General features: G+C 40.3%; 47 protein-coding genes. 31 read left to right on the top strand and 16 right to left on the bottom strand.

Annotated elements, in window-relative coordinates; translation table 11 throughout:
- Positions 1–323: 323 nt before the first annotated feature.
- The 9 genes from MTBBW1_RS08540 to MTBBW1_RS08500 all read left to right on the top strand — a co-directional run bounded on the left by MTBBW1_RS08540 (position 324) and on the right by MTBBW1_RS08500 (position 8,440).
- Entirely contained in the window at positions 324–1,847 is a 1,524-nt protein-coding gene (locus tag MTBBW1_RS08540) for an ABC transporter substrate-binding protein (RefSeq protein WP_080801962.1), read from the top strand.
- A gap of 167 nt (positions 1,848–2,014) precedes the next feature.
- Positions 2,015–2,980 carry an ABC transporter permease gene (locus MTBBW1_RS08535; RefSeq protein WP_080801960.1) on the top strand — a complete coding sequence of 322 codons (966 nt, stop codon included), beginning with the start codon at positions 2,015–2,017 and terminating at the stop codon, positions 2,978–2,980.
- The gene (locus tag MTBBW1_RS08530) at positions 2,973–3,875 is read left to right on the top strand and encodes an ABC transporter permease (RefSeq protein ID WP_080801957.1); all 903 of its coding nucleotides are present in this window, start codon (positions 2,973–2,975) and stop codon (positions 3,873–3,875) included. The genes MTBBW1_RS08535 and MTBBW1_RS08530 overlap by 8 nt, the downstream gene beginning before the upstream one ends.
- An 11-nt stretch (positions 3,876–3,886) precedes the next feature.
- Positions 3,887–5,098 carry a M20 family metallopeptidase gene (locus MTBBW1_RS08525; RefSeq protein WP_139786705.1) on the top strand — a complete coding sequence of 404 codons (1,212 nt, stop codon included), beginning with the start codon at positions 3,887–3,889 and terminating at the stop codon, positions 5,096–5,098.
- A gap of 333 nt (positions 5,099–5,431) precedes the next feature.
- Positions 5,432–5,743, top strand: coding sequence for an FMN-binding protein (locus MTBBW1_RS08520; protein ID WP_186441166.1), 312 nt, complete (start codon positions 5,432–5,434; stop codon positions 5,741–5,743).
- A 121-nt stretch (positions 5,744–5,864) separates the two neighbouring features.
- Entirely contained in the window at positions 5,865–6,608 is a 744-nt protein-coding gene (locus tag MTBBW1_RS08515) for a pirin family protein (protein ID WP_080801948.1), read from the top strand.
- An 80-nt stretch (positions 6,609–6,688) separates the two neighbouring features.
- Entirely contained in the window at positions 6,689–7,606 is a 918-nt protein-coding gene (locus tag MTBBW1_RS08510; RefSeq protein ID WP_080801945.1) for a substrate-binding periplasmic protein, read from the top strand.
- 329 nt (positions 7,607–7,935) lie between these two features.
- On the top strand, positions 7,936–8,118 hold the full coding sequence (locus MTBBW1_RS08505) for a zinc ribbon domain-containing protein (RefSeq protein WP_080801942.1): 183 nt from the start codon (positions 7,936–7,938) through the stop codon (positions 8,116–8,118).
- Between the two features lie 91 nt (positions 8,119–8,209).
- Positions 8,210–8,440: a hypothetical protein gene (locus MTBBW1_RS08500; protein ID WP_080801939.1), complete on the top strand. Its 231-nt coding sequence runs from the start codon at positions 8,210–8,212 to the stop codon at positions 8,438–8,440.
- A gap of 232 nt (positions 8,441–8,672) precedes the next feature.
- Here MTBBW1_RS08500 and MTBBW1_RS08495 read toward each other — a convergent pair whose 3' ends face one another.
- Together MTBBW1_RS08495 and MTBBW1_RS08490 are read right to left on the bottom strand one after the other, a co-directional pair.
- Positions 8,673–9,065 (bottom strand): type II toxin-antitoxin system HicB family antitoxin, encoded by a 393-nt coding sequence (locus MTBBW1_RS08495; RefSeq protein ID WP_186441165.1) that lies wholly within the window; start codon positions 9,063–9,065, stop codon positions 8,673–8,675.
- Between the two features lie 61 nt (positions 9,066–9,126).
- Positions 9,127–9,303: a type II toxin-antitoxin system HicA family toxin gene (locus tag MTBBW1_RS08490; protein ID WP_080801935.1), complete on the bottom strand. Its 177-nt coding sequence runs from the start codon at positions 9,301–9,303 to the stop codon at positions 9,127–9,129.
- Between the two features lie 290 nt (positions 9,304–9,593).
- Here MTBBW1_RS08490 and MTBBW1_RS08485 point away from each other — a divergent pair, with 290 nt between their 5' ends.
- The 4 genes from MTBBW1_RS08485 (at position 9,594) to MTBBW1_RS08470 (ending at position 14,726) form a co-directional block, all read left to right on the top strand.
- On the top strand, positions 9,594–9,854 hold the full coding sequence (locus tag MTBBW1_RS08485; RefSeq protein ID WP_080801933.1) for a type II toxin-antitoxin system RelB/DinJ family antitoxin: 261 nt from the start codon (positions 9,594–9,596) through the stop codon (positions 9,852–9,854).
- Positions 9,854–10,126, top strand: coding sequence for a type II toxin-antitoxin system YafQ family toxin (locus MTBBW1_RS08480; protein ID WP_080801930.1), 273 nt, complete (start codon positions 9,854–9,856; stop codon positions 10,124–10,126). The genes MTBBW1_RS08485 and MTBBW1_RS08480 overlap by 1 nt, the downstream gene beginning before the upstream one ends.
- Positions 10,127–10,856: 730 nt before the next feature.
- Positions 10,857–12,419 carry an ATP-binding response regulator gene (locus MTBBW1_RS08475; protein WP_080801928.1) on the top strand — a complete coding sequence of 521 codons (1,563 nt, stop codon included), beginning with the start codon at positions 10,857–10,859 and terminating at the stop codon, positions 12,417–12,419.
- A gap of 303 nt (positions 12,420–12,722) precedes the next feature.
- The gene (locus tag MTBBW1_RS08470; RefSeq protein ID WP_080801925.1) at positions 12,723–14,726 is read left to right on the top strand and encodes a methyl-accepting chemotaxis protein; all 2,004 of its coding nucleotides are present in this window, start codon (positions 12,723–12,725) and stop codon (positions 14,724–14,726) included.
- Between the two features lie 173 nt (positions 14,727–14,899).
- Here the strand turns inward: MTBBW1_RS08470 and MTBBW1_RS08465 are convergent, their stop codons facing one another.
- From MTBBW1_RS08465 to MTBBW1_RS08450, 4 genes are all read right to left on the bottom strand, one after another.
- Positions 14,900–15,244 (bottom strand): hypothetical protein, encoded by a 345-nt coding sequence (locus tag MTBBW1_RS08465; protein WP_080801924.1) that lies wholly within the window; start codon positions 15,242–15,244, stop codon positions 14,900–14,902.
- Between the two features lie 24 nt (positions 15,245–15,268).
- Positions 15,269–15,529 carry a type II toxin-antitoxin system RelB/DinJ family antitoxin gene (locus MTBBW1_RS08460; protein WP_080801920.1) on the bottom strand — a complete coding sequence of 87 codons (261 nt, stop codon included), beginning with the start codon at positions 15,527–15,529 and terminating at the stop codon, positions 15,269–15,271.
- A 26-nt stretch (positions 15,530–15,555) separates the two neighbouring features.
- On the bottom strand, positions 15,556–18,759 hold the full coding sequence (locus MTBBW1_RS08455) for an efflux RND transporter permease subunit (RefSeq protein WP_222424015.1): 3,204 nt from the start codon (positions 18,757–18,759) through the stop codon (positions 15,556–15,558).
- A gap of 137 nt (positions 18,760–18,896) precedes the next feature.
- Positions 18,897–20,000: an efflux RND transporter periplasmic adaptor subunit gene (locus MTBBW1_RS08450; RefSeq protein ID WP_080801914.1), complete on the bottom strand. Its 1,104-nt coding sequence runs from the start codon at positions 19,998–20,000 to the stop codon at positions 18,897–18,899.
- 343 nt (positions 20,001–20,343) lie between these two features.
- Here MTBBW1_RS08450 and MTBBW1_RS08445 point away from each other — a divergent pair, with 343 nt between their 5' ends.
- From MTBBW1_RS08445 to MTBBW1_RS08400, 10 genes are all read left to right on the top strand, one after another.
- Positions 20,344–21,090: a transporter substrate-binding domain-containing protein gene (locus MTBBW1_RS08445; RefSeq protein WP_087881734.1), complete on the top strand. Its 747-nt coding sequence runs from the start codon at positions 20,344–20,346 to the stop codon at positions 21,088–21,090.
- 296 nt (positions 21,091–21,386) lie between these two features.
- The gene (locus MTBBW1_RS08440) at positions 21,387–21,995 is read left to right on the top strand and encodes a hypothetical protein (protein ID WP_080801912.1); all 609 of its coding nucleotides are present in this window, start codon (positions 21,387–21,389) and stop codon (positions 21,993–21,995) included.
- Between the two features lie 9 nt (positions 21,996–22,004).
- Positions 22,005–23,048, top strand: a complete 1,044-nt coding sequence (locus tag MTBBW1_RS08435) for a poly(R)-hydroxyalkanoic acid synthase subunit PhaE (RefSeq protein ID WP_080801909.1) — start codon at positions 22,005–22,007, stop codon at positions 23,046–23,048.
- A 249-nt stretch (positions 23,049–23,297) separates the two neighbouring features.
- Positions 23,298–24,713 (top strand): class III poly(R)-hydroxyalkanoic acid synthase subunit PhaC, encoded by a 1,416-nt coding sequence (phaC, locus tag MTBBW1_RS08430; protein ID WP_245809305.1) that lies wholly within the window; start codon positions 23,298–23,300, stop codon positions 24,711–24,713.
- Between the two features lie 11 nt (positions 24,714–24,724).
- A complete protein-coding gene (locus MTBBW1_RS08425) occupies positions 24,725–25,771 on the top strand; it encodes a GAF domain-containing protein (protein ID WP_080801906.1) in 1,047 nt (348 codons plus the stop codon).
- A gap of 270 nt (positions 25,772–26,041) precedes the next feature.
- The gene (locus MTBBW1_RS08420; protein ID WP_080801903.1) at positions 26,042–26,359 is read left to right on the top strand and encodes a hypothetical protein; all 318 of its coding nucleotides are present in this window, start codon (positions 26,042–26,044) and stop codon (positions 26,357–26,359) included.
- 12 nt (positions 26,360–26,371) lie between these two features.
- The gene (gene iorA / locus MTBBW1_RS08415) at positions 26,372–28,225 is read left to right on the top strand and encodes an indolepyruvate ferredoxin oxidoreductase subunit alpha (RefSeq protein ID WP_080801899.1); all 1,854 of its coding nucleotides are present in this window, start codon (positions 26,372–26,374) and stop codon (positions 28,223–28,225) included.
- Between the two features lie 10 nt (positions 28,226–28,235).
- Positions 28,236–28,838, top strand: a complete 603-nt coding sequence (locus MTBBW1_RS08410; protein ID WP_080801896.1) for an indolepyruvate oxidoreductase subunit beta — start codon at positions 28,236–28,238, stop codon at positions 28,836–28,838.
- 409 nt (positions 28,839–29,247) lie between these two features.
- A complete protein-coding gene (locus tag MTBBW1_RS08405) occupies positions 29,248–34,533 on the top strand; it encodes an alpha-2-macroglobulin family protein (RefSeq protein ID WP_186441164.1) in 5,286 nt (1,761 codons plus the stop codon).
- On the top strand, positions 34,530–35,957 hold the full coding sequence (locus MTBBW1_RS08400; protein ID WP_342743887.1) for a radical SAM family protein: 1,428 nt from the start codon (positions 34,530–34,532) through the stop codon (positions 35,955–35,957). The genes MTBBW1_RS08405 and MTBBW1_RS08400 overlap by 4 nt, the downstream gene beginning before the upstream one ends.
- 9 nt (positions 35,958–35,966) lie before the next feature.
- Here MTBBW1_RS08400 and MTBBW1_RS08395 read toward each other — a convergent pair whose 3' ends face one another.
- Entirely contained in the window at positions 35,967–36,845 is an 879-nt protein-coding gene (locus MTBBW1_RS08395) for a 50S ribosomal protein L11 methyltransferase (protein WP_080801891.1), read from the bottom strand.
- Between the two features lie 407 nt (positions 36,846–37,252).
- Between MTBBW1_RS08395 and prmA the strand changes: the two genes are divergently transcribed.
- Positions 37,253–38,212, top strand: coding sequence for a 50S ribosomal protein L11 methyltransferase (gene prmA / locus MTBBW1_RS08390; RefSeq protein ID WP_080802106.1), 960 nt, complete (start codon positions 37,253–37,255; stop codon positions 38,210–38,212).
- Positions 38,213–38,244: 32 nt separating this feature from the next.
- Here the strand turns inward: prmA and MTBBW1_RS08385 are convergent, their stop codons facing one another.
- The 7 genes from MTBBW1_RS08385 to MTBBW1_RS08355 form a co-directional block, all read right to left on the bottom strand.
- Entirely contained in the window at positions 38,245–39,795 is a 1,551-nt protein-coding gene (locus MTBBW1_RS08385) for an ATP-binding protein (RefSeq protein ID WP_080801888.1), read from the bottom strand.
- A gap of 333 nt (positions 39,796–40,128) precedes the next feature.
- Positions 40,129–41,520 (bottom strand): divergent polysaccharide deacetylase family protein, encoded by a 1,392-nt coding sequence (locus MTBBW1_RS08380; RefSeq protein ID WP_080801885.1) that lies wholly within the window; start codon positions 41,518–41,520, stop codon positions 40,129–40,131.
- Positions 41,521–41,530: 10 nt separating this feature from the next.
- Positions 41,531–42,907, bottom strand: coding sequence for a S41 family peptidase (locus tag MTBBW1_RS08375; protein WP_080801882.1), 1,377 nt, complete (start codon positions 42,905–42,907; stop codon positions 41,531–41,533).
- A gap of 3 nt (positions 42,908–42,910) precedes the next feature.
- Entirely contained in the window at positions 42,911–43,732 is an 822-nt protein-coding gene (locus MTBBW1_RS08370; protein ID WP_080801879.1) for a murein hydrolase activator EnvC family protein, read from the bottom strand.
- Positions 43,732–43,959, bottom strand: coding sequence for a hypothetical protein (locus tag MTBBW1_RS27745; RefSeq protein WP_139786704.1), 228 nt, complete (start codon positions 43,957–43,959; stop codon positions 43,732–43,734). The genes MTBBW1_RS08370 and MTBBW1_RS27745 overlap by 1 nt, the downstream gene beginning before the upstream one ends.
- 290 nt (positions 43,960–44,249) lie before the next feature.
- Entirely contained in the window at positions 44,250–45,146 is an 897-nt protein-coding gene (locus tag MTBBW1_RS08360; protein WP_186441163.1) for a cell division protein FtsX, read from the bottom strand.
- Positions 45,147–45,352: 206 nt separating this feature from the next.
- A complete protein-coding gene (locus MTBBW1_RS08355; protein WP_087881741.1) occupies positions 45,353–46,027 on the bottom strand; it encodes a cell division ATP-binding protein FtsE in 675 nt (224 codons plus the stop codon).
- 968 nt (positions 46,028–46,995) lie between these two features.
- Between MTBBW1_RS08355 and pyrE the strand changes: the two genes are divergently transcribed.
- From pyrE to MTBBW1_RS29955, 6 genes are all read left to right on the top strand, one after another.
- Positions 46,996–47,556, top strand: coding sequence for an orotate phosphoribosyltransferase (gene pyrE, locus MTBBW1_RS08345; RefSeq protein ID WP_080801868.1), 561 nt, complete (start codon positions 46,996–46,998; stop codon positions 47,554–47,556).
- 716 nt (positions 47,557–48,272) lie between these two features.
- Complete coding sequence (locus MTBBW1_RS08335; RefSeq protein WP_080801855.1) at positions 48,273–48,590, top strand: isoamylase early set domain-containing protein; 318 nt, start codon at positions 48,273–48,275, stop codon at positions 48,588–48,590.
- A 34-nt stretch (positions 48,591–48,624) separates the two neighbouring features.
- Complete coding sequence (locus tag MTBBW1_RS08330; RefSeq protein ID WP_080801852.1) at positions 48,625–49,476, top strand: Vgb family protein; 852 nt, start codon at positions 48,625–48,627, stop codon at positions 49,474–49,476.
- A gap of 188 nt (positions 49,477–49,664) precedes the next feature.
- A complete protein-coding gene (locus tag MTBBW1_RS08325; RefSeq protein WP_139786703.1) occupies positions 49,665–50,726 on the top strand; it encodes a hypothetical protein in 1,062 nt (353 codons plus the stop codon).
- Between the two features lie 846 nt (positions 50,727–51,572).
- Entirely contained in the window at positions 51,573–53,003 is a 1,431-nt protein-coding gene (locus tag MTBBW1_RS08320; protein ID WP_186441162.1) for a peptidoglycan DD-metalloendopeptidase family protein, read from the top strand.
- An 11-nt stretch (positions 53,004–53,014) separates the two neighbouring features.
- Positions 53,015–53,833: a DnaJ domain-containing protein gene (locus tag MTBBW1_RS29955; protein WP_080801843.1), complete on the top strand. Its 819-nt coding sequence runs from the start codon at positions 53,015–53,017 to the stop codon at positions 53,831–53,833.
- A 488-nt stretch (positions 53,834–54,321) separates the two neighbouring features.
- Here the strand turns inward: MTBBW1_RS29955 and MTBBW1_RS08310 are convergent, their stop codons facing one another.
- Complete coding sequence (locus MTBBW1_RS08310; protein ID WP_080801835.1) at positions 54,322–55,383, bottom strand: branched-chain amino acid aminotransferase; 1,062 nt, start codon at positions 55,381–55,383, stop codon at positions 54,322–54,324.
- A gap of 3 nt (positions 55,384–55,386) precedes the next feature.
- Positions 55,387–55,971, bottom strand: a complete 585-nt coding sequence (locus MTBBW1_RS08305; protein WP_080801832.1) for a 1-acyl-sn-glycerol-3-phosphate acyltransferase — start codon at positions 55,969–55,971, stop codon at positions 55,387–55,389.
- Between the two features lie 484 nt (positions 55,972–56,455).
- Here MTBBW1_RS08305 and MTBBW1_RS08300 point away from each other — a divergent pair.
- Positions 56,456–57,671: B12-binding domain-containing radical SAM protein (locus MTBBW1_RS08300; RefSeq protein ID WP_186441161.1), on the top strand; the 1,216-nt coding region annotated here is incomplete at its 3' end.

Genomic DNA, 57,671 nt, shown 5'->3' with positions numbered 1-57,671 from the left:
TGGGAATCCTGATTCAGACAGTGTTGACAAGGCTTACAAGATCACAGGTGTCAACTTTGAGTATTCCAGATAATTAAATTGATAATGGAAAAGTCTAACTATCTGTTATCTATATTAATTTTTTTGACCAAAAAGTAAAATATTTTTCTGGTAAGCTATATGAAACCTTACCCCCAGCCCACCTCTTCACAGACTTGCGAGGGGGAGAATAGTTTAAAAAAGGTACACTTAACTTAAATCGTATCAATAGGCCAATATTCCCTGATTTTACAGGGCTTTTTTATCTTAACACTAATTTTTTACTAAAAAAGGGAGATTTTAACATGAAACACCGTCTTTTAACCCTATTGTCCATGATCATACTCATGGTATTGCCAGCCTTATGTTTTGCAAAGGCAGATCTAACCATAGCTGTGGATTCACCCCCTAAAACCATGAACCCCCATGGTTACAACTCCGATGCCAACCTTTCCTACATGTCAAATTTTTTTGATGGACTTCTGCAGCGTGCCCCAAAAGATGGCAAGCTTATGCCAGCCCTTGCCACAGAGTGGGAGCGTATTGATGAACTGACCTGGAAATTTATCCTGAGGCAAGGCGTTAAATTCCATAATGGTAATGACTTTAATGCAGCCGATGTAAAGTTTACCTTTGAAAGGATGAAAGATCCTGAATATTCCAAGTTTTTGAATATTGCAAACTCCATTGCTTCCATTGAGACTCCAGATGATTTTACCATTATCTTTAAAACTGTGAAGCCAATTCCCTGGTTTGCAGAAACCATGCACCAGAATTTTATTGTTGACAAGGAGTCCTCGGAAGGGCGTGAGTCCGGAGACTACAATACCCGTGCCATTGGAACCGGTGCCTATAAATTTGTGGAGTGGGCAAAAGGCTCCTATATCAAGCTTGAAGCCAATGCCGATTACTGGGAAGGAGCGCCTTTTTTCAAAAATGTGGAGATAAAACCCATCACAGAGGATGCCACAAGGTTTGCTGCCATTGCTGCCCGACAGGCTGATCTTTTAAGCGGTGTACCCATACCAATGATTGACAGAATCAGCAAGACCCCGACCATTGAGGTTGTATCACGTGCAGCCCGTCGCTGCATCTACATGGATATTGGAAATAAAGAGGGAACCCCCTTTGCCGATCTTCGTGTCCGTAAAGCCATTGCCATGGCAATCAATGAGGACGAAATAGTAAAAACCATCATGAGAGGACAGGCCACACCCACAGCACAGGTGCCGGACATTGCCACAATCGGTTATGAGCCTTCCCTGAAACGCCTTCCCTTTGATCCGGAAGCTGCCAAAGCCCTTTTAAAGGATGCAGGTTATCCGGAAGGCTTTCCAATCACCATTGCAGGTCCCAATGATCGCTATATCAACGACAAGCAGATATGTGAGGCAGTAGCCAAATATCTTGCAAAGATCGGTCTTAAAGTAACACTTGATGTAAAACCAAAATCCATATTTTTTGACGAGCTTGCCTCAAATAAGCATATGTTTTATCTCATAGGCTGGATGGATGGCTCCTATGATTTTGGCCGCTCCGCCGAGATGCTTCTCCACACAGTTGACCCGGAAAAAGGTATGGGTACCTATAATGGTGCTATGTATTCAGATCCTACCCTTGACAAGATGATCATTGATTCTGCTTCTATTTTAGATCGCGCTGAAAGGGGCAAAGCCCTTCAGGCAATCAATAAGAAATCTGTTGAGGATCTGGCCTGGATTCCCCTTCATTATCAGCAGGATATCTATGCAATCCAGAAGGGTTCAGGCCTTAATTTTATACCACGTCCCGACAGATGGATTGTCCTTAAAGAGATCACTAAAAAATAATTTACCCACTACACAGGGGGGAAATAATGCTGCTGTCCTAAATTTGTTGATTTGTTGCTGGTGTTATAGATGCAAGGCATTGTAGAGACAAGGCATGCCTTGTCTCTACTACCTATCAACAGGTTTGGGACACTACCGAAATAATTTCCCCCTTGAACGGAAAAACCATGGCAAGTTATATCGTACATCGCATTATTCAAGGTATCATGGTGCTTCTGGCAGTTTCCTTTATCTGTTTTCTTCTGTTCAGATATACAGGAGATCCCGTACTGATGCTGGCCGGCAAGTACGCCACCCAGCAGGAAAGGGAGCAGGTAAGGATTGCCTATGGCCTTGACAGACCATTTTATGTTCAGTATGCCAGCTTCCTCGGCAATGCTCTCAGAGGTAATTTTGGTAAGTCTTATGTTTCCCAGGTGGATGCCTTAGACTCCATCCTTGAGAGATTTCCAGCGACCTTTGAGCTTGCCCTTACGGCGATTATCTTCTCCTTTACCGTTGGCGTAGGGCTTGGCATTCTGGTTTCTTTAAAACCCAACGGTGCCCTTTCCCGTATCATCATGGCAGGCTCCCTTGGGGGAATATCCATCCCAACATTCCTTATGGGAATATTATGGGTTATGCTCTTTGCTGTATATTTAGAGTGGCTTCCTCCCTTTGGAAGGGGCGATACGGTTCAGATTGGCCCCTGGCGATCCGGCTTTTTCACCCTTGACGGCTTAAAACATCTTATAATGCCGGCCCTTACACTCTCGGGCTATCAACTGGCGGTTTTGCTGAGGCTTACCCGTGCCGGAATGAGGGAGGTTCTTTCCGAAGAGTACATAAAAACAGCCTGGGCAAAGGGCCTTTCACCATTCAAGGTGATCATAAAACATGCACTTAGAAATGTATTGATTCCGGTTGTTACCATTGCTGGCCTCTCCTTTGGAGAGCTTATCGCCTTCTCCATTGTCACAGAGTCGATTTTCCAGTGGCCAGGCATGGGCAATCTTTTGCTGACCTCGATATTTGAGACAGATCAGCCGATTATCGTCACCTATATCATGCTTGCGGCATTTATAATATTATTCATCAATATCATGGTGGATTTATTGTATGCGTTCTTAAACCCCAGAATCAGGTATGACTGATATGAATGTTCAGGTTATGAAAAAAATAGTTGAATCAAAATATGTTTACAGCTTTTTGAGGGATCCCTCTGCCATAATCGGCACGACTATTATGGTGATTTTTATTTTTGCTGCTCTTTTTGCACCAGTGCTTTCACCAATGGATCCCTATGATCTTGAAAAGATAGATCTTGGCAATTTTCTTATTCCACCTGCCTGGATGGATGGTGGTTCATTTCAGTTTCCACTTGGGACAGATGACCAGGGAAGAGGCATTCTTTCAACCATCCTTTATGGATTGAGAACTTCTCTTTTTGTTGGGTTTTCAGTTGTCGTAATATCAACAATTATTGGTATTGTGCTGGGGATGCTTGCCGGATATTACGGAGGTATCCTGGATTCCTTTGTAATGCGAATGGCTGATACTGTCTTTGCCTTTTCCACAACACTTCTGGCTGTGCTTCTCCTTGGGGTGTTTGAAAGCCGTGGATTATGGACAGTGGTTCTTGCCATCTGCATTGCCGATTGGGTGAAATATGCCCGAACCATACGGGGTAGTGTGCTGGAGATTCGTGACAATGCCTATGTGGTGGCTGCAAAGGCATCAGGAGCAAAGGATTTCAGAATATTGTTTCGCCATATCCTGCCAAATGCCCTTCCTCCAATTTTTGTTGTGCTTGCCGTGGATCTCGCTGTTGTAATAATGCTTGAAGCAACCTTAAGCTTTCTTGGAGTAGGTGTTCCCATTACCGAACCCTCCCTTGGCATGATGATTGCCATTGGTAAAAACTATATTTATGCCGGCATGTGGTGGATGATTCTCTTTCCCGGAGCCACACTTATTTTGCTGGTGGTTGCCATTAATCTCTTTTCTGACTGGCTTCGGGACGAACTCAACCCTAAACTTGCAAGGTAGCTAAAACTGTGTTGACAAAAAATATAATGGAGCCTGTACAACAGCATATGCAGGAAATAACCCAAAAGCGGTACGATCTTTTCCTAAAAGATTTTGAAACCATAGTAAATATTGACAGCAGCACCGACAACAAATCAGGAGTTGAACAGGTTGCCCGTTTTTTTGAAAAAAGACTTCAAGAGATTGGCTTTGAAGTGAAAATTCTGAAGCTTGCAAACTGCAATAAATCAACCCATGAAGATGACTTAGTGCCCTGCCTTGAAGCCACAAACAGACCTGGTGCAGAAAAATTTGATATAATGATGCTGGGCCACATGGATACGGTTTTCCCCCCTGGCGAGGTGAAAAAACGCCCTTTTAAAATAGAGGGTGACCGTGCCACAGGCCCCGGGGTGTGCGATATGAAAGGCGGGCTTCTTGTTGCGCTGCATGTACTTGAAAAATTAAAGGAAAATGGAACCCTTGATGACCTTTCGGTGTGTGTGGCCTTTAATGGCGATGAAGAGACAGGCTCGGAGGCTTCCCAGGAATGGATAAAACAAAAAGCCCTGATGAGCCAGCGTGTTTTTGTCTTTGAACCCTGCCGCCCGGGGTATCGTTTTGTTCTTCAGCGAAAAGGTGGAGGCTGGTTTTTTGTCACGGCAAAGGGAATTTCAGCCCATGCAGGTGCTGACCCTGAAAAGGGAGCCAATGCAGTTGTGGAAATTGCCCACCAGATAGTGGCCATAAATAAACTAAATGATCTTGAAATCGGCACCTCTGCCCAGGTGACAGTGGTAAGTGGTGGCGATAAGGTAAATATTATTCCCAATGAAGCCAAAGCAAGCGTAGATGTTAGGATTTCCAGGCCGGAAGAGGTGGAGAGGGTTAATAATTTTTTCAGATCCCTTTCCCAAAATACCCATATTCCTGGTGTAACGGTTTCTGTGGAGGGCTTCATTGACAGGCCACCCATGGTTCTGGACGAGAAAACCCGTACACTGTGGAACCTGTTTGAAAAAAAGAGCCGTGAATTGGACAAAGATATGAAGATTGAGGGGATTTCCACAGGTGGTTGCTCCGATGGTAACTTCACTTCTGCCCTTGGAGTCCCTACAATTGACGGCATGGGCATTGTTGGGGCAAATTCCCACCGCGAGGATGAATATGTTGAGCTTGCCAGTATTAACAGGATGATTGGGCTTATTACTGATGTGTGTCAGGTGTTTTGTATAAAAAAATAAAAATATGTAAATATATGCAAAGATTATTAGTGCAGTATCATACTTTTAACAATGTGTAGCTTTATGAAATTTTAGATTTTCCGTTTGCCATCTTTCATTTGCCAGTTTACACTTTCTTGAACACAATGCCGGTTTTTCTTTAGCCAGCTCTGGAAAGTGTAAAGTCCTTTCTGCATGGTATGAAGGATTTCTTCCGTTTTTACACTTTGCAGGGCACCTGGTGATGAATTCCATTTTAAACAGGGAGTAAAGATGATGAAGAAAAAAGTATTGCTGACGGGTTGGATCATATTCTGTGTTTCTGTTTTTATTGCCTTATCAGGATGTTCTCTTATGAAGTATAAAAAGAAGATTGCTTCCACAGAGATAGAAAAGATAAATCTTGAAAGCATAAAAGACGGAGAATATGAAGGATTTTACGATGTTTATTATCTTAACGCAAGGGTGGCTGTGAAGGTTGAGGACAATAAAATTGTAAGTATAGAATTGATTGAGCATAAATACGACAGATATTCTGGTGAACCTATGATACAACAAGTGCTTGATAATCAGTCACTTGATGTGGATGCTATCTCCGGAGCAACCAACAGTTGTAAAACAGTTCTAAAAGCCATTGAAATTGCATTAAGCAAAGGAAAAATATAATCCAACGTTTAGCCGGACAGATGCCCACTTTGATTTATGGGCAGTTGCCGGCTATTTTTTTTGTTACCGATAAGAAATAATAATTAGCATATTTTAGCGATTTTTAAGGAGGTATTATTATATGATACAAATAGTTAAAGCAGATAATCGTCATTTCTCTGATTTTGGCTGGTTAAAAACATATTGGCTCTTCTCATTTTCAAACTACTATGATCCCCAGAATATTCAATTTGGAGCATTGAGAGTTTTCAATGACGATATTGTTGATCCTGGCTCAGGATTTCCAACACATCCTCATGAAGAGATGGAAATTATAACAATCGTGCTGGATGGCGAAATGACCCATAAAGATAGTATGGGAAATGAAACTGTTATAAAAGCTGGTGATGTTCAAAGAATGTCAGCAGGTACAGGATTAACGCACTCTGAATATAACCTTGCTGAAATTCCGGTGCATTTTTATCAAATATGGATTTATCCCGATGAAGCTGGACTTGCCCCATCATATGATCAAAAGAGATTCGATACCCAAGAATGGCACAACAAACTATTTCCTGTTGCATCAGGGCAAAAAATACCAGGGGCTGTCACGTTTCACAGTAACGCCACTATTTACCGCTGTAAACTGGACAAAGGAAAGGATGTAATTCATAAATTTACTGATGGCAGGCGAATTTTTTTATATTTGACAGAAGGATGTATTTTAGCCAACGATAAAATGCTGGTTTCAAAAGATCAAGCGCGAATTGATATTGAGAATCAACTGATTGTTAATGCTCAAGAGGATTCTGATTTTATTCTAATTGATGTTCCATCCTGCAAAGGATGGGGATACAGTACTGAAATATTGAAAGGGGACAAATAGTCATTTTTATTGCAAATTTGTAAAAAGATGCTGATTTAGCATTGTAGTTGTAACTTTCTAAAAATATTAGGGGATTTTAAATGAAAAAAAACGTTGTTATTGTTGCAATTTGTTGTGCTATATTTTCTATTTATATATATAAAGCATATTACTTGAATGAATCAGGAGCCATTGATAATGGTGCTATCATCTTAAGTCAATCAGAAAGCAGCAAAGCGTTTTCTCCTGAACATGGAGAGTTACCCCCTGAAAAGGTTGCTGAAAAATCAAACAACATAATGGACACTATTTCTCAATCAGCAAGCTCTGCTGACTCAAAAAAAAATGACGATGAAAAATGGCATTTAATATGCGAAAAAGAATTTCCTCCGTATAATTTTATTGATGCTTCGGGCAATAAAACTGGTCTTGATACGGAATTGATAACAGCAGTTTTGAATCATTTGAATATTGAATTTGAAATATCTACGGCACCTTGGAAACGTGTTGTCTATTCAGTTGATAACAACGAGGTCGATTTTGGATATCAATTTGCAGGAAAGCCGGAAAGGTTTGAAAAGTATTGGATGGTCGGCCCCCTTCGTAAAGAAATTACGCTTTTTGCTGTGAATAGCGCATCACCCATTGAAGACTATTCAACCCTTGATGGACTAAAGAATTATACCATAGGTCATGTACTGGGGTATTCCTACACCCCTGAATTTGACAAAGCCACATTTTTGAAAAAAGAGACAGCACGGGATAACAACCTTTTGATCAAGCTCCTTGTGAACAGCAGGGTTGATATGATCATAGGAGATCTTAATACCCTTTCTTATTCTGCCAAACTTAAGGGAGAATATGAAAAAATCCGCTTTCTCCCGACAATATTAAAAGAGGTGCCCCGTTATGTGGCTTTTCCCAAAGATCGGAAGGAGAAGGCGGAACTTTTTGCAAAGGGGCTTGATGAAATACAGAACAACGGTGTATATCAAACTATAATGGATAGATGGAAATAATGTTCCATTATTAACTTATTGATGAGATGTAATGGCATTAAGGAATCGGTTTTTAATGACTTGCCCATTTACCTCACCCTCCAGCCCCCCAATACTGTTGATTTAATCTCGTGGGGCACCGTCAATGTGCCTGAAAGCCTTATCATTGATGGTTTTTGACGGCCAATCCTTAAGTAAAATTAACCGAACCCTAATTTTTAGCTTTGACAATGCAGTAGTGTCCAAAATCTGTGGATGACTTTCTGGAAATATTTATCAAGAGAATCGTTTACTTATTAGATCAAGGAACGTGGAACCCCACCAACTTTTCCAACAAAAGAGAGAGAAGAATGAATAAAAATTGTCAAAGTTGCGGAATGCCAATGAAACGAGATCCTGAAACAGGTGGTACGAACGCGGATGGCAGTAAAAATTTAAAATTTTCCAGCTGGATGCAGCAAGAAAAGTCAGGCCATGGTCATACAGGTTATGACCTTCTGCAGGCAGAAAGAACAGGAGAGGAAACTGTTTAAAATTCAAGAATATCGGAGTCCGTCATATACTTCTTAAGCCCTTCACATGGCAGCAGGTTACACAATTAGTAAGAGAGGCATTGAACAGTAAATGTTAAAGTTAAATGCTCAAACACGCCAAAAAATTCTTACCCCAACAATTCACAAACTATCTGAGAAAGAAGCAGAATTTCAACATAAAGATTTCAATGAACGAATTAAAAGATTGAGAAATTCCTCTTTTGAAGAGTTAGAGAAAGTCTTGCAAGAGCGTGAGTCAGTAAAACCGGAAGCTATATTACGATTGGAGAGTCGTATTGTCGAAGCAAGAAAAGATTCCTGATTGCGAACAGCCGCTCAACAAATAAGGATAGATCGTGTGAGGCGACAGCCGAACCACGATTTCATCCTTTTGTTGAATGAGTTCGACTGAAATTTTGCCATATAATTAAGGAGATATATTTATTGGGTGGGGAATAGATGAAGCACTTTTTGATACTGACGGATTTTAAGGACGCAAGAACCTTGTAGCCTTTGTTGTACCTCAGCCAGTGCGAAGGCTGAGGTACTTTCGATTATACTTGCGCCTCTAAGTATTGTTCCGCTGCTTCTGCAAGTAATTGAGATCGCTTCATTCCTGCACCGGCTCGATATTCATCTACCCTCACCAACAAATCTTCAGGAAAAATTACATTGAACCGCTTGGTTTTTGTATATTTTTTTCTGATAGATTCGTCAACCGGAATAGGCACGATTTCAGATTCAGGATTATCAGCCTGCAATGATTCACGGGTTGACTTTGGATGTACGATAGTTTCCGGTTCTGATAAGCAGGCGGCCAAAGCATCCACTCCCATTTCATAGGCTTCATTCCATGTTTTCCCGAAGGTCTCACAAATTTCTACATCTGGAATTGAAACCAAAACATTATCATCTTCTTTTGTGAAAACAGCGTAAAAATATTCCATTTTTACCTCCATGTTTAGTTTATGTTTGTCAAAACGGGATGCACTCGAAAGGGAGGGTTGCTTATTTTTTGATACCTGCTCTCTTCAAAATGTTGTTGACGGTTCCCACTGGGATGTCTCCGGCATGTCGTGGAAGCGGAACCGTTTTTCCGCCTTTACCCCAGACTTCATGCCGACCCTCTCTGAGATATTTCCAACCGGCCTTTTTTAAGAGCTTTATCAATTCCCGTTTTGTCATTTGCTTCCACCTTTTTCGTTTAAGGATAAAGTATTTTAGTGTGTAATTGTGTGTTGGTCAAGTATAAAAATACATAATTACACATTTTATTCATGGAGTTCTTTGTCAACTAAGTACTTGATTTAGACAGTATTGACAAGGTTCAAAAGTTCATATGTGTCGTTTTGGGGGAAATGTGTAATAAGTTTTTAAGCAAAGCTCTTCCTCCCACAAAATAGTTTGTTTACTAATTTGTCGATTCAATGTATTCTCAAAGTATGACAATATAGATATTTTGGGGGGAGGAAATAATGGCAAAAACTACAACAATTTCAGTCCGCATGGACGCAGAATTGAAAAGCAGTGCTGAACATATTTTAGCATCCTTGGGTTTAACACCTTCTCAAGCTATCAATGTTTTTTATAAACAAATCACTTTTCAAAAAGGCCTTCCGTTTTCAGTTAAAATTCCTGAAAAAGAATTGAATAACATCACCCGGAAAGCAATGGAAGAGAAAGACCTGGATGAATATGAAAGTCCTTCTGATTTGTATGATGAATTGGAGATTTGATGAAAAAAATTCAAATCACAAAACAATTTAAGAAGGATATCAAAAAGATAAAAAAACAACTGAAAGATATAGAAAAACTAAAGTGTATAATTGATACTCTTTGTGAAGGCGGGGACCTTGATTCAAAATATCGAGACCACAAATTGACTGGGGATTACCGTGAAGCACGTGAATGTCATATTGAACCTGATTGGCTATTAATTTACGAATCATTTGAAGATGTTGTGAAATTGCGTAGAACTGGATCACATTCAGAATTATTCAAGTCCTAACATCATTTAAACAGAACACATATTTACAGCGGAATTTGAATATGCAGAACCAATTGCACGAGTACCATCAATTTTTTTGAATTGCTATGCAGGAAAACATACTCTCTGCCCCCTTCTGAAATCTTTATTTCAGACTAAAACGATCTATTTTTACGGTACTCCATGAATGGCTTTCCAACCAAAACATGAATAAAAATTGTAGATATCACCTACATTTTATTGACCTGTCCTCTCTTTAAATATACAATCGCCATTATACTTAAAAATTGCACAATCAAACCGGAATTATTGCTGTTTTGTATCTGATTTTCTTTTCTTATCTCCCTTCAAATAATATCTGAAAGCCTTCCGGCATTGTGTTTTCTGGTAACAGTCATTTTAGATAGTTGGTTTTTATAAATTACTCAAAATCGACACCTTGTTGCCCTTTTTGACATTTATTGAATTTGTCTGAATCAGGATAACCAGGATTTACAGGATGCTCAGGATTTTTATCCTGTAAATCCTGGTTATCCTGATTCAGACAGTATTGACAAGGCTCAAAAGCCCATAGGTGTCGCTTTTGAGAAATTTAAAAACTCGCCCAGTGTTTTAAATTCGTTCAGATTTTTTCATACGAAATCTTGCAGGATAAAAAAAATTAAGTTTACTCAAAATCTCTGAGAGATTCTATGAAGATAACATACCTGAATTGTTCATTAAAAATGTTGCTTTAAGGAATCAAATCAAAATGGCAATGAAACTTCAGTCGCATAAACCTAAAAGAAATATCATGATTGTCTATGAGAGGGATATCAATATTGATTTTGTTGTGGATTCATTGAACGAAGAGTATGAAACAAAGCTTGCACTGAATGGAAAGAAAGCCATTGAAGAGATTACCATTTGTCCGCCGGATCTTATTTTACTTTACATGAAAAATCCTGAGAAAAACGGGCGGGAACTTTGCCGGCGACTCAAGGCAAATGAATGTACCATGGAGATTCCAATTCTCTTTGTTGCAGAAAAGGGAGAAGAGAACGATATGGCCAGAGGATTTGTCATGGGGGCTGAGGATTATATCCATGAACCTGTCAGCGCGTCTATTCTCAAAGCCAGAATTAGAACTCATCTTTATGTCAAAAACGCAAGAGATCAACTCTTTATGCAGAGCATGCTTCAGGAAGAAAATGTCCGCCTTAAAGCCCTTCTTGAAAAGCTTTCCGGAGATGAGGTTCAGACTGGATTAAATGATTTGATGGAGGTTCCAAGGTTGTTATCAAAGGATGATAACCTCACCGACAGGCAAAAGCAGATACTTAAAAAAGCTGAATCATCCGGTTCCAGAGTTATGGAAAAACTTAATAAATCCATAGATTTATATAAAATGGAAGATCAGACATATGAATTTAATCCTGTTCCAATTGATTTGATTAAAATTTTGTACCAGATTAAACGAGATATAAGAAACATGCTGATGGCAGGCAATGTAGGTTTTTCCATTTCAATTGCCGGGATTCCGGCTGCCATGACAGATTCTTTTGAAATTCCTGGAGAAAAGACGCTATTTTATACTCTGCTTCTGAATCTTATAAAAAATGCTGTGGAGGCCTCATATGACGGTAACAAGGTCACCATTGCACTGGAGCACAAAAACAAGGAAAATATAATTCTTGTCCATAACAGGGGCATCATTCCCAAGGAAATTCGAGATTCATTTTTTGAAAAAAACAGTACATACGGCAAAGAAAAAAGGGAAGGCATTGGTACTTATGTTGCTCAGTTGATTGTATTAACAATGGGTGGAAAAATCTCTTTTACATCTGATGATGAAAAAGGCACTACTCTTGTTGTAAGGCTTCCGAATCAATACAGCACAGCGGAACCGGTCCAGGAAATAGGTGATGATGAGAAAAATTCCAATGATTCATTTCGTATTCTTGTGGTTGATGATTATGCAATGATGCGGCGTCTTATTGCAGGTTTTTTAAAGGATTTGGGCTACAGGAATATCATAAAACTTGACAGTGCAGTTGAAGCTGTTAAATATCTTGAAACCGAAAAAGTCAGTCTGATCATTTCCGATTACGACATGCCGGGTTTGAATGGCATTGAATTTTTGCAGCATGTTAAGGAAGATGGCGCATTGTGCAAAATTCCCTTTGTAATGGTAACAGGCCGATCGGATCAACATATTGTCTCAAGTGCTCTTTCTCTTGGTGTAGCTCAGTATATTGTAAAACCCTTTACTGCCACCATACTTGAAAAAAAACTCAGGAAAGTATTTGAATGTCGCCTGCCGGCTGATTTTTGACCCAAAGCAGGTTAATAAATAATTAGCGCTGTTCCCCAATAGTTTTTCAGAAGTATCTCACTCTTTTTAAGTCTTTTTCCATCATAACATATCAATCGTTATCAACAGATAATCCTTACTTTTTTAAGGATTATTTATGATTTTTTTTACCATAGAGACCAAATTGTTATTTTATAGTAATATCAACTATTTACAATTAAAAATAATATTTAAAATTTAACAAAGAACCAAAACATTATCATTTAAAACAGCTCATTGTTATTTATTTAAGCATAACATTAAAAAATTAAAAAAGGAGAGATTATGGTCAGTATCAAAAACATGACATTGAGAACAAAACTTGTTGTTGGCGGACTGATTATGGTGTTGCTGCCAATGCTTGGCATGGGAATTGTCTCTACCAAAACTGCTGCAAAAGCAATTGAAAAGACAGGCAAAGGACAGGTAAGCCAGGTGGCAGATGATCTGGCTGCCATGACGGAACTGTTTCTTGAAGAGGAGTTCAAATTTGCCAAAGAGCTATCATCTGATCCTCAAATAAGCGATATCATAAATACCATAGTGGAAAAAGGCGTTGAGGGCAGCATGGAAAAAATAACGTTGATTGATAAACGCCTGATGAATGCATTTAAAAATATTGAACAAAATTACGAGTCACTTTTTATTACAGATATGAAAGGCAATATTATTACCGACAGCATGGGTGGAAGTTTAAGAGAAAAAAAGATCAATATTAAGGATCGGGATTACTTTATTGCAGGAAAATCAGGCAAAACAGTAATTGGAAAACCCATTGCATCAAGGGCAACAGGAAATCCTGTTGTTGTTGTAAGTATCCCCCTTAAAACATTAAAAGGATATTTTTTTGGTGTTTTCGGGATGGTTTTGAAATTGGATACCCTTTCCAATAAACTTGCTTCAATAAAAATTGGTGATACTGGTTATCCTTATATGGTAAATGCTGAGGGAATAATAATTGTACATCCCAATAAAGATTTTCTGTTCAAACTGGATTTAAAGAGCGTAAAAGGGATGGAACGCCTAACAGAGAGAATGATGGCTGGTGAATCCGGTGTTGAAGAGTATGTTTTCAAGGAAAAATATAAAATAGCAGGGTTTGCGCCAATCAAGACAACTGGCTGGAGTATCGGTGTTGCCCAGGATCTTGATGAATTCCTTGAGGGTGTCCACGATATGATGACCTACAATCTAATAATTGCAGCAATTACATCAATTATTGTCTTTATTATAATTTTTGTCAGTGCATTATATATAACCAAGCCGATTAACGCTGCTGTAAAAGGGCTTGAAGATATCTCGGAAGGGGATGGCGATTTGACCAAACGGCTTGAAGTCTCAAGTAAAGATGAGATCGGGATGCTGTCAGTTTCCTTTAATGCCTTTATCGACAAGCTTCATAAAATGATCAAGGATATCACACAGGGAGTGGAGACGCTCTCTTTATCCGCCACTGAATTATCAACAATTTCTGGGCAAATGACCACTGGTGCAGAGCAGACAGCCAAAAATGCAGATGCAGTTTCTGTTGCTGCCGAGGAGATGACCTCAAACATGACTTCAGCTTCTGCGGCAATGGAGCAGTCAAGCACCAATCTTAACTCTGTTACAACGGCTGCTGAAGAGATGAATGCCACAATCAATGAGATTGCCAAAAACGCTGAACAGGCAAGGGCAATTTCGGACAGTGCGGTGCTTAAAGTCTCTGATTCAACCGCTAAAATGAATCAACTTGGAGAGGCTGCCCAGGCAATTGGAAAAGTGGTTGAAACCATAACCGAAATTTCTGAACAGGTTAATCTGCTTTCGTTGAATGCCACCATTGAGGCTGCAAGAGCGGGAGAGGCCGGCAAAGGTTTTGCTGTTGTAGCAAATGAAATCAAGGAACTTGCCAAGCAGACATCAGTTGCATCCATGGAGATCAAGGAGAAGATTGAAGATATTCAAAAAAGTTCATCATCAACATTGAGCGGTATTGGTGAAATTTCCAAAGTCATACAAGAGGTAAATGAAATTATCAGTACCATTGCAACTGCTGTAGAAGAGCAATCACTTACAACGAGAGAGATTGTAGAAAATATTGCCCAGGCATCTACCGGTGTTCAGGAAGTAAACGAAAATGTTGGCAAAAGTGCTGTTGTTGCGGATGAAATCACAAAAGATATTGAAAATGTGAACATATCAGCCGGTGAGATGGCTCAAAAGAGTCACAGGGTTAATGAAAGCTCGGAATCCCTTTCCACTCTTGCAGGGGAACTGGGAGAGATGGTGGGAAGATTTAAGATTTGAGCAAAGTGTACCTTTTTACACTATTCTCCCCCTCGCAAGTCTTTGAGAGGGGGGGATGGGCTTAGGGTTCATAGTAAACTGTCATAGCTGCCATTCAGCCATCCCCTAACATGAAAATTTGTATCCATTTTCACGGTAAAAATTGAATCCGTATATTTTAAAAAAGGGTATACTCATTTGAGCAACCTTTTTTTTCCTGCAAACAGTTCCAGTATATCTCCGTTTGCTCTGTAACTTTCAAAAAGAAGATATGGAGCAAGCAACATTATTCCTCCAAAAACACCTGCAATTCCCAGTAAAATACCGCCTGTGGAAAAGTGATGGCGCCAGGCAAGCCATAATCCTGACAGTATAAGAAAACACATGAAATCAAAGTTAAACTGTCCGGGCCATGTCAGTGACACCATGTCGTCAAAGAAAACAGGCAGAAGATTCCAGCCGTTTTTTATCCCTACTAACACCGTGATACTTGTTATGCATACAATAAAAACAATTAATAGAGAACGGAATGCAGTCATATCTTAACTCCTTTAAAATTTAGATTAGATGCCAAGCTTTTGAAACATATCGTCAGTGTCTTCGTATACTATTAGATTATGATCAATATCAGTATCTTTGAATGTTTGCGTTGTGATTTTATTAGGTATTTCTACGTTGAATGGCAATCCCCTTCTCATTTCAACCTGTTTGTAAAACAGAGTTATAGCTTGAGTTGTGGTCAATCCAAGTTGACGAAATATTTGCTCTGCATTGTGTTTTAATTCTGGTTCAACGCGAGCCCTTATTGTTGATGTTTTGCTCATTTTTTGTCTCCATTCTAATTAGGTTTTTACGGCTGCTTTAAATTAAATTTTTTCCTGAACCACAGCTTTGCTTTTTCCGTAATTTCATACTCCACCGGAATAATGAGCAGTGCCAGAAGGGTTGCGCTCACAAGGCCAGTTGCAAAGGCTGTTGCCATGGGAGCCCATGTAACAGATTTTCTGGGGATACCAACAGCCATTGGCAGCATCCCCATCATTGTTGTGGCTGTTGTTATCAGCACAGGTCTCATGCGGGCGCTGCATGCTTCTATAATTGCTTCTCTTATGGCAAGTCCCTTTTGTTTCTGTTTATTCATGAAGTCAATAAGTATAAGTGAATCATTTACAGCCACACCTGAAAGACCCACAACAGAAAGAAAACTTCCTATGGTAAAGACAGATCTTGTGAAAAACATGCCAAAAACAACCCCTATAAATGCAAAGGCAATGGCTGTAAGAATCATCAGCGGCTGAAAATAGTCGTTGAACTGGGATGCCAGAACAAGGTATATGGCCATCACAGCAATTATAAAGGCAAACATAAGGGATGTATATGCCCTTGAGGTGCTTTCAAACTCTCCGCCAAAGTGCAGGGTTACACCCGGGTATTCCGGTGAAATCGTGTCAAAGTATCTTGATGCAAGCATTGCCACACGTCCTGCAGAAAGCTGTGAGCCTTCCCTGATATCTGCTGTGATTGTAAGTGTAGGTTTTCCCTTGTAACGGTTGCGGATATCAGGTTCCTTGACATATATGGCATCTGCAATATCTCCAAGATAGACAGGTGCGCTGCTGTGCTCAATTATTGGTACCTCCAGAATGTCAGAAGGATGTGCAAGTCCGACTCCCTCTGTGTTGCCTTTGTCGCCGGTTTTTGCAAGGCGAACAAGCAGAGGAATCTCCTCGCCGTCTGTTCGGAAGTTGCCAACACTCATGCCATTGAGGGTTCCTGCAATAAGTGCTGTTGCAATTCGGCTGTCAAGGTTGTACTCAAGTGCTTTTTTTTGATTCACCATATGTTTTACAACTGTTTGTAGATCTGCTCTGTTGTCATCAAGATTAACAAGATCCCTGAATTCATCTCCGGTTTCAAGAAAGTTGAGCATCTTATCTGCCAGCAGTTGTGCTTCTTCAATTGAGGCAGCAGATACCCTTATGTTGACAGCTTTACCAACAGGAGGGCCGGTATTTTCGCCAAAGATATCAAGTGTGGGCATTCCGCCCCATTTTTCACGGTTAGCCTTTGCAAACTCTATGAGCTTGTCCCGTACAATATCAAGGTAGGCATTTACATCATTGTCTTTTACTCCGGAGAGGTGCTGGTTCTCCTGGGGAGGCAGTTCAACAACAACCTGGCCGTAATGCTGGGCACGGTGCTGCTGGTAATCCTTTGACTCCATCATGCCTGCGGTTCCGTTTACGCTGCCAACTTCCTGTTTTCCAAAACCTGTAATATATGTCGAAATATCCCTGACAACCAGGTCAGTACCTTCCACTGAAGTTCCGGGCGGCATCTGGAACGCCACATGATATCGCAGATAACTGTCCTGGAAAAATTTTACTTTAATTAGAGGAACAATACCTGTGACAGAGAGAAGCATCATTGCAAGTGCCAGAAAAAATAGTCCTGATATGCCCAGCACACTGATGATTTTATGATTAAGCAGAAAGGTCAATATTGCATAGTAAATTTTCCACATGCCATCAAAAAACCACCTGCTAAACCCTTTTCTTTTAGCTTTTATATTGCTTCTGGGACCCCAATCAAGTACGTGTACCGGCAGGATAAAAAGAGCTTCTAAAAGGGATGCAAAAAGAGCAAAGCTTACAGCTTTTGGGATGACACTGAAGAAGTCACCTGTGGTGCCTGTCATGATAAGCATGGGAACAAATGCCAGAATTGTTGTAAGTGCAGAGCTTATAACAGGGAGGAAAACCTCGGAAACGCCGTCCACTACGGCATCTTTTCTTGTTTTTCCCATTTCAAGGTGGCGATATATATTTTCCACAATTATGATTGCATCATCCACAATAATACCAGATACAAGCACAAAGGAGAAAAGGCTTATGGTATTTATGGACTGTCCCGAGTATTTTACGATTATCAGGGTTACAAGAAAGGAAAAGGGGATGCCCATGGCCGTAAGCATTGCATTTCTAAACCCCAGGGTTACCCAGAGAATAATCGTGACAAAACACATGCCAAGAAGCATGTTGCCTCCAAGGGTTTTTACTGAATCGTTGATCTCCACAGTTGAGTCATAGGTCATGACAATGGAGAGGCCATCCCTTGAGTGGTTTGACTCAAACTCTTTTGCCATTGATTTTACTTCTTCTGCAATTGTAACGGCATTGGATGAGTCTTCTTTTTGAACAAGCAGCTTGATGGTGCTTTTTGAGTTTACAGATGCTATGGTATCAGGATCCCGATGACTTACTCCGGAGGTTGTTACAAGATCCCTGACATGTATAAAACTGCCGTCGCCATCACGGCGCACAACGACATTTAAAACCTCATTTTGTGAGTCCAGGGTGTTTCCTGTGTCAAGCAGAAGGTTGTTTTTTGCCTGTTTGAATCTGCCAGTGGGAATTTTTGTGTTAAATGCTCTTATGGCCTCTGCCACTTCATTAAAAGATACACCAAAATCACGAAGTTTTGCAGGGTCAATGGTGACATGGAACTGCTTGTCATACTCTCCTGAGATGCTTACTTCCTGTATTCCGTCAATTTTTATGATGTTGCTCTTAAGTTCATCTGCAAGAAGCTTAAGAGTCTGATTGCTTAAATCCCCGATGAGATTAATTACAATGACCGGAACCCACATTTTGGTATCCACATAGAAAAAAATAGGGTCATCAGTTCCTTCAGGAAGCTGTTTTTTTATGTTGAGTACCCTGAATCGCAGTTCGTCATACTGGGTTTCATAGTCGGTATCATCAAGGAATTTTACCTCCACAGATGAGCTGTTTCTGCGTGACCGTGACTGGATATATTCCACATTTTCAAGGCCGTCCAGTGCATCTTCAATTTCGTTGGTTACAAGGTTTTCAACATCATCGGCTGATGCTCCATAATATATTGTGGTGATAAAGACCTTGCCCATATCCACAGGCGGCATGTTTTCAACAGGGGTGGTGAAAAGGCTGAATATGCCGGCAACTGTAAGAATAACAAAAATAACATTGATAAAGACTGTCTGTGAGAGAGTAAAACGAACAAGTGCTTTCAAACCCTGGTTCCTCATTTTTTTAGGGTGTACCCTTTTTGAATTATTCTCCCCTTTGCAAGTCTGTGAGAGGGGCCTGGGGGTGAGGTTTCATATCAACAATTAACGCCGGATATTCAAAAAAAGGGTACACTCATTTTTTATTTAAAATTTGTCAGAAGAGTTCCTTCTGATAATTCAGGATGATCGGCAATGATAAGGTGGTTATCAAGGGTATCAAGTATGGTGATCATCACAGGAGCATCTTTTCCCTTTATAAACACTTTGGGGTTTTCATATCTGTTGAGTACGGATTCAGCAGGAATCTTTAATCCACGGGAGTAAACATCAAGGGCTACTGTACAGGCAAGTCCTCCCCTGTGTTGTAGTGGATTATTGTTGATTGCCACTTCAGATGGATAATCTTCTATTAACAGCTCAATATTGATTTTTCTGCTTTGTTCATCAAATGCAGGGTTAATGGAGTAGATAGATGCCCTTGCAGGCAACCCTTCAACCATTACCGGAAAATTCATTTTTTGACCATTTGAATTTGTATCCTGCTCACTTTGGTTTTCAACTCTTTTCATCATTGATTCAAGCTCTTCACCAGATACTGAAAGAGGTACAAGAAGTTTCCTGAAATCCTGAATAACTGCAACTGACATGCCTGTCTGTATAATTTCTCCTGGTTCTGCTTTTCTTTCGGTAACAGTCCAACCTTTAAAGCCTTTGATTGTATAGCGTCTCTTTTTTTCAAGAAGCTGCTTTAACGTTACATCAAGGGATTTTTGCTCCAGAAGAAGTGCTTCTCGTTCCAGTTGAGCCTGGTCAAGCTCCTGGGATGCGCTGTCCCTTATCACTTCTGTTGTATGGCCTTTTTTGTAAAGGTTATCCTTGCGTCTGAACTCCTTTTCAAGATATGCGACTCTGGAATTAATCTGTTTCAGTCTGGCATTGAGTCTGGAGATTGAAAATTTTGTGTTTTCAATCTCAAACGATATAAATGTAGTGTCAATCTCTGCAAGTGGTTTGTCGCCGATTTCATCTCCTGTTTCATAATTAACTTCTATTATGCGGCCTCCTGCTTCAGCAGAAAGAGTAACACTTCGGAAACTCCTTGTATATCCTTTAAGTTTAACTTTTTTTGTGGATTTCTCCACTTGCCAATCTCCATGGGCAAGCTCTGTGAAAGAGAGAGTGGAGAAAAATAATAAAGGAAACAGGAATATCATGATGAATGTTAATTGTTTGATGTTTGACATGAAAAAATCCTTGATTTTTGGGCATGCTTCATGTCCCGCTTTACACTTTTAAGGGCATCACACCCGTTTTTTGAGGGTCTGACCCAGTAAAGTGTAAACTACTTTGGAGGCTCCATGAAATATGCCGATTTTTGTAATTCCAGGTTGGCTGGCAGGGCATCAGCGTTTGTCGGGATTGCTATTTATTAGAACAGAGCAATTAATGTGTCAATTTTTAATAGATAATTTTTTCACTATTACTGTATTTCTAAATGTGTTATCCATTCAGATAGTGCAGTTACCCTGACTGTTCAGGGGAGACCAATTTGGTTTTTATTGCAAATATTAAAAAGGAGAAAATGCAATGAAAAAAACGATTTTGCTTGTTATCATTCTTTTGATGTCAGTTATGCCTTGTACAGCAGACGAAAAGACTATTGTTGCTGCAGCGGATCCCTGGCCACCTTTTGTGGATCCTGCCGCACCCAAGGAGGGGCTTTCCCTGGAAATAGTTCGTGCTTCCTATGAAACACAGGGATACAGTGTTAAAATGGAGTATGTTCCATGGGCAAGAGCCATTGATGGTGTGAAAAAAGGAAAATATGATATTCTTCCCAATACATGGATGAATGAACAGAGAAAAGCATTTCTTATGTACAGTGAGCCTTATGCTGTAAATGAGGTAAAGTTTATTAAAACTGCGGATGATCCATTTGAATTTAATGGCCTTGAAAGTTTGACCGGTAAAAAGGTTGGAATTGTAAGAGGTTACGGCTATGGAGATGATTTTACCAATGCCACAAATTTTGTTAGAGAAGATTCCAATGATTTTATCACAAATATAAAGAAACTGACCCATTCCAGTAAAAGGGTGGATCTTGCAATTGAAGATGAAATAGTTGCAAGGGTAATTATTGCCAAAGAAGATCCAGCTCTGCTTGAGAAGATAAAGTTTACTGAAAATGCAATTTCCACCAGTCCTTTATATGTGACGTGTGGCCTTGCAAATCCTCGTCATAAGGAGTTGATTGATGCCTTTAATAAGGGACTTGCCATAATAAAAGAGAATGGTAAGTATGGAATAATTCTTGAAAATTATGGAATAAAATAGAGTTTTGTTAGAAATATACTCAAAATCGACACTTACAACCTCTTGAGCCTTGTCAATACTGTCTGAATCAGGATTCCCAAGATTAACAGGATAAGGCAGGATTATCTATCCTGAAAATCTTTTTTTTCCTGGTTATCTTGATTCAGACAAATTCAGTAACTATAAAAAAACAATAAGATGTCGAATTTGAGAATATAACTGTCAGATGACCTGGTTTCATCCTCTCCGGTAATGGAGAGGATGTCGGGGGCAATCCACTGAAACCGGAATACCTAAAAATAATAGAGCCGCAAAAAATGAATCCATTAAAAGATAAATATTTACCTGACAGAAAGTTTCTTGAGTTTTGGGGAAACCTGCTTTTAAATGCCGCTAAGGGTCAGGAGCAGCTTGAGCAGCTTTCATCTCTTATGAATATGGATGGTGCAATCAATAAGGATGTGGTAAACTTAAAGGGTATGAATGATCTTTTCCGACAGTTTTACGGTCTTGAGTTTCCCCTTAAGAGTACAAATAGAGAAAAAGAGCCGGAAAATAAAAAGAGAGATGTTGGTGAGCATAGCGTTGAAGAGACAGTCCGTAATTTTCAGAAGTCATTTGAAATATATGCTACCATGTGGGGATGGGTTCCCCGTAAAAAACATGAAAAACTTCAGATGCAGCTTGAAGATCTACAAAAGGAATTTGAAGGCTTGAAGCTTGCCCATGATGATCTTAAGCAAAAGGTTAAAAGTCAGGAGGGTATAATATCACAATTGAGAAATCTTCTCTCTGACGGTGGTCAGGGACATGTGGAATTTTTCCGGCAGTTTCAGGATCTGGCCAAAAAACAGAGTGTTGACTTTCAAAATTTTTTATGTAACCTGAATACCATGTTTACAAAAGAAGATAACGATAAAAAATAAGAGGGTACCATGGTAGAAAAAAAAGATGATCCATTTGGATTTGAATCAATGATGAAAACCTGGACAGAATCAATTAATACTCTGGCAGGTGGCATGTTGAACATGCCACAGACTCAGTTTCCTTTTCAGTCGCCATTTGTTACCCCTTTCCAGGATTCCGGCAGCGTTTTTCAGGAGGGGCTTTCAAGCTTTTTCAGTAGCCCTTTTCAAAATACCATGCAGAATCCGTTTCAATGGCCTTTTGGATGGAATCAGGCAGGAACCGAAGGTAACAAGGATGCTTCTGCTGACACTGAAAATAGGAAAAACACAACCAAGGATGCCATGTCAGCCATGGTGACTGCAATGAAAAACTGGCAGACAATATCAGGAGCCATGGTTTCGCCGGCATCGATCTCTGCACTTTTCAAGGGTATTGGAACCATGCCGGAAATGTTGACAAATTTTGCACAGTCAACAATGAACGGCCTTGGAGAGATACACAAAAAACTAATGGAAAGCGCCTCAAGAATGGGGGAGTCAGCAGAAGCGTACAAGTTCGACAATATGGATGAGAATGTTTTCCATCTCTGGGCTGAGCTGTATGAAAAAGAGTTCAGGAAATTTCTTCATATACCCCAGCTTGGTCTGGCAAGGGAGTATCAGGAAAAAGTAAATGACATGATGGATAAGTTCAATCAGTTCCAGAACCATCTTGCTGAATTTTTTCGTGTTCTTTCCCTGCCGTTTCAGCGTTCTGCTGTGGTGATGCAGGAGGAAGTCCATGCCCTTTCTGAAAAAGGAGAACTTCCTGAAGATCCCAAATTTTATTATCAGATGTGGATAAAAATTCTGGAAGGGCATTTTATGACCCTGTTTCAGACCCCTGAATATATTGAAACCCTCTCTAAAACCCTCTCTTCCATGAGTTGCTTTTCCAGCTCAAGGGAGAAGGTTCTGGAAGATATGTTGAAATCTCTTCCTGTTGCAAGTCGTTCTGAGCTTGACGATCTTGCAAGGGAGTTCAGTCAGTTAAAACGGGATATTCGTGCCCTTAAAAAAAAGAAGCCATGATATTGAGAGATTCTTAATGTTTTGATGGCATGCTTCATAACCACTTTACACTTTTTGAAACAAAGCTACGTTTTTCAGGGTGTTTACCCCAAAAAAGTGTATTCCCCAAAAAAATGTAAAGTACTTTTGTGGATATATGTATGGATGCCGTTTTGATTTACATTTTTTGATGGTTTCGTAAAGAGTCCAAAACATCCAGGTTGCTATCAATAAATTCAGTGAGGCAAAAAAAGGTTCAGGAGGCTATATATGGCAAAATTCAAGATTCCGGTGGATCTTATCATGTCAAAGTTGGCAGAAGATGCCACCAAAGTGCAAACCAGGGCACAAAAGGCGTCAGAGGTTCTGCTTGACGATCTTGAGACAGCCCTGGCCCAGACCCCTTACGATGTGGTTTATCAGGAAGACCGGGTCAAGCTGAAACACTACCGCCCGAGAAAGGAGTGCAAGTATAAAACTCCTCTGCTTGTTGTATATGCCCTGATTAACCGTGAGACAATGCTTGATCTTCAACCCGGGCGAAGCGTGGTTGAACGTTTTCTGGACAACGGCATTGATCTTTATATGATTGACTGGGGCTATCCCACAAGAAAAGATCGATTTCTTGGCTTTGATGATCATATTAATGGATATATGGACAATATTGTTGATTTTATCCGTGAAAAAAACAATGTGCCCAAAGTTAACCTGATGGGTATCTGTATGGGCGGTGCATTCAGTGTCATGTACTCTGCCATTTATCCTGAAAAAGTTAGAAACCTTGTAACCACAGTTACTCCAACCAACTTTGATACTGACAAAGGGCTTCTCCATGTCTGGATGAAGCAGCTTGATGTGGATGCTGTTGTGGACAGTTGCGGCAATCTTTCCGCCGACATGATGAATTTTGGTTTTCTTCTGCTGAACCCTGCTCGTCTGATGATTGACAAGTATGTGGGTTTTATGGAGAACATGGATAACAAAGGCTTTGTGGAAAACTTCATACGCATGGAAAAGTGGATTTTTGACAGTCCTGATCTTCCAGGTGAGGTGTTCAGGCAGTTTATCAGAGATTGTTATCAAGAGAACAAACTTATCCAAAGCAAACTGAAAGTTGGAGACAAGCTTGTTGATCTGAAAAATATAACCATGCCCCTTCTCAACATCTATGGGAAGTTTGACCACCTTGTGCCACCAGAGGCATGTAATAAGCTTGTTGATGCAGTTGCCAGCAAAGATACTGAAGATATATGTCTTAATACGGGTCATATAGGTATCTATGTCAGTTCCAAGTGTCAGGAGGCATTTGCTCCAAAAATTGTACAGTGGCTCAAAGATAGGGATGAGGATATAGCTGCTCCTGTTAAAGATGAGGAGGCCGTTTCTGCCAAAGAGGTGGAGGCTGCTCCTGTTAAAGAGGTGGAGGCTGTTCCTGCCAAAGAGGTGGAGGCTGTTTCTGCCAAAAAGGTGGAAGCTGTTTCTGCTAAAGAGGAGGGGGTACTTCCCGTCACAGAAAAAAGAGCTGTTCCTGTGGAAAAAGAAGTGGCAGATAACATAAAAACAGAAGCAAAGAGTTCTGAACCAGTTATCTCTCCGAGTGCCGAAGCAGTTATCTCTCCGTCACCGCCGGAATCTGAAAAATATCCAAAGTCTTCGACTTTGGCAAAAAATAGTAAAAAGAATTAGAGGAGAATATAATGAATCGGGATACCGACTATTTTGACATTTTCTGTAAACTAAGCAGAGCATTCGGTACTGCCGCCACCCAGAATGAGCTGCTCAATCTTGTTGTTGACAGTGCCATCATTACAATGGATGCCAAAGCTTCCTGTCTCTTTCTGTCAGATGACAAGAACGATTTTTTTGTACCTGTTGCCCAGAAAGGGCTGTCAGAAAACTATTTTCATGCAAGCCCCCTTAAAGCCATGGGAATAGTAAAGGCCATTGAAAAAGATGGCTTTCTTCTGTTCAAGGATGCAACAACAGATCCAAGGCTTGAGAATCATGATGCAAAAAAGGAAGAAGGCATTGCAACCATTATTTCTGTGCAGATAAGGGTTAAAAGGCGAACCATTGGTATTTTATCCATCTATACGGCAACACCAAGGGATTATACTGAGAGGGAGATAGCCTTTTTGAGAGCACTTGCCGACCAGGCGGGAATTGCCATTCATAACAACCGTCTTCTCTCCAGAATCGAAAAAAATGCAACCCTTTTTCTTGATTTTGCATCTTCAATCAACTCAACCCTTGATATTCAGAAGATATTGAAGCGTCTCACAGAGGAGCTTTGTGACACTTTCGGCATGAAAGGTGCTGCCATACGCCTTATTGATGAAGATAACCAAACCATGAAGCTTGTTGCAAGTCATGGTTTGAGCAATGAGTTTCTGGAGATACGAAGGACAATTAATACAAATACAACTGCAAGAGCATTAAAAGGGGAAACTGTAATTGTTACAGATGCCGCAACTGATCAGCGCCTGGAATTCAGGGAGGAGATGAAAAAAGAGGGACTTAAATCCATGATTGTCACTCCCATCACTGTGAAGGATAAAGTGATTGGTGTTATGCGCCTTTACAGTGCTGAACAGCGAGATTTCCCAAATGACATGCTTTTGATTGTTGAGGCCATTGCACAGCAGGGAGGTCTTGCAATACAGAATGCCTCCATGTACATGCAGTTGCAGGATGCCAAAAAAAGCCTTGAGGAAGATGTGTGGAGCCATCGTTCCTGGTTTTGATATGAGTGCACCTTTTTTGAACTCGTCAGTCATAACTTCTCTAAATGGAGACCACAGATAGTATTTTTCAAAGAATTGAAAGTACAATATGTGGTGGTGGATTTGAGAAGTCAGGACTCTTGAGTTTTGAAGAACTATACTGTTCAAGATAATTAAATTGGCAATCAGTGTAGGGGCAATCCCTTGTGGTTGCCCTTCAGAATTGAGAATGCCAAAATATTTTTCTGGAAGTCTATATTTTAATTTTTGCATCGTTTCAGGAGTTCGCTTATGTGTAACCATTGCCATGAACATGGTCATGACCACAGTCATGATCATGATCACCATCATCCGGAGATCGTGCAGATCATGCCGGTTCAGACACCTCTTTTTGCTGTATATAAGGGAGATGTCAATTTTAAGTATGCCGTTGACAAGAGCCTAAATGGCCTTTCATTGATACCGGTTCTTTTTCTTGGATTGATAAAACTTGGGGAAAAGAGCATGGTAGAGGGTTTTTTTGCATCTGATGCCATTCGTTCCTGTGAGGAGGTTGAAGGCTTTAAGGGATATGCATCGTCCATGGAAGATGCTGAAAAATTTATTTAAAGGGAAGTTGCTATGCATAAACTATTGAGTGAAAAAGCAGGAGAAGAGATCCTGCTTCTTGGAAATGAAGCCATTGCAAGGGGAGCAATTGAGGCGGGCGTTGCCTTTGCAACCACATATCCTGGAACCCCCTCTTCAGAGCTTTCCCTGAATCTTTTCCAGGTTTCCCAGGAGACAGATCTCTATTTTGAGTACAGTACCAATGAAAAAGTTGCCATGGAAGTTGCGGCGGCAGCAGCAAATTCAGGTTTGAGAACAATGTGTATCATGAAACATGTGGGCTTGAACGTTGCAGCCGATCCCTTAATGACTCTTGCTTATATCGGGGTTAAGGCCGGTATGGTGATTCTGAGCGCAGATGATCCTTACATGTTTTCCAGCCAAAATGAGCAGGATAATCGTTATTATGGCAAAATGGCAGGGCTTCCGGTGCTGGAACCATCTTCTGTCCATGAAGCAAAGGATATGACCATTGCTGCATTTGAACTTTCCGAAAAGCTTCAGGAACCTGTGATTCTTCGTACCACCACAAGGATAAATCACTCCAGCGCCACTATTACAACCGGAGAGATTGCCAGGTCAAAAACAAAAGGCTATTTTGAAAAAAATCCCATGTCATATGTTACTGTACCTGCTGTCTCCCGTACCCTTCATGTAAAACTTCTGGAGAATCTTAAAAAGGCAGCCAACTTTTCAGAATCATCTGAGTATAATTTTATCAATGGAAATGATAATGCATCTTATGGAATTATATGTAATGGTGTGAGCTTCCTGTACGCTTCAGATGCAGTAAAAGATCTTGGTCTTGAGGAAAACTCAAAAATTCTTCGCATTGGTTTCTCAAATCCCATGCCTTCGGATCTGATCAAAAGTTTTGCAAAGGGTTGTCAAAAGATTCTTATTATTGAGGAGGGAGAGCCTTTCATGGAAGAGGCTGTCAAGGCTTTTGCCCAGGAGGCAGGAATTACAATTCCCATCAAAGGTAAGGATGAAGGGCTTTTTTCAAGGCTGTATGAGTTTGACCCTGCAATGGTACGAAGAAATATAGCAGCCTTTTTTGGTCTCCCCTGTAATTCAAAAACACCTGTTGATACAAAGGGTTTGCCTGATATTCCCCAGCGTCCGCCAAACCTTTGCTCCGGATGTTCCCACAGAGCTACATTTTATGAAATCAAAAAGGCTGCTGAAGGAATGGATGTTGTCTATCCATCAGATATCGGCTGCTATACACTTGGTTTTCTTCCGCCTCTCTCCACAGGGGATTTTGTACTCTGCATGGGGGCCTCTGTAAGCAGCGCCTGTGGCTTTTCAAGAGCCACTGACCAGAAAGTGGTCTCTTTTATAGGGGATTCCACCTTTTTTCACTCCGGCATAACAGGACTTGTAAATGCTGTTTTCAACAATCACAACTTTACTCTTGTGATTCTTGACAATGGAATCACTGCAATGACAGGTCATCAGCCCAATCCTGGTGTGGATATGACCCAGATGAATTTTGAAGGGTATAACAGAATTTCCATAGAAAAATTGGTTCGCTCCCTTGGTGTTGAACATGTCACAATAATCAAGCCCTTCAAGGTTAAAAAAAGCATTGCCGCAGTCAAGGAAGCACTTGCATTCAAAGGTGTTTCTGTAATTATCTCCCAGGAGCCGTGTGCCCTTTTTGCCAAAAGCATAAAAGCTCTCAAGCCAAGACCTTTTCATGTTACCTCCAAGTGCCTTGATCACAGGGATTGCATTGATCAGATAGCCTGCCCGTCATTTTTTATTGATAATGGCAGAGTTAAGATTGATGCCAATACATGTGTGGGTTGTGCTGTTTGTGCTCAACTCTGTCCTGAAAATGCAATTATGCCATTGAAATAAGGGAAGACAAATGGATACAAAAAGATTGATAATTGTTGCTGTGGGCGGACAGGGTAATCTTCTGGCATCAAAGGTGCTTGGTGAAGCTGCACTGTTATCCGGAATACCTGTCCGCATGAGTGAAATTCATGGTATGGCCCAGAGGGGCGGTGTTGTGGAATCTTCAATTATATTTGGAGATGCTGTCAGCACCATTATTTCCGATGGAGAGGCTGATCTTCTTGTTGGTTTTGAACCGGCAGAGACATTGAGAGCCATGGGCCGATGCAATGCAGATACCCAGGTTGTTACAAGCCTTTCTCCTGTTCCGCCTTTTACGGCAGCCATTGGAAGGGGTATTTACCCTGAAATTGACGAGATGAAAAGGCTGATTGAAGAGCGCACTTCCCGTCTTATTGCTTTTGATGGAATGACTTTGGCAAAAGAGGCAGGAAGCCCAATGACCCTTAATATTGTTATGGTGGGCGCACTTGTGCAGTCCAATATTCTTGATTTGACCAGAGAAAGTGTTGAAAAGGCTATTCAACTCAAGACCAGACCTGCATTTGTTGATATGAATCTAAAGGCATTCAGCCTGGGATTTGATGCCGCAAAGGCATGCTGTTCTATTTGATAATTTACCGTGAAAATGACTATCATTTTTATATTTGGGGGTGATTGATACGTAATCAATCATGCCTGTTTACCGTGAAAACACCCCGACATCTTTCATCTCAACCCAAAAGTAATGCACACATTTTTGAAAATTTTGAACCATGATTAAAGGATTTAAGGATTAACGTGATGAAAAATCAGGATAATCACTTAATCATGAAAATCATGGTTCAGAAAAATTGTAAGCCTGCCAATGAAATATGCCTAAAATTCCTGCAATTTTTGGCATCCTTCATATCATACAGAAAGTACTTTACACTTTCCAGAACAGTATCCCCGAGAAACGGGCATTCTTTTCGGGAAAGTGTAAGCTGGGAAATGAAAGATGCCCAATTTTTAACATTTTAATATTGACATTGGGGGGAATCATGAAAAAGGCTGTTGTAATTACCCTGTTTTTTTTGACAACTTTTTTAGTTGCTGTAAACGGTTATTCCAAAGCCAGCATGACGGCTGCCGGAATTAATTACTCCTCCGGTAATGTAGAAAATTCTAATATCGAAAACTCCACATCAAAAATTGCAGAAAGTGCTGTAGAGCCTCTTGAGGTACAGTTTGCTGCCCAGCAGACAGTTGGAGATACCAATGCAATTGCCCTTACCTTTTCACTTCCCCTTGATACAACCCAGAATTTTGACAGTTATTTCTCTCTGTTTAAAGACGATGGCATTGCAGTGGAAGGGGGCTGGGTTCTTTCAGATGATCCTAATGTTATCTATTTTTCAAATATTGAACCAGGTACAGCTTACACCATAAAGGTTCATAAAGGTTTAAAGGGTCTTTCTGGAGCTTTCCTGAAAAACTCAGCAGAGTTTAATGTGAAGACAAGACCTGTTGAGCCAATGATAGCGTTTGGAAGTACTGGATTTATCCTTGCATCAAAGCTTGTCAAGGGATTGCCTGTCAACAGTGTCAATATCGACAAAGCAGATATTGATTTTTTCAGAGTCAAAGAGAAATCTATCAACGATTTTTTCAATGATTTTGCAAGAAACAGCAATATTGCCTATTACATGAGTGACGAGCTTAATAAAATTACTGATCTTGTCTATTCCGGAAGATGGGATCTTGATATTAAAAAAGATCTCAGAACTGAAGTCAACATTCCGGTTACACATATTGAGCAGCTTAAGAAGCCGGGTGTATATGTGGCTGTCCTTAAAGGGGCGGGAATATATGAATATAACTACAGCTTTACATGGTTTACCATAAGTGATCTTGGAGTTCATGCAAGAAGATATGAAAATGAGCTTCAGGTTCATATCCAAAGCCTTGAAACCGCAAAACCGCTTTCTGATATTCTTGTTGAGGCATATGATAAAAAAGGCTTAAGAATAGTACAGGTTAAAACAAACACCATTGGTTTGGCCTCCATGAGGGGGGATTTACAGCAGCTTTATTACATAATTGCCCGCAATAAAAGTCACATAAGCCTTCTTAAGATGGATGTTCCTGCAATGGATCTTTCTGAATTTAAGGCAGCAACCGAACCTTTTAAAGCCATGGATCTCTTTGTCTATGGGCCTCGTGATCTCTACAGACCAGGGGAAACGGTTGTGATGGATGCTCTTTTAAGAAAGCACGATGGCGAAATTATGGCGGCACTGCCGGTAAGTGCAAGGGTTTTCAGGCCGGATGGCCGTATGGCCAGCGAATTCACTATTAAGAGCAGCCACCCTGGGTACTACCACCATGAATATTCTCTCCCTTCAGATGCCTTGACCGGTAGTTGGAGAATTGATTTTAACCATGCAGGCAATGCATTGAAGCCATATTTTTTCACGGTTGCAGAGTTTCTCCCTGAACGGATGAAGCTTATCATTGATAACCCTGAGTTCCTGTCGGATGATAGTGATAATTCAGATGAACAAAAGAGTGGATACACCATTGATGAACAGTCCAATGAAAAAAGTGTTAAAAAAGTAGAAGATCGAAAGATACAAGGAGACATTCTTGGAAAAAATGATCCGCTTTTCATAGCTCTTCAGGGAGATTATCTCTATGGTGCTCCTGCTTCAGGAAGCATGGTTGATGCATCATTAAGCCTTGTTCCTGCCCGTGAAATATTTCCGGAAAAATGGCCTGGATATGAAGCCGGTGACATTACAGAAAACCTACGTCAGACATTCAAAAGCGATAAAACGATCCTTGATGATAATGGTAAAGGCTTGCTGAAAATTCCCAACCAGTGGAGCAGCATTAAATCACCGGCATGGCTTACTGCAAATGCAAGCCTTTATGAATCTGGTGGAAGAGCTGTTGTAAGAAGCCGATCATGGCGGGTTTGGCCTGCTGACTCCCTTCTTGCCATAAGAAGCCTTGCTGATGATGGAAAAGACGATGATGATGCCACAGACTCAGGGGAGGCACAATCCATTGCAAATGGCCGCAAAAAAAATTCAAAAAAAGATCATGTATATCAAGTCAAAAGTGACAGTGTGGCAGGGTTTGAGGTTATTTCCCTTGACAGGGCAGGGCAGCGGGTTGCAGCCAGCGGGATAAAGGCTCTCCTTATACGTGAGCATCGGGATTACTACTGGGAGTACAAAAATGGATCATGGAAATGGCAGTTCACCCGTCAGTTTTATCCTGTTGAGCGATTTTCTGTTGATATTCCCCATGATGGTTCGGCCATGGTTAATGTTTCCGTTAAATGGGGAGGTTACCGTCTTGAGTTGACACACCCTGAAACAGGACTTGTTACAAGTTTTCCAATATGGGCAGGCTGGCGTTATGGAAAAGGTGGATGGTCAGAAGCAGGTGAAGATGTTGCCGGACGCCCTGACAGGATATCCATCTCCTTAGATAAACCCTCCTATTATCCAGGAGATATTGCAAAGGTAATGGTCAAAGCCCCTGAAGGTGGAAGTGGCTATCTCTTTGTTGAAGCAGAGACAAATCTTCTTACCCGTTCCATAACAGTTCCGCCGGAGGGTAAGGTTTTTGAAATAGAGATTGAACCTGACTGGAAGCGTCATGATATCTATGTATCTGCACTTGTGGTACGCCCGGGAGAGGTAAATATTAAGGCTCTTCCCAAGCGTTCTGTTGGTTTGATTCATCTGCCCATTGACAGAAATGCCCGCAAAATTTCCCTTGATATTGAGATACCTGATAAAATTGAGCCGGATCAGTTTGTTGATATTCCTGTAAGTGTCTTTATGAATAAAAAACCAAAAGAAAAAATATGGGTAACACTTGCTGCTGTTGATGTTGGTATCCTTAATCTCACAGAGTTTGAAACACCCTCTCCATGGAGCCATTTTTTTCAGCCCCGCAAATATGGTGTTGAGCTTCATGATCTTTACCAGAAGCTCATTGAAACAGGGGATGGCGCATGGGCTTCCCAGAGATTTGGCGGAGATGCTCCAAAGCTTTCCCGTGGAGGAGACCGACCATCAACTGATGTTCAGATAGTTGCCCTTTACAGCAAAGCCATTCCGGTGGATGGAAATGGTGTTGCAAATTTTCGTTTTCATATCCCGGATTTTAACGGCTCTTTGCGATTCATGGCCGTTGCCCATGGCTCTGACATCTTTGGTTCTGCTGAAAAAGAGGTGGTTGTTGCAGCACCTTTGGTTGTTCAGATCTCCATGCCAAGATTTTTATCAATGGGTGATCGAAGTCAGGTGATGATTGATCTTCATAATTTAAGCGGAGTTTTTCAGGATCTTGACCTTTTAATAGAGACAACTGAACCATTAAAACCATTGGGAGCAACATCGCATCACCTTAAGATCGCTAATAATCAAAGGGAAAGTGTTACCTTGCCTGTAATGGCAGAGCAGAAAGTTGGCAGAGCAATCATTCAGTGTAAAATTGACGGAATTGTGAGGCATGCCAAAGCAGATTTAAAGGATGTAGATAAAATAGTTAATGCCCTTAACAGTGGGAATCTTGGCGCTGAGAATCTTAACAGTGCGAATCAGGAGCATGTCGCTAACAGACGGGTTATGGTTAAAAAGTGGTTTCTTGAGACAAGACCTGCATATCCGGCTGTGACAGAAACATGGAGAAAATCCTTGAAACCTTCTGAAATTTTCTCCATTGGAAGTGGAGACATTGATTCATTTCCTGTAGGCAATGGCTCCCCAGATGCCTTTGTCGGTCTCATAAAAGATACAATTACAGTTTCTGCTGCCATCAATTCAACTCCCCCAATAAATGTATCTGATCATGTCAGGTACCTTAATGCATACCCCTATGGATGCCTTGAGCAGACAACAAGCGGAATATATCCCCATGTGATAATGAATTCATCTGATATTAAATCCCTTGGGATAGCGTCACAAAGTGACAGGGAACGTACAGAAAAAATTATTCTCGGAATTCAGCGTCTTGTTGAAAAACAGAAATCCACCGGAGGTTTTGGCCTCTGGAATGCAGATAGTCAGGAAGATTTCTGGCTGTCTGCATATGTGACGGATTTTCTTATAAATGCAAGACAAGCAGGTTATGAAGTGCCCCTGGGGCCTTTGTCAAAGGCACTTGATCGCCTTCTTGTATATGTAAGGCGAGGCCAGACTGTAAGACCGCATTTTGATGATGATAATGGCCACTACAATGCTGCTGTCAGAGCCTATTCCGCAATGGTACTTGCAAGGGTTCAAAGTCTTACCCTTGGTGATGCCCGTTCAGTCTATCGGGCAGTAAAAGATAAAATCAGAGGTTCGCTTGGATTGGTACAGGCAGGTATTGCCCTCTATCTTGCAGGAGATGCAAATCTTGCCATGGAAGCCTTTCAACGTGCCCTTGATTCAGAGAGAAATGAGAGACTCTACTACGGGGATTACGGCAGTAATTTAAGAGATGCTGCATTTTCATTTTATCTTCTTTCAAACTATGCTCCTGATTATGGTGAAAAATCAAGGTTTATAATGAAGGTATTTGATGAGCTGCATCAGCGTAAATGGCTAAGCACCCAGGAGAGAAATACACTTGTAATGGCAGGGATATCTGCCATGAAAAACAACCGGAAGGAGTGGCAGGCCAAAATAAAAGCAGGGGCAAGGATGCTTTCTCTTAAAGGGAATAAATTAAAGCAGATTGTAAGCAGCAAAGGTGAATCTGCGAATGGCTTCACCCTTGCCAACATTGGCAGCAGTGATCTCTTTATAGATGTTGCAATGAATGGATATCCCAAGGAAAAACCAAAAGTTGAAAATCTTGGAGCAACTTTAAAACGTCGCTATCTTGACCCTTCAGGAAAGCCTTTGCCGGCAAGCACCTTTTATATCAATGCATTGCCAGAGGATGCTTTGCGAAGCGGTCGAAGAATGATAGTTGAGTTACAGTTTGATTGTGACCAGGATATGTCTGACGCCATTGTTACTGACTTGTTGCCGGCATGTCTTGAGCTTGAAGATCCCTCTTTAAATGGTCGAAGTACCATTGGGGATGTTGTAGTGGATGAAAAAAGCATTGCAACATGGCATGACGAGTTTGTGATAAAGCACAGGGAGTACAGGGATGACAGGTTTGCCGCAGCAGTTGATGTTGATGCCGGAAAAAAGTACAGACTTTTTTATTCAGTTGTGGTGGTTACTCCCGGAGAATTTTTTGTGCCTCCGCCTCTTATTGAAGATATGTACAGACCATATATAAGGGGCGTGGGTGATGCTTTACCTTTAATGCCTGTAGCTGGAGTTAAATGAAAAGAAAAAAAGGTTTCAAGAATATGGTTAGCCGGAAAGGGCAAATGGGGAAAAAACAGAACAATCAGGTTGTTAAAACTCCTAACAATCAGGTGGTGAAAAACCGTAATAATAATATCACAGCAGCAATTCCCCTGAATGCTGTGGTGGCCAATGAAAAAGGCGAAATCTTTGAGCTTGAAGATTATGGTGCTGCTGCAATGCAGGGTGAAAAACCTCTGCTTCTGACCTCAAATGAAACCATTGAGATGCCCCACGGCAGTGAACTTATGATGCTTCCGGGCATGAAAGCACTTGTTTTCAATTTTGACAGGGGCAGTTTTGAAACCCTTGATGAAAATCCATACCTTCCTGGTGAAAGAATTTTTCCTGTTGCTGTATTTAACTCCCCCGGATATGTAAACCGATATTTTTGTGCCTATGAGAAGCCTTTACCGGAACGCCTTCTTCCCCTTTTTTCCTATGGTGCATGTGGATGGAGCCATGGCGGTTTTTACTCGGCAGCCATCTGTGTTGACAGAGAGCCACGTCAGGATTTAAGACTTATGCCCCATGACGGTATTGTTGCCGGAGTGGAATTTATGCGCCAGAAGTATCCGGAGAACAGGCTCATGCGTCATCTTGAACGATGTGCCCTTGAATATGGCTGTCCTGCTGCAAAGAACTTTTTTCTTGGAAGGTATGAAGCACCGCTTCCCACTTCACGGGTATGTAATGCTGATTGTATGGGTTGCATCTCATTTCAGCGTGAAAATAATCTTGTTGCATGCCAGGAAAGGATAAATTTTACGCCTTTTTCTGTTGAAATTGCAGAAGTAACACTTGAGCATTTTGCAAGGGTTCCTGATGCACAGGCAGTGGCAAGTTTCGGGCAGGGGTGTGAAGGAGACCCCCTTACGGCATTTGATGTAATTGAACCAGCCATAAAGATGATTCGTGAATCAGGGGGTAATGCCACCATAAACATGAACACAAACGCAGGCCTGCCGCTTCTTTTGGCACGGCTATTTGATGCCGGCCTTGATTCTGTCCGGGTCAGCATGAATTCAGTGAGAAAATCATGCTATTTGAGATATTTCAGGCCAAAGGGATACTCTTATGAAGATGTGATTAAAAGCATTGAAACAGCAGGTGAAAAAGGAAAGTTTGTCTCCATCAACTATCTTAACTGTCCTGGAGTTACCGATTCAGAAAAGGAGTTTGAGGCTTTAAGGCATTTCCTTGCAAAATATCCTGTCAACATGATTCAGTGGCGGAATATGAATTATGACCCATTGAGTTATTTTAATGTCATGCAGGAAGCAGGAGGAGGGCAAAACCCTCCACTTGGTATGGAATTCATTATTCAAGAGCTTAGGAAAGAGTTTCCTGAACTTATTCATGGATATTTTAATCCACCAGTGAGGGGTGATGGAAAAAATTAGAGAGTATTGTTATTTATCTATTGACAACGGCAAGCTGCAACCAAGAATTGTATTCCACACTTGGTCAGGAGCTATAGATTCAATTACATAAATACCTTTTTCCCTTAGCCTTTGCTCAATTTTTATAGCCTCACTGTTTAAAAGTCCCGATAGTATGAACCACTTGTGATTCAAAAAATCGGGTGATTCAACGAGGTTTTTCATTACATCGTAGTGAATATTTGCAATCACAAGATCGGCAGGCAAGGATATGAAATCTTCCCCTTTACCCTGAAAGGCAAGTATTTTCTCTTCAAGGCTGTTAATAATAATATTGTGGCGGGCTGTTTTCACGGCAAGCAGGTTAAAATCAAGTGCCATCACTTTCCGGCAACCAAGAACAGCCGCACCAATTGCCAGAAGTCCTGTGCCTGTGCCGATGTCCAGAACACTGTCTATCTGCTCATTTTTCTCATTGAATAGATACTCTATATAACCAAGGCAATCCTCTGTGGTCTGGTGACGACCTGTACCAAATACCACTCCGGGATCAAGCAGTATATGATTGAGATCAGAACGGTTAACAAAGGGGATTTTCCAGGGAGGAGATACACAGAAGGTGCCTGTGGTGTAGGACTCTATTTTATCTCCGTGCCACTGTTCACCGCTCATTTCGTATCGGTCTATCAGTTTGATGCCAGGATCTTCAGAGACAAGTTTTTCAATCATCTCATCACAGGGAACAGAAAAAAAGAGAAACGAAAAACCCTCTTCTTCCCAGTTGCCAATAAAAAATTCATTTCTGCTGATGTCAGTCAGTTTTTCAGGGATACCTACCAGATAGTATATCCAGAGATTTTCATAGGGGTTTGACAAAAAAGTTCCTCCAGGATAAAGAGTTTCGGTCATGAACCTTCATGGCCGGACATAGTGCACTGTCAAGACTTAATTTTAGTGTTATCTGCAACGTAGAGACAAGGCATTCCTTGTCTTTACACTCAAAATCGACATCTTGTTGATTTTGTATAAGTTATTGCAGTTGTCTGAATCAGGATAACCAGGATAACCAGGATGCTCAGGATAGATAATCCTGCCTTATCCTGTCAATCTTGGGAATCCTGATTCAGACAGTGTTGACAAGGTTTACAAGATCATAGGTATCGACTTTGAGTTTACAATTAAACGAACCCTAATTTTTAGCTTTGACAATGCAATAGGTTGCCCACAATCATGAAAATGATGTGGGTATTTTTACGGTAAACGGGCAGAACGTTACACATAAAATCATAAAAAAATCAACCGGAGAGTTAAAAATAATGAAGTGGATACATGTAAAAGCAATATTTGAATCAAATGATATACCCCTTGCTGAGGAACTTGTCTCTGATATTTTTTTTGGCCTTGGGCTTCAGGGGGTTGTCTGCCAGATTCCAATGGATGCCCCTCCGGAAGGATTTGCAAGCGATGCTGTAGAAGTTTCTGATGAGACATATGTCTCTGGCTATCTTCCTGATAGTGATACATCAATGGAGATTATTGAAAAAATCAGGGAAAAGGCTGAAGAGCTCCAGAGTAAGTCAGAAGGACTACAAAGTCAGTCTGGGCTTTATATTAATATTGTCATAAAAACTGAAATTGTGGATCAGGAAGATTGGGCTGAAGCCTGGAAATCATTTTTTTATGTCACCAGAATTACAGAGCATATTGTTGTCAAACCTGAATGGCGAACTTTTGCTCCCCATCAAAAGGATATAGTTATCGAAATAGACCCCGGAATGGCCTTTGGTACAGGCACACATCCCACAACTGCCATGTGTGTTGCTCTTATTGAGAAATATTTAATGCCGGCTGATACCTTCCTTGATGTTGGTACAGGTTCCGGCATACTTATGATTGCTGGTGCAAAGCTTGGGGCAAGAAGGTTGTGCGGCATTGATAATGATGAGGTTGCCGTGGAAGTTGCCTGTCAGAATCTTGAAAAGAATGCAATTGATCCCGATCGTTATCATGTTGAAAAAAATACTCTTGATATCTATCTTGCTGAAAACCAGCCGCCACCAAAGTTTGACATTGTCACTGCCAATATTATTTCCGAAGTTATCATTGAGATTCTTGGTGATATAAAAAAGAGCCTTTCAGATGGTGGAACCGTTATTTTGTCAGGTATAATAAGGGAGAAGGAGGGCATAGTCCTGGCAGCTCTGGAAGAGTACGGCTTTTCCATTGCGGAAATAAGGTATGAAGGGGAATGGGTTGCTATTGCTGCAAAATTGTGAAGAAACTTGCATTGATTGGTCTGGCATTGGTATCAAAAAACAATCAAATTCCGCGATGCTTTACTGAACACCAGCCCCACCTCATGGACGGTGACGCCGTCAATTCCCCGGTATTTATCGGCATACCCTTTGTCTTGAATCTGCTTCAAAGCCGGGTTGCAATTGAGTTTATCGGCGTTTGTCCCATCCACAACCTTAATCTCCATCACATAGATCTGGTCTCCCAGCTTGACGGTCATATCCACCTGGCCGTGGTTGTCGATATCTTCGGGGATCACTTCGGCATCAAGGGAACAAAAAAAAGCGTATATAACCGATGCGTAGTAGCCCTCAAAGTCTGCCAAATCGTTGTTGGTGAAATTTCGCCATGGGATCGATTTGAAAAGGCGTTGAATCACTTTGAGCATGCCGTCGATGTCTCCATTTTCCAGGCAGGTATAGAGATTATCCTGAATTCCGATTTTTTCGTTTACAAGATCGGTGTATCCGTTGATGAAATGGTCGTTCAATGCGATTCTTACCTCCAGATTGGGCACTTTCAACAGAAACATCATGCGTCGGCGACGGGTGAAGGTGTGTGCCACGGTGAGATAACCGCTTTGAAACAGCAGAGTCAGGGGGTTGATCTTTTCGATATCAAACGAATCTAAAATCTCTTCGGTGACCACCGGTGACTCCAGATCGGGTAGAAAATAGCGATTTTTTTGAAAAAGTTTGATTAAAAAGCTGGGATTGCCGGTTTCGAACCAGTAATTGCGGAACTGGGCTCTTTTGTTTATAAAAAGAAGAATATCATAGGGATTGTAAACTGTGGTCTCTCCCAACCAATAATACCCATTGTACCATTGTTTTATCTCTTCTTGTTCAATACCATCAAGATGCTTTGAAAAATGTGTTTGAAGGTCGTGATGCGTGTAGCCGCAAAGGGTTCCGAATTGCGCATCAATGGTTATATCCGTCAATTGATTCACTCCGCTGAAGAGACTCACCTTAGAGAACTTGGTCACCCCGGTCATGAAGATAAATTGTAAATAGGCGTCCTGGCCTTTGAGAACCGAGTAAAGGTTCTTTACCCCCTCCCGCATGATTTTTGCAGTATCTCTATTTTCGATGTTGTCCAATATGGGTTTATCGTATTCGTCCACCAAAACCACGGCTCTGGTGCCATATTTTTCTGCGGAAAAACGAATCAACTCCCCAAAGGTTCCTGGAATGTCGCGGCCTTTACTCAAGGTGACATTCAACCGGGTTGCATTGTCGAATAGAATTTCATATATGCGTCGGTCAAGGCTTTCTCTGGTTTGGAGTGTGCCGTCGGAAAAGTCGATTTTGATGACAGGATAGCTTTGAGTCCAGTCCCATTTATCGTGGATATAGAGTCCTTTGAACAAGGGCTTGTTGCCTTCGAAGATCTCTTTCAATGTATCCACGAAAAGACTTTTTCCGAATCGTCGGGGTCTGGAGAGAAAAAATGCACCAGGCTGGCAAATGAGCTGCCATGCCATTTGGGTCTTATCCACGTAAACACAGTTCTGCTTGATCAGTTTGGCAAGGGTGTTCATTCCCAGCGGTAGATTTTTCATGGATGTATCCTTTGTCCTAAAAATCGACATCTTAGGGAGTCAGTGGTTGCTAAATTACCATTTGTCATTGTTGCTGCTTTCTATTTTGAAGCTTCTTCATCGACTATGGTGGGAAATTAGATTCTGCGGACTCCCTTATTGCTTTTTTCAATTTACTGAATTTGTCTGAATTTGTCTGAATCAGGATAACCAAGATAACCAAGATGTTCAGGATAGTAATCCTGCTTTATCCTGTTAATCTTGGGAATCCTGATTCAGACACTATTGACAAGGCTCAAGAGGTTATAGGTGTCGATTTTGAGTGATTAAGAAGCTTCTGTAGCTAACAGAGCATCACTCCAACAAACCCACAACCTGGGAAGCAGGAACAATTTTTACATGCTTTTTCAGGTTTGATATCTCATCCCTTAGTGCAATATAGGTGGCAGGATAGGGGTGGCCAATGCCAATTGCAAAGCCATTTTTCTTTGCAGTTGTGACAAGTTTTCTTATTTGATTTATGATATATTGTTTGGTTTGAATATTGTCCAGAAAGACATCCCTGTGACCAAACGGAATCTGAAACAAGTGGGCAGCCTGACTGCACAGGGATTCACTGGAGGTAAGACTGTCAATGAAAAAAAGCTTTCTCTGTTTTAATACCGTAAATATCTGGTGAACCTGTGGAGAGAGTGCTGTTATGGCCGAGCCCATATGGTTATTAACACCTGTTATGTAGGGGAGAGCATCAAGGTTTTTTCTTAATGTATCCACAACTTCATCCGGTGACATTGATGTAAGAATAGCACCAGGACCCGGGTTAACTTCCGGATATTCAACAGGCTGCATGGGCAGATGGAGCATAAGCTCCATTCCTTTGGTGTGTAGTTTATGTGCGGCTTTTAATGCAAACGGGGCAGCAGGAAGAATTGCAAAGGTTATGTTGGTGTCAATAGCTGCAAGTTTATCAGCCATTTTCATGTCAAACCCTATATCATCAATTATAATTGCAACCCTTGGACCCTCTGACATCTGATCTTTTGAAGGCAGGGAGAGGGAGTCCTTTTGAACAGGTTCATCATCAAAAATTTCAAATAGCGGAGATATCTTGTTTTTTTCTTCGGACATATTTGTTGAATCAGGTTGGGCAAGGCTTTTTGCAGATGATGATGACTTATTATCACGGGAATCAATCTTTTTTTCTTGTGACATGGTTACTGTGCCATCTTCTGAGAGATTTTCAGGCTGATCAGCAATATTCCTGCTTTTTTTTTTCTGGGCTTTCAGATGCGGTGTGTTAATTTTTGCATTTTCACCTGTATTGGTCTCTCTGTTTTGATCTGTGCCTGATATGTTTTCCACGTAATCGGAATGCTTTTCCCTGTTTGTGCCTGAAAGTAAACCGTTAAAATATAGATCCGCTCCCATTGCACTTATCCCCACCACACAGACAAGTAGAAAAACGGCTGTGAATCCTTTCTTTAATTCCTGGCTTACCGAAGTTTCATTTTTTCTGTTAGTGATTCGCCTGCTATTGACTTTAGTGCTTTTTTTTTGCCTTTTTGGAGCAGTGGCTCTCTTCAGGGTTTTTGAAGATACATTATTACCTGTTTTTGCAGTGCTTCCGGCGGTCTTTCCACTATTGCCCTTAGTCTTGCTTTTGTTTTTGAGACTGTTCTGTTTTTTACTGCCTTCACTCCCGCTTTTTTTAACGGGGGGTTCAGAATTTTTTTTTGATGATGTCATGTGTCAGTGCTCAATCAAGACTATTAAAAAGATCATACCCTATTAAAAGGTCAAGCGCTCTTTGAACCTGTGTATCCCTTTTGAGCTTTTCAATATCAATAAGCCCACCTGATGTAGTTTCATCCGAGTCTTGATTCTCTTTCTCTTCTTGTAATTTTTTCTTATTTTTTTGAGCATTTTCAGGTTCAAGATGGTTTTTAAGATCTTTTTCCCGCAGCATTCTCTCCATGGGTGACAGCTCTTTCTCTTCTTTTTCAGCAACTTCTTCTAAGGAGAAAGGCACCTCAATGTCAGGTATTATGCCCTGTGCCTGTATGGATCGGCCATTTGGGGTATAATATCTTGCAATAGTGTATTTAAGACCAAAGCCATCTCTTAAGGGTCTTACGCTCTGCACCGAGCCTTTTCCAAATGAAGTGGTTCCAAGTATCAATGCTCTTTTATGATCCTGCAGTGCCCCTGCAACTATTTCAGAAGCACTTGCACTGCCTGAATTGATAAGTACCACAAGAGGGTATTTTCTGTCATCTTTGGTTTTGTGTGCTTCAAAGGCTTCTGTATGCTGTTCAAAGCGTCCCTTTATTGAGACTATGACACCTTTTTCCAGAAAAATATCAGAGACGTCGGCGGCCTGGCTTAAAAGCCCCCCTGGATTGTTCCGAAGGTCAAGTATTAATCCTTTAAGTGGAACCTGCCCCGACTCCAGTATATCGAGTTTTTCCTTGATTTCATCAGATGTATTGTTTCTGAAGTTGGTTACCCAAAGATATCCATAACCTGGATGTATTGTGGCACTTCTTACACTGTTCATGGGGATTATATCCCGGACAAGCTCATAGTCAACAGGATCTGGAACGCCTTCTCTGACAATGGTGATGACGACACTTTCACCCCTTGTACCCCTCATTTTTTTGACACTTTCCCATAATGCCAGATCAGCGGTTGATTCTCCATCAATTTTAATTATGATGTCTCCGGCTTTTATTCCAGCTTTGTATGCCGGAGTCCCTTCTATGGGAGAGACAACTGTAAGAAGGCCGTTTTTAATGGAGATAACAATGCCTATGCCGCCAAATTCTCCCTTTGTGTCATCCTGAAGTTCATCAAAGGCTTCCGGAGGCATAAATGTGGAGTGGGGATCAAGGCTTCCCACCATACCCTTTATGGCACTGTGAATCAGAGCCTCGCCATCAACTTCGTCAACATAGTTATCTTCAAGTTCCTGAAGTACGTCAGTAAATAATTTTAGTGATTCATAGGTTTTTTCTCTGTCGTTTTCAGCTATGCTTAACTGTTCATAGCCACCGACAACTATTACCATGAACACTGTGATGACAACAGATAACCAGGATCTGGCCATTGAAGCTAACAGCTTTCTGTTTCTCATTTCTTAAACTCCTTTTTTCAACCAGTTCAGGGGGTCAACAGGTGTACCATGATGTCTTATTTCAAAATGAAGACAGACGCCCTTCAGTGAACCTGTGGCTCCTGCTGTTGCAATCACTTCATTGGTATTTACCTTTGACCCTTTTTGTTTAAAACGGTCTTCAAGATGGGCATACAATGTATAAAAGCTGTTCCCATGATCAATTATTATCACGTTGCCATAACCTTTTAACCATTGTGAATAAATCACTTTGCCTTTGAAAACAGTTTTCACGGGTTCGCCCCTTTCTACCTTTATATCAATTCCGCTTTGAAATGTGAAGGCACTGTAAGCACTGTTTTTCTGGGGGCCGAATCTGGATATAATCTGACCCTTTACAGGCATGTCAAGGTGTCCTGATAATTTTTCAAAAGAGATTTGGCCTGATTTTTCTGCATTGCTTTCAGTAAATGATTTGATTTTGTTATCAAGTTCACGGGCAGCCACTCTCAGAGAATCAATGATTTCAACTCCTGCCTCTTTTTCTTCTCTGATTTTTTTTAACAAAATAGCCTGCTCCTGTTTTTTCCTTTTAATCAGTTTTACTTCACGGAAAAGATTTTCCTCAGTCTTTTTTTTGCCTTCTCTTCTTTTTTTTAACTCGTCTCCGGTAATGGCAAGTTCTATGGCCCCGGCCTGCTGGCTTTTCAGAAGCTCCACATCATTGTCAATAATCATCTGCATTGAATGACGATGCATAACCATGTCAATAAGAGACTCCTTAAGGGGAGCAAAAGAGAGTTTTTCTACCATTTTCATTTTATAGAATGAGTTCAGCCTGGCCATTAAGTATATTTCATTTTGTTTGATTTTCTGTTTAATTTTTTTTGGCGAGTTTCAATTGAATATATGTTGCTGTCAAGAGTATCAAGCTCTCTTGATAAAAGAGAAACCTTCATATTTGTTCTGTTTAACTGAAATTCAATTGAATCAAGTTCATCAAGGATTTTGTGTTCATTGCATTCTATCTGCTTTAGCTCTTTACTCTTTTTTTCAATTTGCTCATGAATCATTGTAGCTTCAGAATTGTTTTTCTCAGAACATTTTACACTATTTGGCTGGTATATAGTGTAAAAAAATATACAATACAACAATAAAGCTGTGTAGTAGGCTGTTTTGTAAGTAAACACGCTTAATTTATCCTGCTTTCCGGTAAGTATCTTAAAAAAAATTTGATGAAATTCCGGGACATCTTTCATTTTCCGCTTTAGTGCATTGTCCAAGCTAAAGTTAGGGTTCGGTTAACTGTAGAGACAAGGCATGCCTTGTCTCTACGTTGCAGATAAACCTAAAATAAGGATGCCTAATTTTTAAGGTGTCTTTTAAGTGAGAAAAAAGAACCTACCCAGCAAAGTAGAACAGCACCTGCAAAAATAAGTGTCATAGTATATGGAGAAATAAATTGCACCTCCATTGACATGGGCAGTGCTGATTGCTCCATCATGTTAAAATTTTTTATAATGGAAAGTGTTGCATAATATAATATGCCCAGTGTAAAAAATCCTGACAAAGCTCCTGTAACTCCCTGAATAATAGCAGTAATATGAAAGGGTATTGCCATGAATGCCTCTGTTGCTCCCACAAGGCGCATTACATCAAACTCCTCTTCTCTTGCATACAAAGAGAGCCTGACGGTGTTTCCTACAACAAAAAGAGTCACCATTGAAAAGAGAATCATCAGAAAAATGCCTGTGATCCGGAAAAGATCAAGGACTTTCTTTATCTCTTTAATCCATGCCTCACCATAATCAACAGACTCTATATGTGATAATTTGGATATTTGCGCAGCAATATCTGCAATATTAATATTTTTATCTCTATTTGGTTTTAATTTAACAATAAATGAATCGGGAAGCGGATTTCTTTCCAGGTTCTCGAGATAGGCAGTTCCGGAAGGCATGGATTGTTTAAGCGCTTCAAGGGCATCTTTGCGGGATATAAATGTAATACTCTCAACTGGTTCCATTTTTTTTAGATTGTTTTGTACGTCATTTGTGTTCTTTGAGGACACTTCGGGATGAAGGAATACCAGAATACGGTCACCCTGATTCCAGGAACTCATAATCCGTGCCCCATTTTCATAAAACATGCCAAAGACACTTATGAAAAGTGTACATAGTCCTATGGTCATGATTGTCATCAGGTTAACATAGCGGTTGGCAACTATCTCCTGTAAAGCTCTTTCAAAATGAATGGTCATTAGTTTCATGTTTTACTGTAAAAATATCCCGGATTATTCTGCCGTGAAAAAACCCCGTATTCTTTTCATGATCGGGGTAGTCGTTGACTTTGATCATAGACCATGAAGTTTTAGCCCGCTCTTGAAAAGAGCAGGTCATTTGGTGTTCATTCCTAAGTAATTGGGTTTATTAAAAATTAATTCCTAAGTGCTTTACAATAAGAGATTCACATAAGCTGTAATTCACCGTTGGTAAGGTGAATGTGCCTCCCTCTGTTTGTATTATTTATTAAATGGAGGTTATGACTTGCAATCAAAATTGTGACACCCTTGTCATTGTATTTAACAAGCAGGTTAAAAATAATTCTTGCAGAATCATGATCAAGACTGCCGGTAGGCTCATCTGCAATAATTATTGCAGGCTCTCCGACAACTGCCCTTGCAAATGCCACACGCTGTTGCTCTCCGCCTGAAAGTGTTGGGGGAAGAGCATGTATTTTACGGGTCATTCCGGTGATACGAAGCACCTGAAGAACTTTCTGTCTGATGAGAGATTTCTTGACACCTGCAACCTCAAGAACAAGTGCAACATTTTCATAGACAGTGCGGTTGGGAATTAATTTGAAGTCCTGAAAAACAACTCCAAGTCGTCTGCGAAGGTATGGCATTCTGGCCTTTGAAATCCTCGCAAGATTCATTCCGTCAACAACAATCTGGCCTTCCGATGCTGTTTCATCAAGATAGAGTATTTTAAGCAGGGTTGATTTCCCTGCCCCGGAAGGGCCTGTGATAAAAACAAACTCTCCTGTACATATGTCCAGGTTGATTTTTTTTAAAGCACAAAGATTTTCGTACCATTTGCTGACATTGAAGCACCTTATTATAGGCTCTTGTTTATTCATATCCTTGCCCATGATCTACCCTGAAGAATAAAACAGTGGCTTTATCGGCATCCTTCATTTGAACCCAAAAATACTTTACACTTTTTTGTGAGAGATTCCCGCCACACAGAGTTTTCTCTCCGGAAAGTGTAAACTGGGAAATGAAGCATGCCACTTTAGCCACCACTGTTTTTGGTCAACCGTCATGACAGCAGAGACAAGGCATGCCTTCTCTCTACTGCCGCCCCCGATTATGAAAATGATGGGGGTGTTTTCACGGTAAACGGGCATGATTGATTACGTATCAATCACCCCCCCCCAAATATAAAAATGATACTCATTTTCACGGTAAATATATATAGTATAGGAATTTCCATTTTTATCCTGCAAAAGCAGTTTGGTTATGGAAAAGCCCGCCCGAAGGGCGCTAAGTTCAACTCTCTGAAATGCAATATTTTTAGCACGTCTGGTATTTTGGGCTTTTCACGAGAGTGTCAAAAGGTATTGTATCTGATTTTACATGTTTGACTCAAATGAAAATTGCTGGTATATCATTTTTATTGTCAAGGAGTGCTGCAAAACAGTTTTCCTTACAAAAAGCCTTCACTGAATCCGCAAAACGGCTTCTTCCATCAGTGAAGGCTATCTTATTAACTCAAAGTTGACACCTATGATCTTGTAAGCCTTGTCAAAACTGTCTGAATCAGGATTCCCAAGATTAACAAAGATAAGGCAGGATTATCCAAGGATAAGGCAGGATTATCTATCCTGAGCATCCTATCCAACCTGGTTATCCTGGTTCAGACAACTGCAATAACTTATGCAAAAGCAATAAGATGTCGATTTTGGGTATTAATTGTATTTCTTGAGTTAAGGCTTTTCATTATTTCAATATTTGTAAAATATACAAAAAAACAATAAAATATCAAAGAAAAGTTCTGATTCTCAATGATTGCTGTTTTATACCTAAAATTCAAGGATAAAATCAAATGAAAAAAAGATTGATTGATCTGCTTTGTAGTAAATCATTTCAATATAGTGAAAAAGAAACTTTTAAGCTTGCCTCCGGTGCAATGAGTAAATTTTATGTGAACTGCAAACCTGTAACCTTGAGCCCTGAAGGAATGTATCTTGTTGGAAACCTTGTTTTTGAATCTATTAAAGGATTTAATGTTTCAGGTGTAGGAGGGCTGACTTTTGGTGCTGATCCCATTGCGGTTGCTACCTCATTTGTATCTTATCTTCAAAAATCCCCTGTAAAAGCTTTTTCCATAAGAAAAGAGCAGAAAGATCACGGGATGATCAAATGGGTTGAAGGCGATATGGCAGTGGGAGATAAAGTTGTTATAATAGAAGATGTTGTAACAACTGGAGGTTCAACCATAAAGGCTGTTGAGCGTGCCAGGGTTCAGGGGCTTGACGTGGTTCACGTTATAACACTTGTTGATCGCCAGGAAGGTGGAATTGAAAATATTAAAAAATACATAGAAAGCGTCTCTGCAATTATTACAAGGGATGAGCTTATGGATTGTTGGCAAAAAAAAGAGTAACTTCGGAGTATCCTTCATATCCCTGCAAAGGTACTTTTCACTTTTTTGGTGGGAACACTTTTAAAAAGGTAGTGCACTGCCAATACTTAATTTTAGGGTTATCTGCAACGTAGAGACAAGGCAGGCCTTGTCTCTACAATTAACCGAACCCTAATTTTTAGATTTGACAATGCAGTAGATTGCTTTCAGAAAGTTTAAAGTAGTCATGAAGCATACCATTTTCGGCATGAAAAATGTAGATTGCTTTTGGTTGATATGAATGATGCAGTAAAAAATTGTGATTTTTCACCGTGAAAATGACTATCATTTTTATATTTGGGTGTGATTGATACGTAAACAATCATGCCTGTTACTGCATCAATGATAAACGGCGGAAAATATATCTTATATACTCTTAATTCACCTTGACTTTTTTTTCATGACGATAAAAATAAATATGTGTTTTAAATTCCTGTTGATTCCTTGTTGACTGGCTTTTGCAAAGTTGTATAAAAATGGGCATTTTAATATGCTCTCAAAAAATGGGCATCCTTCATATGAACCTAACAGTACTTTAAACTTTTTTGTGAGAGACTCCCACCACTCAGAGCTTTCTCTCAGGAAAGTGTAAACTGGGAAATGAAGCATGCCAAAAAATGAAGTAAAATTTGCTAACATGGTTATCAAAATTAAACCTTGGATTCTGTTTAAACCTCATTAATAAAGGAGGTTGCCTAATGAGCATAACAAAGCGATATTTAAAAAGTAAACCTATATGTAAAACAAAATTTACCATATCAAGCAGTGAGGCAGGGGATGCAGAAAAGGCATTTCTTTCAGGGGATTTTAACGGCTGGGATATCAGCTCACTTCCCATGCAGAAACTGAAAAACGGAGATTTTACCATTACCATTGACCTGGATTGTGGCAGGGAATATCATTTTAAATACCTTATGGATGGTATTAAATGGCAGAATGATCCTGATGCAGACGATTACAGACCATCTCCATATCTTGATTCCGATAACTGTATTGTTATTATAGACAGATCATAAAACTCCAAATTTTTCATCCAACAGGAGAAAAGAAATGACCCCTCCATATCGAAAAATAGTTCCCGTGATATCACTTCTGGTATTACTTCTTGTTTCAGGATGCGGTTACCAGCAGTTCAAGACAGATCTTTTTGCCGCCTTTGAGCATGAGTCCCAGGTCGGGCCGGCTGCAATTGCGTGGGATGGAAAAAACCTTGTGCTTGGCTGCTCCAATCAGATTCAGTTTGCCAGGGATATTGTTACAGAACCTTTTTATGTTTTTTCTAAAGATACATTGCTGAATGGTGGAAGTTACACATCTGGACGTTTTCCTGGCCCCCAGAGAAGATTGATGGATATATGTGGAATGGCATGGGAGGGCGAGTGTTGCGGTGAGGGATTTTTATGGATTGCAGATGCAAAAAATGACCAGATTTTAAAAATAAAACCCAATCGTGAGTTTGTTCTATCCATCAAATCTCCAGTCAAGTCCCCCAACGGAATCGCATTTGACGGCAAATCATTGTGGCTTATCTCTCAATACAGTATGAAAATAGTGCAGTTTAACCCGGAACTTGAAGCCATTGAAAATGTTTATTTCTCACCCATCAAGCGACCATCAGGTCTGACATGGGATTGTGAAGGGTATATATGGGTGGTTGGAATGGATGAGTGCAGGAATAATGAAAAACGCTGCGTCACATCCCGCCTACTGAGAATGGATACAAGCAACGGCCGCTTCACACACGAAGTAAAACTGCCTCCAATGATTGAAAGACCCTCTTCAGTTGCACTTGGCGATGGTTACTTTTGGGTTGGAGATTATAACCTTAACCGGGTTTTCAAAATTCCCTTCAAGAAAAGAAAAATGAAGGAGATTGATTTGAAACCGGATGATTTTCAATAACGTACATGGTGGATTACCGCCACAATCGAAGGGATGAAAGTCGTTTTTAAAACAGTCTGTTAAGGAGACTTTCATATAAAGGAATTATAGATATGCTGCATAAAAAGATGAGTAGTTTACAACTATATTGTTCCAGGAGGCGACCCATGTCAAGTTGTGTCATATTTTCAAAAATTAGGGAAACGGCAGTGCTTATATGGTTGGTTACCTTTTGCATTGTAACTCCCCATGAAGCAATATCCCAGTCATCTGACACTGTAACTGAAGGTGTAACTCAATCTGATGAAGGTAAGATGATGTCACAGTCAGGAGATATGGCAGAGCCAGACACTCCCTTTAGTGTCAAAAATAATAGTGTGCCTTGGGATAACCCCGACTCTTCTTCTGAAGATTGGCCGGCAGTCTGGAAAAGAGAGAGGCACATTATAAATCCTCACTGGATAAATCCTGAGGACAGAAGCCGGCTTAAACAGGAGAATTCATCTTTACAAGGCACTCTGTCACCCCTTTCAGACTCTCCACGGGAAGTGATACCTGTTAATCCACCCTACAGCTTATATTATCCTTTAATGGAGAGTGTGGGATATATCAAGCCTGATGCTGTTGAGCCATGGGGAAGGGTTTTAAAACGCAAACCAGGTTTTAACAAGGATATAAAGGCAGGTAAGGATGTCTATCTTGATATGTACAATGAAGATGTTCTTGCTATTGGTGATCGTTTTTATCTGCTCAGGACAATTGATATTATGGGAGCTACAAATTATCCTGTGCCCGGTATCCAGCATTATATGACTGGTGTTGTGGAGATCACAAAGCTCAGACAAAAACCCTGCCGATGCAATGATCAGAGATCCGGAATCGAAGGAAAAGTTATAACTGCCTACAGGGAAATAATGCCCAATGATATACTTATTCCTTATAATTCTAAGGATGCAAAAGTAAGAGTTAAGAGATCGAGTCCAGAAATAGCCGGCTCAATTCTTTTTGCAGAAAATCATACCTCCATAATTGGAGAAAACAGCGTTGTCTTTGTTAACAGAGGAAAAATTCACGGCCTTAATACCGGTCAATATTATGATATTTTTAACAGGCCAGAGGAGAGTGAATACCCATCTCCTGAATATGTTCAGAAAACAGAGTATCTTGGTTCCTGCGTTGTCTTAAGTGTTGAGGAGGAGACTTCAGCAGCCCTGATAACCTATGCTTTTAAATCAATTAATCCAGGAGATCTCTTTTTTCCGCCATTGTGATGTTTTGATTGTGAGTGGTTGCTTTTGTGTCAAATATTACAGAGGCCTACTAATAAACACCCATGAAAAAACATTCTCAACGAAAAATGAATCTTCGGATAAATTGAGACCCACGCCGGAGATTCAAATAAAACCTCATTATTGCGAGGGCATCACAACGATGCATTAAAGTCTCTATATATCAATGTTTTATTGAGGTTTTCTAATAAAAAATATTAGTTATTTCAGAATTTTACTCTTGCCTTTATTTTCATTTTATTTATGTGTGCTTGTTCAGATATAGCCACAATAGAATAAATTTCTACTGCTGCAGTCGATAATTATATTGACACTCTTCCAATGATATGATCTTTATACCGAATTAATTCGTCTGAATTGTGTTTGCTGCTGTTTTTTAAGTTTATGATTGTTCTTTTGTTTGTGCAAAAAATATTGCCATTTTAACATATTATTCTGGAGCAACTTTGCACTTTAGGATTGAGAGCCCAAAAAAACGGCAATGAGTTTCTAAAAGTGTAAAAAGGTAAATGGTGGATGGCAAAATGTTTATGCATGACAATAACTTTCTGGGGAAAACAGTGTTCATTTATGTACACTCTTTTTTTATGACTTGATCAGCAGCAATGGGAACTGGTTAAAGGTCAATTTTCCGGTTGTTGTCTGTCACTCAATATTTTTGTATGAAAGTCTATGTAACAGGGCTGTTTGTATGAAAATTATCATCTGTTCCATTGTGGCCAGGCATCCATGATGGCCGTTATATGCCATAATGGGGATGAGACTGGATTGTTCATTTAACCTTGTTCTATAGTTTAAATTATACATATTTAACAAGGTATGGTTCAATTGAAATTGTCAAAAGAGATTTATTATACTAAAAAAACACTTTCTTGCTTTCTTGTTTGTTTTTCCGTTTCAATTCTTATAATTTTTTTATTGTCTGATATTTCATTTGCGACTGTTAGACAAAAAATTACCCCCCTTGATTCAGAAGGTCATCTGAAATCCCCATCCAAAATTTTTACATATTTCGCAGAAAAACACCATCTTTCCATTGAAAATTATTCTGAAATAAGGGCAAGGGTTAAAAAAGGTGAAACCCTTGCAAAGATGCTAAATCCCTATGGAGTAACGCACGCAGAGATTTTCAGTGCTGCCAAAAATTCACGTCGAGTTTTTGATGTCCACAAGATTCGTTCTGGCCGCTGGTACAGTATTATTAAAGAACGCTCCATGCCTGAAAAGGTAAAATATTTTATTTACGAAAAAGATGATGAAAATTATGTTGTTTTTGATTTTGGTGACCCGATAAAAGTACACGCTGCCCAGCAGAATATTAATATAAAGATACGGCAGGTGGAAGGGGTTATCCATACGACTCTTCACGATGCCTGCCTTCAGTTGAATCTCCCTTCACAGGTGATAGCACAGCTTGATTCCATATACAGCAACAAGCTTGATCTTAAAACCCTTCATAGAAATGACAGGATCAGGCTGGCTTATGAAGAAAAATACATACTTAATAAGTTTGTTGGAAGCGGAAATATAACCGCTGCTGTGATAGTTACACGTAATGGAAATTATCAGGCGTATCGATTTACCCATGATGGCAAGACAGGATATTATGATGAAAAAGGTAATAGTCTTGAGAAATCTTTTTTGAAATATCCATTAAAATACAGAAAAATTACATCTGAGTTTTCTCTTAAACGCCTTCATCCTGTCACAAAGAGGTATCGAAGCCATCCCGGGATTGATTTCTCTGCTCCAAAAGGCACACCTGTTAAAAGTGTTGGTGATGGCGTTGTTGTTTTTAAAGGCTATTGCCGATCAGCAGGAAATTATATCAAGATTGATCATCCCGGAACCGGTATCAGCGAATATCTGCATCTCTCCCGTTTTCATCCTACCATAAAGAAAGGAAGAGCTGTTTCCAAAGGTGATATTATAGGCTATGTGGGCAAAACCGGTTATGCCACAGGTCCCCATCTAGATTTGAGATTCATGGTTAATGGCAGTTATGTTGATTATCGAAAATTAAAACTGCCTGATGGCACCCCATTACCAGAAGTTGCAAAGCAGCAATTTGCAAAAGAGGTCGCCATGATTACCAGCAAGTGGCAGCTCTCTTCAACACAGATTTCAATGAACATTAAGGATTCTGATGGAAAAAGGCGTGTGTTGCCTCGTGATGAGTCAATGGATTCTGCGGAAATACCTTCTGGGTCTGTCATTAGACCCAACCCCTCTGATAAATCCTTTCCAAATGGAAGTTAGATAAATAGATCATGGATACCAGAGATTATTACAAAATCCTTGAGATTGACCCCCTTGCAGATGCGGGAGCTATCAAAAAAGCGTATAAGAAACTTGCCATAAAATATCACCCTGACCGCAACCCTGATGATGCCTCTGCTTCTGAAAAAATGGCCATGCTCAATGAGGCATATGCTGTACTTTCAAATTCAGATAAACGCAGGGAGTATGATCATCTCAGGGAGAGATTCGGAACAGATGCAGCAGGCCGGTTTCGTCAGAGCAACAGCTATGAAGATATTCTAAAGCATTCTGATATTGAAAAGATTTTTCAGGAGATTGCAGACAGTTTTGGAATTCGTGGTTTGAACGAGCTGTTCAAGGTAAGCGGTGGAGTCAACAGTGGTGGTTTCTTCTTTTTTGGTACTTTTGGCCCTCGTTCTGACGCCCAGGGGTTCAACTCACGGGGATTCAGTGAGATTAATAATCAATCTTCTACACCCCAGTTGAAACCCTATCAGAAGTTTTTCTATAATATGGGGAATAAATTACTGAAGCGTGCAGTTAACTCACTTCTTAAAGCTCCTGAAACAGAGCTTGATGTTTATGATAATATTGTTCTTTCTCCGTCCCATGCAAGGGATGGAGGGCCTTATGCATATTATCACAAAAAACGGGATGCCAGACTTGTTGTAAAAATACCCCCTGATATAAAGGATGGGCATAAGATACGTCTTAAGGGTGCAGGAATAGAGGATTCGTTAACGGGTCAGAAAGGAGATCTCTTTCTGACCGTTGCTGTAAAAAATGATTTGTTGTCCAGAATCAAGGGCTTTATTTCAAAAAATTGAATTCTGCTGGCATTCTTCATTTACCGGTTTACACTTTTCGGAGAGAAAACTCTCGGCAGCGGAAATCTCGGCATGGTTCATTTCCTAGTTTACACTTTCCGGAGAGAAAACTTTGAGTGGCAAGAATTTCTCACAAAAAAGTGTAAAGTACTTTTGGGTTCATATGAAGGATGCCTCTTTGCTTGTGAAAACTGAAAGTCAGTTTTTGTACTCTATTTGAGTTGTCTTATCAAATAAACCTTCATGGCCGAATTCAACTGCCACCCCCGACCATGAAAATGGTAAGGGTATTTTCAAGGTAAACGGGCATGATTGTGTATCAATCACCCCCAACTATCAAAATGATAGTCATTTTCACGGTAAACGGTCATGGCCGGCATCCAGCCACCCCCGAATATGGAAATTTGTATCCATTTCCACGGTAAAAAATCCAAAGACAACAACCCTTAAATAAATTGACGACAAAGCACTGCATGTTTAATTGGTCTTCAGACCTTTTCAATCCAGTTTTCACTGTCCTCTGCTTTTCCATACTGGATATCAGTTATGGCTGAGTTAAATTTTACGGCAATGTCACCTGCCTTGCCATCTCCTATCTGGATTTTTTCATCTCCGTAACGGATTTCCCCAACAGGAGAGATAACAGCGGCTGTACCTGAGCCAAAAACCTCTTTTAGTGAGCCATTCTTTGACGCTTCAATTACTTCATCCATGGCAATTTTGCGCTCTGATACCTTCATACCCCATTTTTTACCAAGTTTGATAACAGAGTCACGGGTAATACCGGGAAGGATGCTGCCGTTGAGACTTGGGGTTGCAAGCTCATCATTTATCACAAAGAAAATGTTCATGGCGCCCACTTCTTCAATGTATTTTAGTTCTACGCCATCAAGCCACAGAACCTGTGCATAACCTTCCTTTTTTGCCTTTTCAGACGCATAGAGGCTTGCCGCATAATTTCCGGCTGTTTTGTATTCTCCCACTCCGCCCCGCACTGCTCTTACATGCTCTTTGGATATCCATATTTTTACAGGGCTGAAACCGCCGGAATAATAAGCTCCAACAGGTGAAAGAATGATGAAAAACCTGTAGGTATGGGATGCCCTTACTCCAAGAAAGGGATCAGTTGCAATGATTGTAGGGCGGATATAAAGCGATGTGCCAGGGGTTTCAGGAATCCAATCTTTTTCAAGCCTGAGAAGCGTTTTCAGTGCTTCCATGGCATCATCTATATCAAGTTCCGGAATACAAAGTCCCTTTGCAGATCTGTTGAATCTTATGAAATTGTCCCGTGCCCTGAAAAGCTGAATTTCACCGTTAGTATTTTTATATGCCTTTAGCCCCTCAAAAATGGATTGACCATAATGGAGGGTCATGGTTGCAGGGGACATTGAAAGGTTCTGAAACGGTTCAATCCTGGGATTATGCCATCCCTTGTCAGGAGAGTAGTCCATATTAAACATATGGTCTGTAAAAATTGTGCCAAAACCCAGGGAAGAATCGTCGGGTCTTGTGCCTTTTAACTCTTTTTCAGTGATTTTGATTTCCATACTTCATTGACCTCCTTTTATTTTTTTGTATTGATTTATATCTCCAAGGGGAATCTGGTATCCATGTTTTTTATACATGTTTTCTAATTTGAGCAAGTCCTCCACAAGGTTATCTCCTGGTATAAGATGACCTACCCATGTCATTTTTTTGCGCTTGTTGTCAAAAAACCAGCATGCAACAGGAACATCGGCTCCTTTTGCAATATTCCAGAAGCCTGTTTTAATTTTTTCAATTTTTTTCCGAGTTCCTTCAGGAACAATTGCAAGGATAAATTTTTTCTGACTTTTAAACTCCTTTATTATATTATCCACAAAGCCGCTTCCCTTTTCCCTGACAATGGGAATTCCTCCAAGTGCATTAAGAAATGAGGACATTGGCCAGAAAAACCAGTCAGATTTGATAAGCACCTTGGCATCAACTTTAATGACTTTTGCATATGTGAATGACATTACAGTATCCATATTGGATGTATGTGGAAATCCGATGAAGAGCTGTTTAGGCTGCCATTCCTCTGCCGGAATTTCATCATAACTCCATCCTGTAATGCGGTAAATAAGTTTTCCTAAATGGCTTAAAACTGTTTTCATGCATGCTCCTGTTAGCAAGTTAAGTCGTAATGACTCTTTTAATAAGCACCTTGAACCCTAATGATCTTGGCAATTTTATGTCATGAAAATAATTTGGGTATTTTGGTATCTTTCATTTACTGCTTTGCAATTTTCTGAGCATCTTACCATTTTAAAGGTGTCTCATTCAAAATAGTGTAAACTACTTTTGGGTAGATATGAAAGATGCCCTACTTTTGAGTAGATATGAAAGAAGTCAAAATGAGGGCATCCTTCATATCATGCATAAAGTACTTTACACTTTCCGGAACAGGCTACCAGAAAAACCGCCATTGTGTTCAGGAAAATGTAAACTGGCAAATGAAAGATGCCAAAATGAGGATGCAAATTTTTTTGTAAAGCTATTTGATAACTCATCTGATTGCATTTGCATATCATTTTTCTTTATAATTTAAAAAAAGTAGAATGGCGGATTTAGACAACCCAGCTCTACAGAGGGTATAACATGACAGATATTTTGCTGGTGCAGCCACCAGTTGAGGATTTTTATTTTACTTATAAAAGAAGCATTCCCTACGGCTTGACATCCATTGCAGCATCACTTAAGTCTCGGGGATTTTCAGTTGAAATTCTGGATTGTCTTGCAGTTAAGAAATCAAAGATTATTCCTATACCTGATGAAATGGAGTATCTTCTTCCTTACTATGGAAAGGATGATCTCTCATATTTTGGGTTGTTTCACCACTTCCGGCATTATGGATACAGCTTTGAATATGCCGGCAGAACAGCCCGTGAAAAAAAGCCTTTTCTTGTAGGTATTTCATCTCTTTTCAGCCCTTATGCCAGAACTGCGGAAAAGACAGCAGAGGCCATAAAAAGATTTTTGCCGGACTGCTATATTGTGATGGGAGGACATCATCCAACAGCTCTTCCTGAATCTGCAATAAGTTGCTTGGCTGTTGATTTTCTTCTTCGGGGAGAAGGGGAGGTCTCAATGCCTTTGCTTGTAAAGCGTCTGAAAGAGGGGAAAAACATTGATGATGTTCCTGGTATTGTTTTTAGAAAAAAAATTGTAAAAAATATTCCTTTTCCTGATGATATTGAAAGAATTGATGATAATAACAATATCAATGGAACAGATAACAATAACAGTGTCAATGATACTGATAAAAATGGAATAGATGATGGCAAGAGTGCCAATAGTTATAACAACAGCAATAATGCCAATGGTGTTAATAACAACAATACTAATGGTGCTAATAATAACAACAATGCTAATAACAAATCCCTTTATATTTCAGAGCCTGCGTGGATTGAGAGTTTTCAAGAGTATCCTTTGCCTGATTTTTCTCTTGTAAATCATAAATTTTACAGCAGAAACAAAAGGGCAGGAAGTGTTGTGGTGGCTGGCAGAGGGTGCCCTATGCCATGCACATACTGCTCTGTGGGAGCAAGTTCAAATCATGCAGGTTTTCGCCAGAGAAAGGTGGATGATATAATAAGAGAGATTGAAATACAGATGGGAAACCATGATATTGGTTTTATTGATTTTGAAGATGAAAATCTTACCTTGAATCGAAAATGGTTTTTTGATCTCATGGATCGTTTATACTCTCTTTTCAGGGGAAGAGATATTGAATTGCGGGCAATGAATGGCCTCTATCCGCCATCCCTTGATATGGAAATGCTACTTGTTATGAAAAAGGCAGGCTTTAAAACCC

The organism is Desulfamplus magnetovallimortis, from assembly GCF_900170035.1.
Classification (GTDB): Bacteria; Desulfobacterota; Desulfobacteria; order Desulfobacterales; family Desulfobacteraceae; genus Desulfamplus; species Desulfamplus magnetovallimortis.
This window is presented reverse-complemented; position numbering and strand designations above follow the sequence as displayed.

Bases quoted from the DNA above. Each gene is read 5' to 3' on its own strand.
- MTBBW1_RS08535 (WP_080801960.1), top strand. From the start codon at position 2,015: ATGGCAAGTTATATCGTACATCGCATTATTCAAGGTATCATGGTGCTT.
- MTBBW1_RS08305 (WP_080801832.1), bottom strand. From the start codon at position 55,971: ATGAAAACAGTTTTAAGCCATTTAGGAAAACTTATTTACCGCATTACA.
- MTBBW1_RS08310 (WP_080801835.1), bottom strand. From the start codon at position 55,383: ATGGAAATCAAAATCACTGAAAAAGAGTTAAAAGGCACAAGACCCGAC.
- MTBBW1_RS08500 (WP_080801939.1), top strand. From the start codon at position 8,210: ATGTTAAAGTTAAATGCTCAAACACGCCAAAAAATTCTTACCCCAACA.
- phaC (WP_245809305.1), top strand. From the start codon at position 23,298: ATGGCAAAATTCAAGATTCCGGTGGATCTTATCATGTCAAAGTTGGCA.
- MTBBW1_RS08530 (WP_080801957.1), top strand. From the start codon at position 2,973: ATGACTGATATGAATGTTCAGGTTATGAAAAAAATAGTTGAATCAAAA.
- MTBBW1_RS08450 (WP_080801914.1), bottom strand. From the start codon at position 20,000: ATGTCAAACATCAAACAATTAACATTCATCATGATATTCCTGTTTCCT.
- MTBBW1_RS08440 (WP_080801912.1), top strand. From the start codon at position 21,387: ATGAATCCATTAAAAGATAAATATTTACCTGACAGAAAGTTTCTTGAG.
- MTBBW1_RS08515 (WP_080801948.1), top strand. From the start codon at position 5,865: ATGATACAAATAGTTAAAGCAGATAATCGTCATTTCTCTGATTTTGGC.
- MTBBW1_RS08435 (WP_080801909.1), top strand. From the start codon at position 22,005: ATGGTAGAAAAAAAAGATGATCCATTTGGATTTGAATCAATGATGAAA.
- MTBBW1_RS08330 (WP_080801852.1), top strand. From the start codon at position 48,625: ATGACCCCTCCATATCGAAAAATAGTTCCCGTGATATCACTTCTGGTA.
- MTBBW1_RS08355 (WP_087881741.1), bottom strand. From the start codon at position 46,027: ATGAATAAACAAGAGCCTATAATAAGGTGCTTCAATGTCAGCAAATGG.
- MTBBW1_RS08335 (WP_080801855.1), top strand. From the start codon at position 48,273: ATGAGCATAACAAAGCGATATTTAAAAAGTAAACCTATATGTAAAACA.
- prmA (WP_080802106.1), top strand. From the start codon at position 37,253: ATGAAGTGGATACATGTAAAAGCAATATTTGAATCAAATGATATACCC.
- MTBBW1_RS08505 (WP_080801942.1), top strand. From the start codon at position 7,936: ATGAATAAAAATTGTCAAAGTTGCGGAATGCCAATGAAACGAGATCCT.
- pyrE (WP_080801868.1), top strand. From the start codon at position 46,996: ATGAAAAAAAGATTGATTGATCTGCTTTGTAGTAAATCATTTCAATAT.
- MTBBW1_RS08405 (WP_186441164.1), top strand. From the start codon at position 29,248: ATGAAAAAGGCTGTTGTAATTACCCTGTTTTTTTTGACAACTTTTTTA.
- MTBBW1_RS08540 (WP_080801962.1), top strand. From the start codon at position 324: ATGAAACACCGTCTTTTAACCCTATTGTCCATGATCATACTCATGGTA.
- MTBBW1_RS08485 (WP_080801933.1), top strand. From the start codon at position 9,594: ATGGCAAAAACTACAACAATTTCAGTCCGCATGGACGCAGAATTGAAA.
- MTBBW1_RS08470 (WP_080801925.1), top strand. From the start codon at position 12,723: ATGGTCAGTATCAAAAACATGACATTGAGAACAAAACTTGTTGTTGGC.
- MTBBW1_RS08400 (WP_342743887.1), top strand. From the start codon at position 34,530: ATGAAAAGAAAAAAAGGTTTCAAGAATATGGTTAGCCGGAAAGGGCAA.
- MTBBW1_RS08475 (WP_080801928.1), top strand. From the start codon at position 10,857: ATGGCAATGAAACTTCAGTCGCATAAACCTAAAAGAAATATCATGATT.
- MTBBW1_RS08385 (WP_080801888.1), bottom strand. From the start codon at position 39,795: ATGAAAAATCTACCGCTGGGAATGAACACCCTTGCCAAACTGATCAAG.
- MTBBW1_RS08465 (WP_080801924.1), bottom strand. From the start codon at position 15,244: ATGACTGCATTCCGTTCTCTATTAATTGTTTTTATTGTATGCATAACA.
- MTBBW1_RS08375 (WP_080801882.1), bottom strand. From the start codon at position 42,907: ATGAGAAACAGAAAGCTGTTAGCTTCAATGGCCAGATCCTGGTTATCT.
- MTBBW1_RS08460 (WP_080801920.1), bottom strand. From the start codon at position 15,529: ATGAGCAAAACATCAACAATAAGGGCTCGCGTTGAACCAGAATTAAAA.
- MTBBW1_RS08495 (WP_186441165.1), bottom strand. From the start codon at position 9,065: ATGGAATATTTTTACGCTGTTTTCACAAAAGAAGATGATAATGTTTTG.
- MTBBW1_RS08420 (WP_080801903.1), top strand. From the start codon at position 26,042: ATGTGTAACCATTGCCATGAACATGGTCATGACCACAGTCATGATCAT.
- MTBBW1_RS08370 (WP_080801879.1), bottom strand. From the start codon at position 43,732: ATGGCCAGGCTGAACTCATTCTATAAAATGAAAATGGTAGAAAAACTC.
- iorA (WP_080801899.1), top strand. From the start codon at position 26,372: ATGCATAAACTATTGAGTGAAAAAGCAGGAGAAGAGATCCTGCTTCTT.
- MTBBW1_RS08480 (WP_080801930.1), top strand. From the start codon at position 9,854: ATGAAAAAAATTCAAATCACAAAACAATTTAAGAAGGATATCAAAAAG.
- MTBBW1_RS08410 (WP_080801896.1), top strand. From the start codon at position 28,236: ATGGATACAAAAAGATTGATAATTGTTGCTGTGGGCGGACAGGGTAAT.
- MTBBW1_RS27745 (WP_139786704.1), bottom strand. From the start codon at position 43,959: ATGATTCATGAGCAAATTGAAAAAAAGAGTAAAGAGCTAAAGCAGATA.
- MTBBW1_RS08380 (WP_080801885.1), bottom strand. From the start codon at position 41,520: ATGACATCATCAAAAAAAAATTCTGAACCCCCCGTTAAAAAAAGCGGG.
- MTBBW1_RS08395 (WP_080801891.1), bottom strand. From the start codon at position 36,845: ATGACCGAAACTCTTTATCCTGGAGGAACTTTTTTGTCAAACCCCTAT.
- MTBBW1_RS08520 (WP_186441166.1), top strand. From the start codon at position 5,432: ATGAAGTATAAAAAGAAGATTGCTTCCACAGAGATAGAAAAGATAAAT.
- MTBBW1_RS29955 (WP_080801843.1), top strand. From the start codon at position 53,015: ATGGATACCAGAGATTATTACAAAATCCTTGAGATTGACCCCCTTGCA.
- MTBBW1_RS08445 (WP_087881734.1), top strand. From the start codon at position 20,344: ATGAAAAAAACGATTTTGCTTGTTATCATTCTTTTGATGTCAGTTATG.
- MTBBW1_RS08490 (WP_080801935.1), bottom strand. From the start codon at position 9,303: ATGACAAAACGGGAATTGATAAAGCTCTTAAAAAAGGCCGGTTGGAAA.
- MTBBW1_RS08360 (WP_186441163.1), bottom strand. From the start codon at position 45,146: ATGACCATTCATTTTGAAAGAGCTTTACAGGAGATAGTTGCCAACCGC.
- MTBBW1_RS08510 (WP_080801945.1), top strand. From the start codon at position 6,689: ATGAAAAAAAACGTTGTTATTGTTGCAATTTGTTGTGCTATATTTTCT.
- MTBBW1_RS08425 (WP_080801906.1), top strand. From the start codon at position 24,725: ATGAATCGGGATACCGACTATTTTGACATTTTCTGTAAACTAAGCAGA.